This window comes from Allofournierella massiliensis (assembly GCF_004345265.1).
Classification (GTDB): Bacteria; Bacillota; Clostridia; order Oscillospirales; family Ruminococcaceae; genus Allofournierella; species Allofournierella massiliensis.
The window spans coordinates 1-51690 of sequence record NZ_SLUM01000027.1; the positions used below are offsets into that span (position 1 = coordinate 1).

Genomic DNA, 51690 nt, shown 5'->3' on the forward strand with positions numbered 1-51690 from the left:
TTGCGGAAAGCTCAGCTTTGCTGCGCCTACTTAAGATGATTTGGAGACTATTTCTCCTAAAATTCTTGAAAAAGTCTCTTCCGATCCTGCTTTTCACAAAAAGTGGGGGCTGTTGCTCAACTTCCGTTTTGCAACAGCCCCTTGAAATGCACTTATTTCACCCGATCCAGGTGGTGGCAGGCAGCCCAGTGGCCGGAGGAAACCTCCTTGAACTCGGGCACCTCGCAGGCGCACTGCTCATCCGCATAGGGGCAGCGGGTGCGGAAACGGCAGCCGGAAGGGGGATTCAGCGGGCTGGGCACATCGCCCTCCAGCACGATACGCTTGGATTCCCGTGCGGCCTTGGGGTCCGCAATGGGAATGGCAGAAATCAGGCTGCGGGTATAGGGATGCACGCTGTGGAAGGTGAGCTCGTAGCTGTCGGCCAGCTCCACCAGCTTGCCCAGATACATAACACCGATGCGGTTGGAAATGTGCTTCACGATGCTCAGATCGTGGGCAATGAACAGATAGGTCAGACCCATCTCGCTCTGCAGATCCTCGAACATGTTGACAACCTGAGCCTGGATGGACACGTCCAGCGCAGAAACAGGCTCGTCACACACGATGAACTCAGGGTTCACCGCCAGAGCGCGGGCGATACCCACGCGCTGACGCTGACCGCCGGAGAACTCGTGCGGGTAGCGGTTGGCATGCTCAGAGTTCAGGCCAACGCGCTGCAGCATGCTGATGATGCGGTCGTGGCGATCCTTGTCGTTGGCAGCCAGCTTGTGGATGTCAATGGCTTCGCCCACGATATCGCCGATGGTCATACGGGGATCCAGAGAAGCATAGGGATCCTGGAACACGATCTGCATCTTGCGGCGATAGGGCAGCATGTCCACCGCGATCTTCTTTTCAGAATCGGGCAGCTTGCCGGAATCGTAGATCACGTTGCCGTCATAGATGATACGGCCATCGGTGGGCTCATACAGGCGCAGCAGGGTACGGCCGGTGGTGGTCTTGCCGCAGCCGGACTCACCTACCAGACCCAGGGTCTCGCCCTTGTTGATGAAGAAGCTCACATCGTCCACAGCCTGGACGTAACGGCGCTTTTTACCGAAGCCGCCGGCATTGAAGTACTGCTGGAGGTGCTGAACCTCAACCAGTTTTTTCTGCTCGCTCATTCGGCTTTCCCTCCTTTGGCTTCAAACTCGGCCTTCTGCAGCAGCCAGCACTGCGTGTAATGGGTATCGCTCAGGTCGGTGCGCGGAGGCATCTGACGCAGGCAGATCTTCATGCAGCTCTTGCAGCGGGGCGCGAAGGGGCAGCCGGCCGGAGGATTCAGCAGGTCCACAGGGCTGCCTTCGATGGGCACCAGACGCTCCTTCTCCTTCTGGTTCAGCTTGGGAATGGAGTTGATCAGGCCCTTGGTGTACTCGTGCTTGGGATTGTAAAAGATCTCGTCGGTGGTACCGTATTCCACGATCTTACCGGCGTACATAACGGCGATCTTCTCGCACATGCTGGCCACGACGCCCAGGTCGTGGGTGATCATGATGATGCTCATGCCCAGCTTTTTGCGCAGCTCCATCATCAGTTCCAGAATCTGGGCCTGGATGGTCACGTCCAGCGCGGTGGTGGGCTCGTCGGCGATCAGCAGCTTGGGCTCACAGGCCAGAGCGATGGCGATCATCACGCGCTGACGCATACCGCCGGACAGCTCGTGCGGATACTGCTTCAGGCGGCGTTCGGGCTCGTTGATACCCACCAGCTCCAGCAGCTCCTTGGCGCGGGCATAGGCTTCCTTCTTGTTTTTGTTGGTGTGCAGGCGCACCATTTCCACAATCTGATTGCCGATGGTGTACACCGGGTTCAGGCTGGTCATGGGGTCCTGGAAGATGATGGAGATCTCTTCACCGCGCATTTTGCGGAAATCCTTCTCGGTCATCTTTTCCACTTCGTGGCCGTTGAAGCGCAGCTCACCGCCGATCAGCTTGCCGGGATAAGCGGTCAGACCCATCAGGGAGTAGGCAGTAACGGACTTACCGGAACCGGACTCGCCCACGATGCCCAGAACCTCGCCCTGCTTCATGGAGAAAGACACGTTGTTCAGTGCCTTTACCTCACCCGCGGGGGTGAAGAAGGAGAGGCGTTCGTTTTTGATATCAAGCAAAAGATCACTCATGGTTCGCTTCTCCTTTCGTTAGTTTTTCAGCTTCGGGTCGAAGGCGTCACGCAGGCCGTCGCCCAGCAGGTTGAAGCTCAGGATGATGATGCTGATGATGGCAGCAGGCAGGAACAGCAGATGAGGATAGGTGTTCATACCCTTCAGCGCATCGGTGGCCAGGCTGCCCAGGCTGGGCAGGGGAACCGCAACGCCCATGCCCAAAAAGCTCATGAAGCTCTCGGTGAAGATGGACGAGGGGATCTGCAGGGTGGTGGTAACGATCAGGGTACCGATGCAGTTGGTGAGCAGGTGCTTTTTGATGATGCGGCCGTTGGAGGCGCCCAGAGCCCGGGCAGCGGTGACGTACTCCGCTTCCTTCAGGGTCAGGATCTGGCTGCGCACGATACGAGCCATGCTGACCCAGTACAGCAGCGCAAACACGATGAAGATGCTGACCAGGTTGGGGCCCAGGGTCTGCAGCCAGCCGAAGCCGGGCATCGCAGCCAGACTCTCCAGAGGCGCTTTCAGGGCGAAGCCCAGCAGAATAATCAGCAGAATATCGGGGATGGTGTAGATGATATCGGTGATGCGCATCATGATCATATCCACCCAGCCGCCGAAGAAGGCGGAGATGGAACCATAGATGGAGCCGATAACCAGGATCATGGCACTGGCCACGATACCAACCAGCAGGCTGATCCGGGCGCCAATCATCAGACGGATGGCGTAGTCACGGCCCAGCTTGTCGGTGCCTGCAATGTGGGGGAACACGCTCTCACCGGCGGCGATGCGCTCCAGCTCCTGGGCAGAATACTCCATGGGAGCCAGGTTCTCGCTGCCGCGCACCTGCTGTTCGTAGCTGTAGGGGTAGAACATGGGCACGATAAAGGCGAAGAACATGATGATAAGGATGACCACCAGGCTTACCATGGCGATCTTGTTTTTGCGGAAACGGCGCAGGCCGTCCTTCCAGAAGCTCACGCTTTCGCGCATGACCACCAGGCTTTCCTGCTCATCCTTGGAGGCGGGCAGAAAATCTTCCGGCTTCAGGTCCAGCTGAAAGCTCAAAGGATTCTTTTTCATATCCATTTTTCTGTATCCTCCTTACTTCAGCTTGATGCGCGGGTCGATGATCTTGTACAGGATATCGACGACCACGTTGATGGCGATGACCAGAGCCGCCAGGAAGATGGTGGTGCCCATGATCATCATATAGTCGCGGTTGGTGATGGCGGAAACGAACTCACGGCCCAGACCGGGGATGGTGAAGATCTTTTCCACAACAAAGGAACCAACCAGCAGGCCGGCCAGCATGGGGCCCACGTAGGTGACAACGGGCAGGATGGCGTTACGCAGAGCGTGCTTGAACAGGGTCTTGAAGCCGGAAACACCCTTGGCGCGTGCGGTACGCATGTAATCCTGGCCCATAACGTCCAGCAGGCTGGAACGCATCAGGCGGGCGATGTAGGCGGTGGGATAGAAGGCCAGAGCGGTCACCGGCATGATGTAAGAAGCCGGCGAGTCCAGGCCGATGGTTGGCAATAGCTTAAGTTTTGAACCGAATGTATAGATCAGCACCGAGCTGGTAACAAAGCTGGGTACCGCGATGCCGCAGGTGGCAAAGAAAATGATCAGGTTGTCGGCCCACTTGCCGCGGTGATAGGCAGCCAGACAGCCCATGGGGATGCCGACAACCAGAGCAACCACCACAGCGGCGCCGCCCAGACGGGCAGAGACCGGGAACTTGGTGGCGATGATGTCGCTCACGTCACGGCCGCGCTGCTTCAGGCTGGGACCGAAGTCGCCATGCAGGGCGTTGACCAGGTAATTCTTGTACTGCACCATGACCGGTTGGTCAAGGCCGTATTTTGCTTCCAGCGCGGCCATAGCCTGGGCGCTGATGGCTTTTTCCGACATGAAGGGACCGCCGGGAACGGCCTGCATGAGGAAAAAGGTGAGGGTCGCCACGATGAACAGGCTCAGAAGACCCATGGCGATGCGCTTGATGGCGTATTTTACCATCTCTTTCACTCCTTATCATCTTTAACCTTTGCCCGCGCGCTGCGGGTAAACGCTCGAATCAAAATACGCGCAGAACTGACCGTCTCTCAAAAACAAGCGCCCCCGGCACACAGCCTTTTGGCTGTGCGTTTGCTGAGAACGCCGTGTTGTTTGTTCGATGATCTCGGGGACTGCGCGTACACAGATACAAAATATATACTACTTTATTCTACTAAATTTGTCAACGCTCTTTTTCAAATTTTCGCTGTATTTCTTTGAAAATCAGGCCTTCTTTTCCCATTCCAAGGCCATTTTCCCAGCCACTACATATCTTTTTGTCTTTATTATAGTAGCATAAGAGCAGAATTTGTATTCATTTGAAGTACATATTTTTTCATTCTGCACAAAAAGCGAGGTGTTTGCTTGCTGACGACAGTTCCTGCCGCGCGGAACGGGCAAAAATGTGAAAAAAGGATGAAAACCCACATTCCTTTCTTTCTCAGCCCTCCCGCTTCCATAAAAACTTCCGAAGCAGTTTTGGCCGGGGCCGCTTTCTTGATCTGATATAAGGAGGCCGTTGATCCGAAAACAGAGAGGAAAGGGCAGAGCAAAAGGGCCCAAATTGAGACCCCGCAAAAAAATTTAAAAAATTTCAAAAAAAGCGTTGACAATCGAAAAGGAATCTGATAATATATTTCTTGCACCGCACAAGACGGTTGCAAACGAGATGCGCTGGTAGCTCAGTTGGATAGAGTGTCTGACTACGAATCAGAAGGTCAGGGGTTCGAATCCCTTCCAGCGCACCATCAGAACCTGCAGGCTGAAAAGCTTGCAGGTTCTTTTGTTTTTCCGGTTATTGCGCAGACATCCGCCGGGGACAGGGGCCGTTGCAATTGGGGCGCGGCTTTGCTACAATAGAAACATTAGGCGCGGCGAACCGTGCCATGAAAAAGGAGTGTTTCGATCATGACCCCTGAACTGATCATTCAGATCGCCGCGGTGTTGGTGGTAGTGGTGATTTTCGGCGTTGCCGTATATCTGCTGAGCCCCGCGCGCAAAACCGAAAAAGCGGCCAAGGCCGGCCCCATTCCGGACGATGAGCACGAAAACGCCGAGGCGGTGCTGCGGCAGCTGCGTCGGTATGCAGCCACCAATGAATTCCGTGTGGTGGAGCCGGTACAGATCGGCAACGACAAGATCAGCGCAGATCTGGACGCATTGCTGGTAGGTTGGTTCGGTGTTCTGGGTGTGAAATGCCTGGGATACGGCGGAACCATTTACGGTCAGGCTTCCGATTCCGAGTGGGTACAGGAAATGAACGGCCAGCGCCGGGTATTTACCAACCCCCTGAAGCGTGCCGAACAGAGCGCCCGCGCTGTGCGCCAGGCGCTGTTTGAGGCAAAGATCAAGAATGTTCCGGTGGAGACCGTGGTTGTATTCACCGGCAAAAAGACCCAGCTGGCGCTGCCCCGGTCCTGCGGGCATTACACCATCGAGCAGTTCTCCACCTATTTAAAGTCCGTTCATTTTGAAGAGGACAAAAAGGTCGAGGTGGAGCCGGTGGCCGCCGCGCTCAGCGTAAAGTAAGTTCAGCAGCTCCTTCAGCCGGTGCGCAGTTGCGTGCCGGCTTTTCTTTTTCTGCCCAAATTTTGGCTGTACCGCAATTTACAAAATGTTCATAGTGCTTTAAAACTTCTTCCGCAACTTGTGGGTATACTAAGAATCACAGAACAGCGGAGCCGCAACCGATGTTCTGTACATGATTCCTCCTCACACCAAAGCGATACCCCTTACACCCCTCCGTGGTCCGCAAGCACGGAGGGGAATTTTTTTGCCTACCCGACCGGCAGCGGAATCGCACACGGTTGCTGATTCGCACCCGGTTTTCCTCAGCAAGTACCGCCTGCACCCTTTTTGCCTACCCGACCGGCAGCGGAATTACACACGTTTGCTGATTCGCACCCGCTTTTCCTCAGCAAGTATCACCAGCACCCTTTTTGCCCACCCGACCGGCAGCGGAATTACACATGTTTGCTGATTGACACCCGGTTTTCCTCAGCAAGTACCGCCAGCGCCCTTTTTGCCTACCCGACCGGCAGCGGAATCGCACACGTTTGCTGGTTCGCACCCGGTTTTCCTCAGCGAACACCTCCAGCTGCCTTTTCCGCCCCTCAGGCCGACAAATACAAACCTCATACCAAAAACAAAACAGCCCATGGATGGGCAGCACGTTTTCCTGCTGCCCATCCATGGGCTGTCTTTTTCCTTTATTCTGCGCCGTAGATGCCCTGCACGGTCACCTCGCCGGTGAATACCGCCTGCTCGCCCGCATCGGTCTTTACCACCAGCCGGCCCGCTTCGTCCACATCCACCGCCCGGCCTTCTCCGCCGTCAAAATTCACATGCCGGCCAAGATTGGCGCATCGGGCCAGATATTCCCGCCGGATCGCCGCAAAGCCCTGTCGGTAAAACAGTTCCATCCCATCGGCAAACACCTCGCTCAGCGCCTGTGCCAGCGCCTCAGGGGTGTTCTCATTCATCCTGCATCCCGGAATCTGCACCGCCGAAACACCGTGAGCAAGGCCATTCTGGGCAAAATACGCCTCATCCTGCATCAGGTTGATCCCGATGCCACAGAGAATCGCCCCTTGGGCCGCTTCGCACAGAATGCCACCCAGCTTTTTGCCCTGCCAGATCAGATCGTTGGGCCATTTCACCTGACAGCGTATTCCCACCTGTTCTTCCAGCGCATTCATTGCAGCCAGACTGGCTGCAAGCGGAAGCGCCGCCGGGTCTGCCATCGGTCGTTTGCACACCACCGTATAATACAGCCCCTGGCCCGGCGCATTTGCCCAGGCCCGGCCGCGGCGGCCACGTCCGGCAGTCTGACAGGTGGTATACACCGCGAAGCCATCCGGCAGCTGCTCCAGCTTTCGGCGGCACCAGCTGTTGGTGCTGTCCGCCTGGGAAACAAAGAGGGGAGCGGTTACCATATAATCAGTTCCTTGTGCTGAAGTTTAACTTCTCCGTTTTCATACAGCTGCAGCAGACCGTAGCTGGGCCCGCCAAACCGGGGTGCGCCAATGCTGCCCGGATTGAACAGGGTCACGCCGTCCCGCTCTTCCAGCGTGGGCAGATGCGTATGGCCGAACAAACCGATGGCCGCGCCCCGATCCTTCACCGCCCGGGCAAAATCATCCAGCGTATACTTGACCCCGTAATGATGCCCATGGCAGAAGAAGATCAGGTTGTGTTCAAATACCTCCAGTGCCTCCGCCGGGTAAAGCGAAGAGAAATCACAGTTTCCCCGCACCGCATACACCGGAAGCGTACAGCCCTCGGCCTGCAGGCGCTCAATATCCTTTAACCCGTCGCCCAGAAAAATGATTCCGCTGGCGTGGGGCTGCGCCTCCACCGCTTTCTGTACCAGCGGATAACAGCCATGGCTGTCGGATAAAATCAGAATCTCTTTCATTCCTCATCCTCCTTGATCAGCAGGCGATAGACCTGGCTTTTGGAAAAGGCCGTGCCCTGAGCTGCTTTTTTGGCCGCCGCGCTGGGGGGCATGCCTTCTTCCATCAGTCTGCGCGCTGCCTGCGCGGCCTGTTCCAGCGTAATTTGCTCCTGCGGCGTGGTCTCGGCCTCACCGCCTGCCACCACCAGCACATACTCACCCCGGGGCGCATTCTCCTGATAGTAGGCGCAGGCCTCCTCCAGCGTAGTCTTGCGGATCTCCTCATGCAGCTTGGTCAGCTCCCGGGTCAGGGTAATGCTTCGCTGCCCGCCAAAGGTCTTTTCCAGATCCTCCAGCGTGCCCCGCAGCTTGTGGGGCGCTTCGTAAAAAATCATGGTGCGCGTCTCGCCCGCAAGGCTTTCCAGCCGCTGCTTGCGGGGCTTTGCCGCCACCGGCAGAAAGCCCTCAAACACAAAGCGGCTGGTATCCTGACCGGAAACCGCCAGCGCCGTGACACAGGCGGAAGCCGCCGGGACCGGCACCACCGGGATGCCCTGGGCCAGCGCGTCCCGCACGATCTCCTCGCCCGGGTCCGAAATGGCAGGCATGCCCGCATCGCTGCACAAGGCGCAGCTTTCGCCCGCGGCAATGCGATCCAGAATATACTGGCCCTTTTCCTTGCTGTTGTGCTCATAATAGCTCACCAGCGGCTTTTTCAGCCCCAGATGATTCAGCAGCTTCAGGGTAACGCGGGTATCCTCGGCGGCAACAAAATCCACGCTGCCGAAGGTAGCGGCCGCCCGAGGGGTCATATCATTCAGATTTCCGATGGGCGTTGCCACAATATACAGTGTTCCGGCCATAACTGGCTCCTCCTTGGGTTGCATCCGGCGGCGATGTGATCACATGCCCTGCCGGTAGATGGCCTGCAGCTGCAGGCTGGGGCGGCCGGTTTCGTCCGCCATATAGATATCCGGCTCAAAACGAAGGCCGGGTTTTCGGTTTTTCTGTGCTTCCAGCAGGAACAGCCAGGGGGCATCCTTCGGGGTCTGCTTGGCAAACACCAGCCGCTTTGGCTCCAGCCCTGCGGCACTGAGGATGCAGCAGGTGCGGGCCAGATGCTCCGGCCGGTTGCACATGGCAAAGCGCCCGCCATCCCGCAAAAGGCGTGCCGCCGCGGCTGCCACCTGCTCCAGCGTACAACCGCCCTCATGGCGGGCCGTGGCGCGGGCGGCCTCCGGGCTCACATAGCCCCCGGTGAAATAGGGAGGATTGGCCGCCACCAGATGATAGCCGCCATCCGCCTTCAGCTCGTTCAGATCCCGGTTCAGCGGGCGGATATGGCCGCATTCCGGCTGCTCCGCCACCGCCTGCTCCAGCAGATCGGTGCCCTCGGCATCCAGCTCCACCGACAGGCATTCCCCCCGGTGGCCCAGATCGTGCCAGCGCAGCGCCACGATGCCGCAGCCGCTGCAAAGGTCCACCGCCCGTTCCGCCCGCCGGGGCCGACAAAAGCCGGACAGCAGCATGGCGTCCGTTCCGAAGCGATGGTTTTCGCTGATAAACACCTTGGTCCCATTATACAAAGTTTCGGCGGAATGTGCCATAGAAAAACGCTCCCTGAAACAAAAATAAGGGGAGTGTACGCCGGTTCGACACATGAAACCGGCGGTTTTCCCCTGCTTTTTAAAAACATGGCCCACAACAAAAAAGCGGCGGGCCAAAAAGCCACGCCACTTTTTGTTCTTTGCCAGTGCAAAAAGAGCAGATTAGCCCTCTTCGATCGCACCAACAGGGCAAGCGCCGGCGCAGGTGCCGCAGGAAATGCAGCTGTCAGCGTCGATCACGTACTTGCCGTCGCCCTCGCTGATAGCGCTGACAGGGCACTCGCCGGCACAGGTGCCGCAAGAAACGCAAGAATCGTTGATAGAGTAAGCCATGTTTCATCTCTCCTTTATCTCTGCACTTTTTCCTCAGGCGCGGTGCGCCCCATCCGTGCAGAGAATGCAGCGCGGCCCTGAAAGAGCGAACTCTTTCTTGGGTTTATTGTAGCATAAATTTACAAAAGTTCAAGTGGTTGCCCTGGATTTTCAGACTCAGTCCTGCTCCGGATCCGGCGCCTTGGGAGCCCGTTTTCCGCCCCGCAGATAGACGCATTCGCTGCGCCGGAAATACTTGGGCGCCAGCGACTCGTTCAGCGGCCGCACCTTCAGCATACCGCTCACCGGGTTTGCCTCCACCACAACACCCTCAAATTCCGGGGTGCGTACCACGCTGCCGTTCATGGGGGTGATGCTGTTCAGGTATTCGTAGGCCTTCTGCTCATAGGCCAGGCAGCACATGAGCCGGCCGCAGCTGCCGCTGATCTTGGTGGGATTCAGACTCAGGCCCTGCTCCTTGGCCATCTTGATGCTCACCGGCTGGAAATCCTTCAGAAAGCGGCTGCAGCAGAAAGGCTGGCCGCAGATGCCCAGACCGCCCAGCATCTTGCTCTCGTCACGCACGCCGATCTGGCGCAGCTCGATGCGGGTGTGGAACACGCCCGCCAGATCCTTGACCAGATCCCGGAAATCAATGCGGCCGTCCGCAGTGAAATAAAATACGATTTTGGTGCGATCCAGATTGTACTCGGCTTCCACCAGCTTCATCTCCAGCTTGTGGGCGGCGATGCGCTGGGTGCAGATCTCGAAGGCGGTTTTTTCGTCGGCCCGGTTTTTCTCCATACGGCGGATGTCCACCGCGTCGGCCATGCGCTTGACGGTTTTCAGCTCCCGCACCACCTGGCTGTCCGGAATATCCTTGGGGCCGGCCACCACCTCGCCACACTCAATGCCGCGGGCAGTTTCCACGATCACATGGTCGCCGGTCTTTACATCCAGATCCGCCGGGTCAAAATAGTAGGCCTTTCCGCCTGCTTTAAAACGAACGGAGATCACTTTTTTCATAGTTGGTTTCTCACTTTGCCCTGCCGCGCCGGGCGGATGGTGTCACGTCTTTTGCCTGCGGCTTTGGTTTGGGCAAAAGGTTCAAAAGGGTAGGGAAGAGCTCACCGGGCGATGCGCGCCGCCAGCAGGGTGAGCAGCAGCTTCTGATTCAGGTTGCGGTTCATATTCTGAAGCGCTTCCCCGCACTGACTGGCAGTGCGGGCTGCCTGGTGGGCGCTCATGCCAAAGCGCCCGGCCCCCGCCAGCTCGGCGGCGGCTACGCTGGCCAGATCTGCCAGCAAGCGGGCAGCGGCAGGTTTGTCCTTTTCGTATCCGGCCAGGAGCTGCATCAGCCGGTAACGGTCGCCCTTTGCCACTGCCTGAGCCAGCTGGCAGGCAGTCTCGAAGCTCTGGGCCGCCTGCGGCTCCCGGGCGGCAGCCGCGGCCCGTCCGATGTGGCCATCGTACACGGCAGCCAGCAGCTCCGGGTCCTTACAGTCCGGGCAGTTCTCTTGCAGCCAGCTCACACATTCCTGCCGGGTGACCGGGGCGATGGGATAGATGGCGCACCGGCTGCGGATGGTGGGCAGCACTGCCGCCGCACTGGTGGCGGTGAGCACAAACAGCACCCCCTCCGGGGGTTCCTCCAGCACCTTCAGCAGCGCATTGGCACTGGAGGCGTTCATCTTCTGCGCGCCGTAAAAAATCACCGCCCGCCCGTTGGCAGACAGCGCGGTCTCGAACACCTTGCGGCGCACCTGACGCACCGCATCGATGCGGATCTCGCCGGAAGCACCTTCGCCCCGCACCTCGATGCACTCGGCGGCCCGGCCTTCCAGCACGGCATCCGCCTGAGCACCGCCCTCCGGGTAGAGGTAATCGGCAGCAAGGCAGCGGGCAGCAAACCCCGCACCGCAGCCCGCCTCGCCGCACAGCAAAATACTATGAGAAAGCCGCCCTGCGCGCAGGGCGGCCTGCAAACTTTCTTTCAGGGCCTGATTGCCCCGAAACGCATCCAGCATCACAGCTTTTCGAAGCGCTCCACGTTGGTCACAAAGACGGTGGCGCCGCCCACGGTGACCTGCAGCGGATACGCAGTGGCCACGCCGATGCCATAGCTGGCGGTGCTGGGCACAACCTCGGTGCGCTGCTTGCAGCACTTGGAGATCAGGCCGATGCACTCGTCCACCTTTTCGTCATCGGTACCGATCATCAGGGTCATATTGCCAGCCATCAGAAATCCGCCGGTGGTGGACAAACGGGTAACGGAGAAGCCCGCCTTGATGAGCTCGTTACATACGTTCTTGGAGTCCTCTTTATTTACAATGGCAGTGATCATTTTCATAACAGCAGTTCCCCTTTCGGCAGGCCCGCGCAGTTTGGGCAGCGATTCCACCCGGCGCATAAAACATGGGCCTGTTTTTCTAATTATAGCACGACGTTTTTCAAATTACCACAAAAGCAGCCTCAGTTTTTGCCGCTTTTATTGCCGCCACTGGTTCTGCCAGGCCTTGCGGCGGCGGTAGTCGGTGATCTTCTGGCGAATCCGCCCGATGCCGCCCTTGCCGAAGAACACCCAGAAGCCCAGAAGGCCCGCCAGCATGGCCAGCTTCTGGCCAAGAGGCGCGGTGATCCACTGGAACAGGTACAATACCGCGGAGATCCAGCCCAGCCATTTCACCTTGACCGGCAGCACAAAGAACAGCAGCAGCTGAGTTTCGGGATAAAGATAGGCAAAGGCGAAGAAGAGGGAATAATACAGCGCCGTATTTCCGGCCGAACCGGTGATCAGGCAGCCCAGCCAGGCGCCGATCATACCCAGCAGAAAATAGACGGTGAATTTGAAGCTGCCCCAGGTTCGTTCCAGTGCGGAACCCAGCCAGTACAGCAGATAAATTTCCAGTACCACATAGATGGGGCTGGTGGTCAGCGGGGGAAGGAACACAAAGCTTACCAGCCGCCACACCTGCCCGGCAAACAGTCCGGTCCGGTTCAGATCCAGAAGGAAATACAGCGGATAGTATGCAAACATGACCACCAGCCAGACAATGGCCTGACCGGCCGCCACATATAACATCAGATTCGGGATCCCGAAACGGCCAAACCGCCGCTCCAGTTTATAAAGCCAGTTCATCGCGCAGCACGCTCCTTTTTGCTCAGTTTCGTTTACTTTACCAGAAAATAATCCATTTGAAAAGCCTTTTGCGGCGAATGATTTGTTTTTGTTGTTTCGGTGCGCGTTGAAAAGTTTTCAACGTTTTCCACCGAGATCCCAACATTCCTCACCGCTCCATTCAACGAAACGTTGAACTTAACGGCGTTTTCCACCCGATTTGTTGAAAACTTCCCGCTTTTCACGGGGTTTTAAACACTTTCAACATACTTTTCAACATACAATTGAAAAACTCCTCGTATAACTCATGGGGAAAACTATGTTTATTCTTTGATGAAAATCCTGTTTCCGGTCTTATGGAATGGATTTTTCGCGCATTTTCGCGCATGGCGGCGATTTTTTTTGCACAAAAAAGCGGACTGCTTCTTTCCACATAAAATCGCGAAAAAAGCAGTCCGCAAAGCACGGATTTACCGGGAACACTGCCGCTTTCCGGTCAGTGCTTTTCCTCCAGGGCATGGAAACCTTCACCAAAGACCTCGTTTGCCTCACAGATCATCACCATGGCCCGGGGATCCACCCGATGGGCCGCCTGGCGCACCTTGAACACCTCGTTATTGGAGCAGGCGCACAGAACCATATCCTTTTTGGCTCCGGAGTAGCTGCCGGTCACATCCACCAGCGTGGCGCCGCGCTCCACTGCCTGATCGATCTCTCTCGCCACCTCCCGGCCATAATCGGTGATGATCATGGCCAGCTTGCCGCTGCCGGCGCCGTACATGATCTTATCCATCACAATGGTAAGCGCAAACACCGAGATCATACCGTACAGCGCCGAGTCAATGTCACCGAAGGCGGGCACGCCCAGAAAGATGATAACCGCATCCATGATCATACTGATCTGGCCGAAGCTGAAATGGGGAGCCTTCCGCTTGGCCGCGTGAATCAAAAAGTCGGCGCCGCCGGTGGAGGAGTTGCGCATATAGATGATGGCGAGGCCCGCGCCCATCAGAATGCCGCTGAACACCGCCGCCAGAAGCCGGTTGCTGTCATAAACAGGAAAATGAGGCAGGATGCCGTCGATGATGATGGTACTGATGATCATGGTACGCAGGCTTTTCAAAAAGAAACGCCTGCCCAGAATCCGGAAGGTACACAGGATGATGGGGATATTCAGTACCAGGGTCATGGTACCAATGGGCAACCCGGTAAGAAAGTTGATGATCAGCGCCAGACCCGAAAGCCCGCCGGGAGCGAACCCGCCCTTCGCCGCAAAGGTATACACACCCACGCCGAACAGAATACTGCCCACCGTTTCAAAAAGCACATCCATCAAGAATTCCTTGCGTTTTTCCGTCACACTGAGTTCCTCCTTTAAACCGGTACAGAGAGATGTTTCGGTCCGCTCTGAACACCGGATAAAACAAAAACGGCTTTTTTCACAACACGCTTTGCTCAAACGCTTTGCTCAAAAAGCCGTTATCTTTTCCTACCTTTATTATAGCCGAAGCCGGGCCAAAAGGCAAAAATTCTTTTGTAAAAAGATGGGAAACAGGCAAAAAAACGCCCCCGCACTGTGCACACAGTGCGGGGGCGCGGGGTTCAGCAGATCATGCCGTGACCCTTGCGGGGAGAATTACTCCTCGGTGGAGTACAGCTTAACCAGCTTCTGCAGGTAAGCGTAGCGCTCCTTAGCCTTCTTGTCGGCCAGATCGAACAGCTCTTCAGCACGCTCGGGGAAGGCCAGCTTCAGACGGCTGTAACGGGTCTCGTTGGAGATGAACTCCTTGTAATCCGCGGTAGCGGGCTTGGAGTCCAGAGTGAAGGGGTTCTTGCCTTCGGCCTTCTTGCGAGGATCGAAGCGGAACATGTTCCAGTAGCCAGCAGCCACAGCCTTCTTCATCTCGGCCTGGCAGTTGGTCATACCGCCCTTAACACCGTGCATCTCGCAGGGAGCGTAGCCGATCACCAGAGAAGGACCATGGTAGCTCTCGGCCTCGGTCAGAGCCTTGATGGTCTGGTTCATGTCGGCGCCCATAGCGATCTGAGCAACGTAAACGTAGCCGTAGCTCATGGCGATCTCGCTCAGGCTCTTCTTGCCGATGGCCTTACCGGCGGCTGCGAACTGAGCAACCTGACCGATCTGGCTGGCCTTGGAAGCCTGTCCGCCGGTGTTGGAGTAAACCTCGGTGTCGAATACCATCACGTTGACATCCTCACCGGAAGCCAGAACGTGGTCCAGACCGCCGAAGCCGATGTCGTAAGCCCAGCCGTCACCACCGAAGATCCACACGCTCTTCTTGGAGAGGTAGTTCTTCTTGGGCAGGATAGCCTGGCTGTACTGGCAGTCGGGCTCAGCCTCCAGCAGAGCAACCAGCTTCTTGGTGGCTTCCGCGTTGGCCTTGCCGTCCTCGTAGGTGGCGAAGTACTCGTCGATGGCAGCCTTCTTGTCGGCGTTGGTGGTAGCCTCAGCCAGCTCATGCAGCTTGGCAGCCAGAGACTCGCGGATCACCTTCTGGCCCAGGTACATGCCCAGACCATGCTCGGCGTTGTCCTCGAACAGGCTGTTGGCCCAGGCGGGACCGAAGCCGGACTCCTTGTTGGTGGTGTACGGAGAGGTAGCAGCGGGGCCGCCCCAGATGGAGGAACAACCGGTAGCGTTGGAGATGTACATACGCTCGCCGAACAGCTGAGTGATCAGGCGGCCGTAAGCAGTCTCGGCACAGCCGGCGCAGCTGCCGGAGAACTCCAGCAGGGGCTGGTTGAACTGGCTGCCCTTCACGGTGGTCTCGGCCATCATGCCGTCCTTCTTGCGGATGTTCTCAACACAGTAGTTGAACACATCCTGCTGAGCGGCCTGGCTCTCCTGAGGCACCATGGTCAGAGCCTTGGTGGGAGCGGGGCAGACGTTTACACAAACGCCGCAGCCCATGCAGTCCAGAGGAGAAACGGTCATGGCGAACTTGTAGTTCTCGCAGCCCTTGCCGGTCATCTTCTTGCTCTTCAGAGCCTCGGGAGCGTTAGCAACTTCCTCGTCGGTCAGAGCGAAGGGACGGATGGTGGCATGGGGGCAAACGTAAGCACACTGGTTGCACTGGATGCAGTTGTCGGGATTCCACTCGGGAACCATCACGGCAACACCGCGCTTCTCGTAAGCGGCAGCGCCCTGAGCGAACTGGCCGTCCACGTAATCCACGAAGGCGGAAACAGGCAGGCTGTCGCCGTCCATCTTGGCAACGGGCTCCATGATGTTCTTAACCATCTTCACGGTGTCGGCGTTGCCGGTCAGCTGAACGTCGTTGGCCTCGTCCACAGCGTTGGCCCAGTCAGCGGGAACCTCAACCTTGTGGTAGGCGTCGAAGCCGGCGTCGATGGCCTTCCAGTTCATCTCAACGATGGCCTGGCCCTTCTTGGCGAAGGTCTTCTCAGCGGCCTGCTTCATGTACTTGATGGCATCCTCGCGAGGCAGAACACCGGCCAGAGCGAAGAAAGCAGACTGCAGGATGGTGTTGGTGCGCTTGCCCAGACCGATCTCAACAGCCTTGTCGATGGCGTTGATGGTGTACAGCTGGATGTTGTTCTGAGCGATGTAGCGCTTGGACTCAGCAGGCATGTGGTGAGCCAGCTCCTCATCGGTCCACTGGCAGTTGATCATGAACACGCCGCCGGGCTTTACGTCCTGAACCATCTTGTAGCCCTTAACAACGTAGCTGGGGTTGTGGCAGGCCACGAAGTCAGCCTTGTTGATGTAGTAGGGGCTCTTGATGGGCTTGTCGCCGAAGCGCAGGTGGCTGATGGTCACGCCGCCGGTCTTCTTGGAGTCGTACTGGAAGTAAGCCTGGATGTACTTGTCGGTGTGGTCACCGATGATCTTGGTGCTGTTCTTGTTAGCGCCAACGGTGCCGTCGCCGCCCAGACCCCAGAACTTGCACTCCTTGGTGCCTTCTGCAGCGGTGTTGGGAGCGGGCTTCTCTTCCAGGCTCAGGTTGGTCACGTCGTCCACGATGCCCAGAGTGAAGCGGGCCTTGGGAGCGTCCTTAGCCAGCTCGTCGTATACGGCGAACACGCTGGAAGGAGGAGTATCCTTGGAACCCAGACCGTAACGGCCGCCCACAACGGTAGCGGTGTTGCCGGCCTCACGCAGAGCAGCAACAACATCCAGGTACAGGGGCTCGCCCAGGCTGCCGGGCTCCTTGGTGCGATCCAGCACAGCGATCTTCTTCGCGGTAGCGGGGATGGCAGCCAGCAGCTTCTCGGCAACGAAGGGACGGTACAGGCGAACCTTTACCAGGCCAACCTTCTCGCCCTTGGCGGTCAGGTAATCGATAACTTCCTCGGCAACGTCGCAGATGGAGCCCATGGCTACGATCACGCGCTCAGCGTCGGGAGCACCGTAGTAGTTGAACAGCTGGTAATCGGTGCCCAGCTTCTCGTTGACCTTGGTCATGTACTTCTCAACCACAGCGGGCAGAGCGTCGTAGTACTTGTTGCAGGCCTCACGATGCTGGAAGAAGATGTCGCCGTTCTCGTGAGAACCGCGCATGGAGGGATGCTCGGGGTTCAGAGCGTGAGCGCGGAACTCGTTGATGGCGTCCCAGTTAACCATCTCAGCCAGATCGGCGTAGTCCCACTTCTCGATCTTCTGGATCTCGTGAGAAGTACGGAAACCGTCGAAGAAGTTGATGAAGGGAACGCGGCCCTCGATGGCAGCCAGATGGGCTACAGCGGCCAGGTCCATAACTTCCTGAGGATTGGTCTCGGCCAGCATGGCGAAACCGGTCTGACGGCAGGCGTAAACGTCGCTGTGATCACCAAAGATGTTCAGAGCGTGGCTGGCCACACAACGGGCAGACACATGGAACACACTGGGCAGCAGCTCGCCGGCGATCTTGTACATGTTGGGGATCATCAGCAGCAGGCCCTGAGAAGCGGTGAAGGTGGTGGTCATGGCGCCGGCAGCCAGGCTGCCGTGCACAGCGCCGGCGGCGCCGGCCTCGGACTGCATCTCCATTACCTTAACCTGGGTACCGAAGATGTTCTTGCGGCCGGCAGCGGACCACTGGTCCACGTAGTCGGCCATGGGGCTAGACGGGGTGATGGGGTAGATAGCAGCAACTTCGCTGAACGCATACGCTACGTGAGCGGCAGCGGTGTTGCCATCCATAGACTGTTTTGCTCTAGGCATTTTTCTTCCTCCATAACAATTCAGTATTTAACGTCCTGGCCCCGGGGATCGGGGGAATGGGCGCTATTACTTAACTATATTCTAGCAAATCAAAATGGCAAAGTAAACTGTTTTCGGGCAGCTTTTTCGGTCAGATTCGGTTTTTATCCTTGCATTTTCAGCCCCCTGCACAGGGCGGTGCACCCATTTTTTTACAAAAGCTTTATCCGGCGCCGTCCGGTGCGCGTTGACAAGGGGTTTTGATTGCTTTAATATGGTAATTAACCGGTCTGCACACCTTTGTGCCGGCCAGAAAAACCGGGCTGCGACCCCTTCGGAGCCGCCCCGAAAAAAGGAGTTTTGAACGATGGACACCCCGGGTATTTTTCCCGGCTTTTCCAGCCTTGCCGCCCTTGCAGTCTGCTGTGTGGTGGGGCTTCTGCTTCTGGCCGCCGGCCTGCTGGGCGGCTGGGCTGCCGCCAAAAAGGAGATGCGGCTGCCCGGATGGCTTTCCCGCCTGCTTGCTCCCGCCGGGCTGGGCAATGACGAGACGGTAACCGAAGAGGACCTGTTCGAGCTGGTGGACGACGCGGACGAACAGGATCTGATCGACACCGCCCAGAAAACCATGATCACCAATATCTTCGACCTTTCGGATGTGAGCGCCGGTGATGTGATGACCCACCGCACCGAGGTGAACGCGGTGAACGAGCACGCCTCCTGCCGGGAGGCGGTGGAGCTGGCCCTTTCCACCGGAAACAGCCGGCTGCCGGTGTACCGCAAAAGCCTGGACAATGTGACCGGCATTCTGTATGTGAAGGATCTGCTGCGGCTGTTCGACGATCCCGGCGTGCTGGAGCGTCAGGTGAGTGAATTTGCCCGCAAGGCCATGTATGTGCCGGAAAGCCGCCCCGCCGGTGAGCTGATGATGGACTTCAAAAAACAGCACACCATGATCGCCATCGTGGTGGACGAGTACGGCGGCACCGCCGGTCTTGTGACCATGGAGGACATTCTGGAGGAGATCGTGGGCGACATCCAGGACGAGTACGACACCGAAGAAGCCGAACTGACCCCCTGCGAGGGTGGTTTTCTGGCCGAAGGTTCGCTGGATCTGGAGGACGTGTTCGAGGCCTTCGGCATGGAGTGCCCCGAGCGCACCGACGAGGAGGAATTCGACACGGTGGGCGGCCTGATCGCCGACCGGCTGGGCCGCATTCCGGAAAACGGTGAACCGGCCACCGTCCAGTGGGGCGGGCTGAGCTTCACCTGCCTGGAGGTACGCGACCGCCGCATCCAGCGGGTGCGCTGCACCCGGCTGGAAGAGCCCGACGCACAAAGCGAGGAAAAGGAGCGTTGAATCGTGGCACATTTTGAAAAGCCCCTGAGCAGCGAGACCCGGTTTGAGGGCCGGGTATTCACCGTGACCGTGGACAAGGTGGAGCTGGAAAACGGCCGCACCTCCACCCGCGAGGTGGTGCATCACCACGGCGGCGCCTGCATCGCCGCTCTGACCGATGAGAACGAGGTCTATCTGGTCCGGCAGTTCCGCTACGCCTTCGGGCAGGAGCTGTGGGAGCTGCCCGCCGGCAAGCTGGAAAAAGGGGAGGACCCCTTTGCCGCCGCCAGGCGGGAGCTGGGCGAGGAATGCGGCCTGACCGCCGAGCACTTTGTGGATCTGGGCCCGGTGTATCCCACCGTGGGCTACTGCAGCGAGATCATCTACTGCTGGGCTGCCACCGGCCTTGCTCCCTGCGACATGCATCTGGACGAGGACGAGTTCCTCACCCCGGAAAAGGTTCCCTTCGACAAGGCGGTGGAAATGGTGCTCTCCGGCGAGATCCGGGACGGCAAAACCGTGGCTGCTCTGCTGAAGATCAAAGCCCTGCGGGATGCAGGCAAGCTGTAAAGCGTTTTCAATTCATCAAAAAGCCGTATGTTCGTTGTTGGTTCGAACATACGGCTTTCTTTTTACATAATGGCCTGCCCCTGCAGATACAGCGCCGCGTAGGCGCACAGAGCCATTCCGCTTATCACACACAGTGCCACCCGCAGCCAGAGCACACGAATACGGGCCATGAGGAAAAAGGCCGGAAGGCAGGCAAACAGATACCGGGGGCCGCTGATCATCCAACCCGCCAGATAGGTCATGCCCAGATAGGCCCCGCCCCAGATGAGCCACTCGGTGCGCACCCCGGCAAACAGGCCCCAGGCCAGCAGCCCCAGCACCGCGAAATACAGCAGAATCTGCGGCCAGTAAATAAAGCCCGCAAGCCCCGGATACTGCAGTGCCAGATTCCAGTGCCGGGTCAGATTCTCGCTGATCCACCGGGTGGTCTGATACCAGGGAGGCGCTGCCTGAAATTCCAGAAAGGCGAACCAGTCCCCGAACACCAGCCGGTTGCACAGCAGGTAACCGCCCCAGCCCGCCGGGATCAGCAGCAATCCGAAACTTTTCAGCCCCTGTCGGCCGCTCTGGCGTGCCCGCAACCAGAGCCAGAGCACCGGCAGCAGCAGAACCATTCCCTGGGTACGGCAAAGGGCTGCAAGCCCCCCCAGCAGCCCGGCCCAGCCCCAATGACCGGTCAGGGCCATTCGCATGCAGCAGAGGCAGAGCAGCAGAAACAGGCTTTCGGTATAGATGCCCATGCTGAAAAAGGAAAAGGGATACACTGCCAGAAACGCCACCGCCCACACAGCCTGCACCCGGGGCAGCCAGCGCCCTGCAAGGCTCAGTGCCACAACGCCGCAGCCACCCCAGCACAGCTGACTGACCAGAAGGCCTGCCAGTGCAAAATCGCCTCCTGTGAACAGACTCACCAATCGGATGCACAGGGGATACAACGGGTAAAAGACGATCCATTTGGCATCCTCCCCCTGGGGCAGATAACCGTTTTGGGCAATGAACAGGTAATGGGGGCTGTCGCCTGCCTGTGTGAATCTCTGCCAGAAGTGAGCAAGGAAAGCCTCTGCCCCTCCGCTCTGGTTCAGGGTGAGCCAGGCGAAAAAGAGCACCGCCCACTGCACTGCCAGCATTGCAAAAAAGGCGGCAATGTACTCCCGCCGGGAAAAACAGGCCGGGCGGGGCAGCGGATCCTCCCTGTGGAACATCCGCCATTCCGGCAGCCGAACCGGCAACCAGCCCAGCAGCGCCAGGCAGCGAACCGCCAGAAGCAGAACAAAGGCGATCATTCCTCCGCCGCCCAGCCAGCCAATGATCTGAGCCATCGTATCCTCCTTGCCGCACGGTTTATGCGTTCAGCATATACACCGCGCCATAGAAATTAAACAGGATTGCCGCCAGCAAAAGCCCCCGGGCAGCAGGGCCTGCCTCAAAGTGACGGCGGGCAAAAAATAAAAGGCAGAAGGGGAAGGGATCCACCAGATACCGGGCGCCGAACTGCCAGCCGCCCAGCGTGCGGTGCAGGCACAGCACCACCACCGTGGCGAGATAACAGGCCACCAGAATCCCGTCCGCCCATTCCAGCTGTTTTTTGCGCAGGCGGGCAAACAGCGCCAGCAGCCAGAGCAGCAGCAGCGGATTTGCCACAAAGGGAAGAAAGCCGTTGAACACCGGGAAGGAAAGATCCAGCGCTTTGGTCAGCAGCACCGGACGCAGCAGATTTTTCAGGTTGGGCCAGAAGTAGGCCAGACTGAACTGGCCGTTTTCCTCCCGCATGAATTCCGGCAGATAATTGTGGCCGAATTCCAGAGGGTTTCCGAAGCGCGCCCAGTTGTACCAGCCCAGAGCCAGTGCCACCAGTACGGGCAGTACGCTCACTGCCGCCAGATGCTTCCACCGGCCCTGCCGCACCGCTCCCCACAGCGGCCGCAGAAACAGAAGTACCGCCAGCAAAGCAGAAAAGGGCCTGCAGCCCACCGCCAGTGCCAGCAGAAAGAAGGCGGGAATCTCCCGCCCGGCCAACCAGAAAAAACAGCCCCAGACGCAAAAGGCAAGCGCAAGCAGCTGGGCCAGCATCCAAACTCCGCCGCTGGTACTCAGCCAGAAGGTATTGCTGCCAAGGCTCACAAAAAGGGCAAAAAACGCACAGGTTTCCGGTGTTTTTCCTCCCTGCCAGAACATCAGATACACACCTGCCGCCACAGCCAGCCCATAACAGGCAGCAATCAGATTGGAGGTCACCGCACCGCCCCACAGTGCCCAGGGCAATGCCAGAACAGAGGGAACCGGTGGAAAGGAAAGATAATACTGATTGTTAAATATCGCAAGTTCCAACCATGGGTATTGTTCTCCATTCTGGATGGCCATGCTGCCCTGCAGCCAGTTTTTCGCCTGAAGCAGGTAACTGTCATAGGGATTCTGGGCCAGCAGTGTTCCCCCTGCCAGCGAATGGAACAGCAAAATTGCAAAGGCAAACAGTGCCAGCGTTCCGGCCAGCGCAGCCCCATGCGCCCGGGAAAATGAGGATTTGGATGCGGGCAAACGTCTCCCTCCTTCGATTTTCTGAATTTATCGCTCGTTCAAAATACAATTCGTAATTTTTTTAAATTTTATACTTTTCATGCGGCTACTTTCTTCGCCTGCCGGCCGACTTCAGCCATCGTACGCTTTTGATTATACCTGCCTGGCCCCCATCCGGTCAAAAGATTTTGATCGCACAGACACAAAACGACCTCCCGGACGGATAATTCCATTCGGGAGATCGTCTGATGTTTCATCTCTTATTCAGCTCCAGCGCGGTAACCGCTTCACCGTTTTCGTCCAGCGTCATGGTCAGGCTGCCTGAATTCTCCTCCGCCTTGTCGTAAAGGTAAAACCACAGCTGTCGGTTGCCCTCGCCGTCCCGGCCATAGTGCAGCGCATTGTCGCCGGAATAGCCTTTCACCGCACGCATCACATCCTCCGGCGTTTCGCCCACGCCCCAGCCTGCCCGGATCAGATCGTCGGCCAGGTCATACTCGCTTATCCCGGCGGACTGCAGATGCAGGGTCCAGGGATCCAGCTGGGTGATCACGCCGTTTTGATACATCGCCAGATTCGCCCGGTAGGCAAGGCGCTGGTGCTGGCACAGGCACAGCGCCAGGAACAGCCCTGCCGCCGCAAAGGTGCCCAGACGAATCCAGTCCAGCCGGCGGAATACCGCCAGCAGCGCCAGCACGCTGACCACCGCCAGCACCAGCATGAACCAGCTGGAAAGGATGCGCTTTTCGGTAAACCCGAAGCGGGTCACATACAGCCCCATCTTGGAAGCTCCCACCAGCACAAACAGCAGGTTCGCCGCCATCAGGGCGGCGGTCAGGCCCCGCAGCAGGGGATTGCCCTCCGGCCTGCCCTTACACAGGGCAGTAACGGCCAGCAGCAGCCCGAAGTTGAGCACAGCCACCGCGCACAGCTCAAAGAAGCCCCGCCGTGCGTATTCCGCAGCGGTGAACCCTTCGGGCAGGTGACCAAAGAAGGCCCCGAACAGATAGCCCGCCTGCACTGCGAAGAAAAGCAGATACAGCCCGCAGAAGGCAAGCAGCCCCAGGGTCATGGCATTTTGGGGCAGGCAGCGCTGCTTGTCCAGCGCCGCCAGCCAGCGGCTCTGCCGTTCCGGGTCCGGCTTCTGGCGCAGCACGCTGCCCAGCGCCCCATAAAGATAGGCCCCCACCGGCAGCGAGCCTACAAACATCAGCAGGCGGCCCGCCACCCATTCCGGCACCGTGAGCAGCTTGGCAAAGCGTTCCAGCAGAGAGGCAAAGCCCGCGTCCGCTCCGGCCAGCAGCATGAGCGCCAGCACAAAGAGGGGAACCAGCAGGCAGAGCGCAAGCCCCGCGCCCAATAAATCCCGCTTTTTGTGCTGCCGCGCCGCCCGCAGCTTTTCCCAGACACGCCGGCATCCGTACCACATTACCCGAATGCGCAAAAAGAACCAGAAGAAGGGGCGGCCCAGCAGGCAGAGAACCGCGTCCAGCGGGGCAAAGCAGCCGGTGCGTCCGCCGCCAATGAGCAGGCCCGCCCGGCAGACCAGCCAGTACATGGCCCCCAGATGAAGCGCCAGAACCTGCCAGCCGTAGTAGCCATATTCATAATCATGCCAATATCCCGCGCCATAAAGCAGAGGGCGCAGAATCAGAAGGTTCGCCAGCAGCAGGGCGGCAAAGCCCAGCCACCACCAGCTCTCCGCCGGGGCCTTACGGCCCGCCCGGCGCAGGAAGAATTCCGCCCCGCCAAAAAACAGCACACAGAACACCCCCAGCGTGGCCGGGTTCATTCCGCCCGCGTGCCAGTTGGAAAAGGGCATCAGCGGCGCTCCCAGCACAAGGCCGCAGAAATAAAACCAGCCCAGCAGATAGCTGTAAACCGCCGCGCCCAGCTGCAGCCGGCTTGCCCGGAAGGGCTGGACCGGTTTCGCTGTGTATACGGGCTGCACGCCCACGGGGCGGTCGGTGGTCTGGCCGTTCACCGTGCCGGGTTCCGGCATCACTGCGCCCTCCGGACGGGTCCGTTCTTCCATGGATCATCCCTCCTGTTTCGTTTCTTGTTTTCGCCGGGCTCAGAGCTCCGGCCGTTTGGGGGCATTGGATGCCTCGGGGCGGGTTTCCAGAATTGCCGCCGTGACGCCGTTCACCAGAAGCACCGCCAGCAGCAGCGCCCCTGAAACCATCTGCCCGGCGGGCTGGGTATCCAGCAGGGCGCTGAAATTCTGAATCTCCACCAGATATCGGGTATAGGCAATCCAGCCGTAAAGGCTGATCGCGCAGGCGGCCAGGCTGACCGCGATGCACCAGTGCCAGCGCCTGCCTTTGCGGGCCAGCAGTGCGCCGCCCAGCGGCGGAAGCACCAGTGCTGCCAATCCCAGGAAAATACTCATCAAATTCCACCATTCCGGATGCTGCATAAAGCTCCTCCTTTGCTCGGTGATCGTGTTTGTTACTGCGTGCCGTCCTCCGGCACATATTCCAGCAGGTCCGCCGGCTGGCAGTCCAGCGCCTTGCACAGCGCCTCCAGCGTGGAGAACCGCACCGCCTTGGCCTTGTTGTTTTTCAGGATGGACAGGTTGGCCGGGGTGATGCCCACCCGCTCGGCCAGCTCGCCCGCGCTGATCTTGCGCCTGGCCATCATCACATCCAGATTGATCACAATCGGCATTGCTTTCTTCGCCTCCTCACACCGTCAGGTCCAGTTCGTCCTTCATTTCGCAGGCCTGCCGGAACACGTTCTGCACAATGCGCAGAATCAACGCCATAAAGGCTGCCGCCACCATCACCAGCAGATAGGGCAGATAATAGAGGGCGCTGGCCAGACAGATGGCCGCCACCACCCAGCAGCAGCGGCTGAGCACGGCAAGACAGGTGACATTCTGCTCCACAAACACCTGCCCCTTGTCCAGATTGGCCAGCAGCCGGTACAGCCGGTACAGGGCAAAATAGGCCGGGATGCTGGCCGCGTAAAGGGTGAGCAGGAACAGCGCCTGCCAGGGCAGATCAGCCGTCAGCCGGTAGCGGGTCCAGCTCAAGAACCATTCCACCAGCCAGTAGGCCGCCACATCCACGCCCACCAGCACACCCAGAAAGACCTTCACCAGCAGCTGGGAGATGGCCAGACTGCCCACGGCGTCGTTTTGCTGTTTCATATCCCGTTTCCTCCATTTCGCCCGGCGAACAGCCGGGGCTGTTTTGTTGCTACCACTCTACCACAGGTTTTATTGATTTTCAAGTCTTTTTTATCGTTTTTCGATATTTTTTAATTGTTTTTCAAGGGAACAGTGTTCCATGTGGAACATGTTCTTTTCTTGTTCCGGCATTTTCTGCAAAAAACACCCGTCTGCTTTTGAACAGCAAACGGGTGTTTTTATCAAATTTTATTCAAGCAAAAGGGAAGGGCTTATTCTTCCTCGTCGTCCGCTTCGGCAGGTTCCTCCGCCTGAGCGGCTTCCTCAGCGGCCAGAGCGGCCAGCTCCTCCTCGCTCAGGGCTTCCTCCGGCTCGTTCTCCGGCTTTTCCACCTCGGCGTCGTCGGAATGCTCGGTGCGGGCCACGGTGACCACCCGGTCGCCCTCGCCCAGACGCATCACGCGCACACCGCTGCCGTAGCGGCTCTGGATGTTGATGTCCGCCGCGTGCATGCGGATGATGATGCCCTCCTGGCTGATGAGGATGATATCGTCCTCTTCCTCCAGCACCTTGATGCCGGCAACCTCGCCCTTGCCGTAGTTGCGGATGCCCTTACCGCCGCGGCTCTGCAGGCGGTAGTCATCGATGCGGCTGCGGCGGCCCTTGCCGTTCTCGGTCACGGTGAACACAGTGGCGCCGGGATGTACCACGCCAACGCCCACCACGTAGTCGCCCTCGGCCAGCCGGATAGCGCGCACGCCATGGCCCAGTCGGCCCATGCTGCGGGCGTCCTGCTCGTTGAAGCGGATGGCCAGGCCGTCGTGGGTGGCCACGATCAGCTCATCCTCACCGGTGGTGATCTGGGTCCAGGCCAGGCTGTCGCCCTCGTACATGCTCACCGCCAGCAGGCCGCTCTTGCGGATGTTGGCGTAGGCCTCGATGGGGGTACGCTTGATGACGCCCTGACGGGTGACCATGACCAGATAGCCCTCGGCATTTTCGGCGGGCATACGCAGCATGCTGGTGACCTTTTCGCCGTTCTGCAAGGGCAGCAGGTTCACGATGTTGGTGCCGCGGGAGGTGCGGCTGCCCTCGTAGATCTGGTAGCCCTTCAGCCGGTAAACGCGGCCCTGATCGGTGACGAAAAGCACGAAGTCGTGGGTGGAACCGATGAACAGCTCCTCCACAAAGTCCTCGTCCTTGTGGGACAGGCCGGAAATACCGCGGCCGCCGCGCTTCTGCACCTGATAGGTGTCCTGAGGCTGGCGCTTGATGTAGCCCTCGTGGGTGAGGGTAAACACGCACTGCTCCACCGGGATCAGATCCTCGATGTCCACCTCGCCGGACACATGGGCGATCTCGGTGCGGCGGTCGTCGCCATACTTCTCCTTGAGGGCGGTCAGCTCCTCTTTTACAATGGCATAGACCTTTTCGTCGCTGGCCAGAATGGCGCGCCACTCGGTGATATGACCCTGCAGCTCGGCCAGCTCGCTCTCGATCTTCAGAATTTCCAGACCGGCCAACTGGCCCAGACGGAAGGCGCAGATGGCGGCAGCCTGCACTTCATCAAAGCCGAACTGCTCCATGATGGCGGCGCGGGCCTCGGCCTGGCCGCCCTTGCAGGCGCGGATGGTGGCGATGATCTCGTCCACGATGTCGGTGGCACGCTTCAGACCTTCCAGAATGTGGGCGCGCTCCTCAGCCTTCTTCAGATCAAAGGCGGTGCGCCGGCGCACGACCTGCGCCTGGAACGCCACATAGCGCTCCAGCATGGTTTTCAGGGTCATGGTCTTGGGCACGCCGCCGTCCAGTGCCAGCAGATGCACGCCCACGGTGTCCTGCAGCTGGGTATAGCGGTACAGCTGGTTCAGCACCACCTGAGGGTTCGCGTCCTTTTTCAGCTCGATGACGATCCGCATGCCGTGGCGGTTGGACTCGTCGTTCAGATCGCTGATGCCCTCGATGCGCTTTTCCTTCACCAGATCCGCGATGTTCTCGATCAGGCGGGCCTTGTTGACCATGTAGGGGATCTCGGTGACGATGATCTGGAACCGGCCGTTCTTCTTCTCCTCGATCTCGGCGCGGCCGCGCAGGGTGATCTTGCCGCGGCCGGTGGCGTAGGCGGCACGGATGCCGCTGCGGCCCATGATGATGCCGCCGGTGGGGAAGTCGGGGCCCTTGATGTGCTCCATCAGGCCGGCCAGGTCGATGTCCGGATCGTCGATCAGGGCCACCGCGCCCTCGATGACCTCGGTCAGGTTATGGGGCGGGATGTTGGTGGCCATACCCACGGCGATGCCGGTGGAACCGTTTACCAGCAGGTTGGGGAACCGGCTGGGCAGCACGGTGGGCTCCTTTTTGGTCTCGTCGAAGTTCAGGCCGAAGTCCACGGTATCCTTCTCGATGTCGGTGAGCAGATCCACCGCCATCTTGCTCATGCGGGCCTCGGTGTAACGGTAGGCAGCCGGGGGGTCGCCGTCCACGCTACCGAAGTTACCCTGGCCATCCACCAGAGGATAGCGCATGGAGAAATCCTGCGCCAGACGAACCATGGCGTCATAAACCGACGCGTCACCGTGGGGGTGGTAAGAACCCAGCACGGCGCCCACGGTATCCGCACTCTTGCGGTAGGGGTGGCTGGGGTCGTTGCCGCGCTCGTACATGGTGTAAAGGATGCGGCGGTGCACCGGCTTCAGGCCGTCGCGCACATCCGGCAGAGCACGGGATACGATAACGGACATGGAATAGTCCAGAAAGGCCCGTTCGATCTCGTCTTTTACGTCCCGGACGATGAGATGCGTGCCCGGGGTTACGCTGTTTTCGATCATAGTTTCCGTTTCCTTTCCATTACACATCCAGATTGGCGTATTCCGCGTTCTTTTCGATGAACTGGCGGCGCGGCTCCACCTTGTCGCCCATCAGGATGGTGAAGGCCTCGTCGGCCTTTTCCGCGTCCTCGATGGAGATCTGCACGATGACCCGGTTGTCCGGATTCATGGTGGTTTCCCACAGCTGCTCGGGGTTCATCTCACCAAGGCCCTTATAGCGGTTGATTTTCACGCCCTGGCCCATCTCGGCGCTCATCTGGGTCATTTCCGGCTCGTTGTAGGCATAGCGCACGTCCTTGCCCTTGGTCAGCTTGAACAGGGGAGGCTGTGCGATGTACACATAGCCGCCCTCAATCAGCGGGCGCATGAACCGGAAGAAGAAGGTGAGCATCAGGGTGCAGATATGGCTGCCGTCCACGTCCGCATCGGCCATGATAAAGACCTTGTGGTAGCGCAGCTTCTCGATATCGAATTCCTCGCCGATGCCGCAGCCCAGCGCGGTGACCACGGGCATGAGCTTTTCGTTGCCGTAGACCTTGTCCAGGCGGGCCTTTTCCACGTTCAGCATCTTGCCCCACAGCGGCAGGATGGCCTGAATGTTGGAGTCGCGGCCCATCTTGGCGCTGCCGCCGGCGGAATCACCCTCGACGATGAAGATTTCAGTCTTGGAGGGGTCCTTTTCCCGGCAGTCGGCCAGCTTGCCGGGCATACGGCTGGTTTCCAGCGCACTCTTGCGGCGAACCAGATCCCGGGCTTTTCGGGCAGCTTCCCGGGCGCGGGCGGCCTGAGTGGCCTTCTCGTAGATGGCCTTGGCCACGCCGGGGTTCTCTTCCAGAAATTCCTTCAGCTTATCGTAGACCATGCCGGAAACCAGGCTGCGCACCTCGGTGTTGCCCAGCTTGGCCTTGGTCTGGCCCTCGAACTGGGCCTCGGTGAGCTTGACGCTGATCACGCAGGTCAGGCCCTCGCGCACGTCGTTGCCGGTCAGGTTGTCGTCCTTGTCCTTCAGATAGCCCTTTTCCCGGCCGAAATCATTGATCACGCGGGTGAGGGCATTTTTAAAGCCTTCCTCATGGGTACCGCCGTCCGGAGTGTTCACGTTGTTGGCAAAGGACAGAATCAGCTCGTTAAAGCTGTCGTTGTACTGCATGGCCACCTCGGCGATAATGTCGTCCTTCTGGCCCTTCAGGTGGATGACCTGGGGATGCAGCACGGTATTGTCCCGCTTCTTCTGCAGATATTCCACGAAGCTGGCAATGCCGCCCTCGTAGTGCATGCTTTCGCGCACCACCTCGTCGCCCCGTTCGTCGGTGAAGGTGATGCGGACGCCCGCGTTCAGGAAGGCCTCCTCCCGCAGGCGGATCAGCAGAGTCTCGTAATCATAGACGGTGGTTTCGGTGAACATCACCGGATCCGCCTTGAAGCGCACGGTGGTGCCGGTGGAGGCGGCGGGGCCCAGCTTTTTCAGGGGTGCATCCGGCACGCCCCGCTGGAACCGCTGGTAGTATTCATAGCCATCCTTGCGGACGATGACCTCCAGCCACTCACTCAGGGCGTTTACCACGCTGGAGCCCACGCCGTGCAGGCCGCCGGCCACCTTATAGCCGGAATTTTCGCCGCCGAACTTGCCGCCGGCGTGCAGCACGGTGAGAACAACGGTCACGGCGGGGATGCCCAGCTTGGGCTGGATATCCACGGGAATACCGCGGCCGTTATCGGTGACTTCTATCACGTCGCCCTTCTTGATGGTGACTTCGATGTGGTCGCAGAAGCCCGCCAGCGCCTCGTCGATGGCGTTGTCCACGATCTCGTAGACCAGATGGTGCAGGCCCTTGGGGCCGGTGGAGCCGATGTACATGCCCGGCCGTTTGCGCACCGCTTCCAGCCCTTCCAGCACCTGGATCTGGCTGCCGTCGTACTGGTCGGCGCCCTCCTGCGGCTGCTTGTTCAATTCTTCTGCCATTGTTTTGCCTCCTGTTGTTTCTGGGCGGGTTTCAGCCGCCCGGTGCGCGCCGTGCGCGCTCGTTCCTTTTGTGTGAAAAATGCCCCGTCACACACTGCCCAGCTGATCCAGCCGACCGCAGCGTTTTTCCAGTGTTTTGGACGAGATGGGGCTGATAAATACCGTTTCGTCCGGGAAGTCCGTTACCACGAAGCTCTTGGGAAGCTCGTCGCTCAGGGTAACCACCGCGCCCTCAGTTTCCGCGTGCCGCAAAAATGCCCGCGTATTCTTGGAGATCGAGGTGGTTTCAATATCAAAAATCCCGATGATATCCCTTGTATGGACCACATAGTCCTGCCCTAAATGCAAATACATTTTTTACCTACCCGACCGGTGGTTTGTACCGATTCGTTTATCCTTTCGCACCCGATTCTTCTCAGCAAGGGCCGCTGACCGTCCTGTTGCCCCGATCTTCGGCACAGAGTCATGTTCTTTCGAATCTGGGCCCGGCAGCCTCAATCAGGCCGCGGCAGATTCTTTTCTGTCTGCTTTTTCGATAAGCCTGCGAAGCAGGGAAGAGCAGCCGATATTTTCCCGGCCGGATGCAAAAGAGGTGTTTTTTATAGCTTTTCCAGCACGCCGCCCTCCATCCGGAACAATTCGCCCTCGGTTTTGTGGAACAGGCTGGAATCGCAGGCCGTCACGATGGTCTGCTTCTGGCGCATCCGGGTGAGCAGGTATTCCTGCCGGGTGGCGTCCAGCTCGCTGAGCACGTCGTCCAGCAGCATCACCGGGTGCTCCCCGGTGATCTCCTGCGCGCAGCTGGCCTCTGCCAGCTTCAAACTCAACACCGCACTCCGCTGCTGGCCCTGGCTGGCAAACAGCTTTGCCGGCTGACCGTCCATCAGCACCGAGAAATCCTCCCGGTGCGGGCCTGCCGTGGAAAAGCCCGCCTTCAGATCAGCTTTCCGGCTTTCCCGCAGGGTTTCCAAAAGGCCTTTTTCATCGAAGCTGGGCTGATACACCAGCTCCAGCTCCTCGCTGCCCTGGGAAATATCCCGGTAATTGGCGGTAACCAGCGGCCGCAGCCGCTTCATATACTCCATTCGGCGCAGCGTAAGCTCCTGCCCGTAGCGGGCCAGCTCCTCGTCGAACACGTCCAGCATCTGGGCGGCGCCCGGTGTGCGGTCATAATGCTTGAGCAGGGCGTTTTTCTGGGTCAGCAGACGGGCATACCGCCGCCATGCTGCCAGATATCCCGGATACAACTGGCACAGCGCCGCATCCAGAAAGCGCCGCCGTCCCTCCGGGCTGCCCTTCACCAGGCTCAGATTGCCCGGCTCGAACACCACCGCCGTAAAGCTGCCCGCCAGTGCCGAGGCGCGGCCCAGATCCACCCCGTTGCGTTTGGCCGTCCGGCCCGGGCGGGGAGTATCCCGCCCGCCGATGGTCAGATAAATCTGGTTTTCCTGCCCGTCACTGGTCTCGGTTTGGGCCTGCAGCACCGAAAACGGCTGATCCCGGGCAATCAGCTCCGCGTCCTTTGCACCCCGGAAGCTCTTGCCGCCGGTGAGCAGCCACACTGCCTCCAGCAGATTGGTCTTGCCCTGACCGTTTTTGCCGCAGATCACCGTAAGCTCCGGGCATGGAGTGAAATCCGCCTGCCGGATATTCCGGTAATTCTGTAGCGAAAGCTCCTTCAGCCGCATGGGCTTACTGTCCGTCGGCCACGGTTACAGTGCGGCCTTCCAGCGTTACGGTATCGCCCGGTCGCAGCTTTTTGCCCCGCATTTCACATACCTCGCCGTTCACCAGCACCTGGCCGGCTTGGATCAGCACCTTGGCCTCACCGCCGGTTTCCACCATACCTGCCAGCTTGAGCAGCGCGTCCAGTTTGATAAATTCCGTATGGATCAGAATTCGTTCCATCGTATCAGTTCCTTTGCATTTTGGGTTGAATGTGTGAGTTTTTTGCCTCATTGCCTGTTTTCAGGCTTCAGCGCCCGGCAAACAGGTCTAAAAACGTTTTTTGACCTGTTCAAGGGAAAAATCCTTATCGAAGCGAAAACCGCTTGAATACGCACAGAAGCGGAGGATGCGTTGGGGACCCGGTTTTGCCAGCAGTCCTCAAACACCCTGCCGGCTTGGCAGCGTACGCTGTTTCGAGACCGTTTATTTATACATCCGGATATGCACAGTCTCATCCGGCAGGCAACAATTGTCCAGATCAGTCATTTTTAAAGCGTACCGGCAATACCAGATAGATGAAATCTTCGCCTTCCTCAGGCAGAATTTTCACCGGACTCAGCGGGCCGCTCAGCTCCAGTACCACTTTTTCGCAGCGGGCGTTGCGCAGGGCATCCAGCAGATAGCGGTTGTTGAAGCCGATCTCCACCGGATCGCCTTCCACCTGGGCGGAAAATTCGTCCACAACCTTGCCCAGGTTGGTCTGGCAGCGCACGGTCACCTTGCCGGAAGCATCGAAGAGGATGCGCAGCGGGTTTTTCAGCCGCTCGGTGATGATCAGGCTGGCGCGCTCGATGGTATCGATGAAATCTCTGGTCTCCAGAACCACCCGGGTCTTGCAGCCGTTCGGGATCACATTGGCATAATTGAGGAATTCGCCCTCGATCAGGCGGGAGAGAATGGTATAGTTCCCGGAATTGAAGACCACAAAGCGACGGTTGGCGGAGATGCGCACGTCGTCCTCGTCATCACCCAGCAGCTTGTTCACCTCGGTGAGCGTTTTGGCGGGAATGATGATGCGGATGTGCTTTTCCGCCTGAACCGGACGCTCCACAATGGCCAGCCGGTAACCGTCCAGTGCAACGACGGTCAGCTTGTCTTCTTCAATGGCGAACAGCTCGCCGGTATGAGCAGGTTTTTTGTCGTCCTGGCTTACGGCGTAAAGAGTTTTTTCGATCATGCCCCGCAGCATACCGGCCTTGATGGTTAGCGTATGGTCTGCACCGGGGGTGGGAAGATCCGGATAATCGGATGCGCTCATGGCTAAGATGTCGAATTCCGCCACGCCGCCCTTAATGGTGGCATTGCCGGATTCATTGGTATAGATGCTTACCTCACCGCTGGGCAGGCGGCGAACCATGTCTCCCAGCAGCTTTGCAGACAGAACGATTTCACCGGCCTGGCGAACGTTGGCCTCGATGGTGGTGGTGATGCCCATTTCCAGATCATAGCCGGTAAGGGTGAGCTGAAAACCTTCCGCTTTCAGAAGGATGCCTTCCAGAGCGGGAATTGAGGATCGAAGTGTGACGGCTTTCGACACACCATCAATGGCACTGGACAGAAGGGCTTTGTCGCAAACAATGTTCATGCAGATGCTCCTTTCTTGCGATGGAAAAGTGATTTTGGTCTTCAAATAGCATAGTTTCAGGTAGACGTAGTAATAGGGGGTGTGAAAACTGTGGAAAAACGGCGCGAAGCCTTTTGAAGACCGGGTTTGTGGGCTGTGGAAAGGTGAGCCCGCTTTGTTTAAAAATTGTGGATAAGCGAAAAATGAAAAGTTTTACACAGGCCCTGTGAAAAAGCCTTTGTTGAATGTTGAAAACAAACAGAAAAACTTTTTGCCTGCGCAGGGCACTGTTTTAAGGAAATATTGCAGTTTGTATAATTTAGAAAGTCACGAAACGTGTCGCGGCAGGTATGGGAAAAACCGCGCAGAGAGCCAATTTTTGCAAAAGGCGCAGGGCGCGGTGAAGCGTTATAAAGAGATGAAAAAAGAAAGATAAGCAGCGGCCAAAAACAGGTACAGCCGGCAGGTGCGCCATGCTGTACCCGATGTGCGAAAGGGGCGGCCCGCTCGTATGGCCTTTAGGAGCGGACGTTTTTAATGATATCCTCCACCGTTTCCTTCAGGTGGCGGTCGTTGTTCAGATTGTTCTCCATGGATTTCAGGGAGTACACGATGGTGGAGTGGTCCCGGCCGCCGAATTCCTTGCCGATGTCCTCCATGCTCATGCCGGTGATTTCGCGCACCACATAGATGGCGGTCTGGCGGGCGGAGGAGATGTTGGCGGTGCGGCGCATGCCACGGATCTCCGCGGGGGTCACGTTATAGGTGCGGCCAACCTCGCCGATGATCTTCTCGATGGTCACCGGCACCGGCTGGGTTTCATTCAGAATATCCTTGATGGCGTTCTGGGCCACGCCGATCACAGGCTGGATGCCCTCCAGCATGTAGTAGGCGTTCAGTTTTTTCACCGCGCCTTCCAGCTGACGGATGTTGTTTTTCAGATGGTTTGCGATGAATTCGGCCACGTCGTCCGGCATGTCCAGATTGAACAGCTCGGCCTTGCGGCGGATGATGGCTACTCGGGTCTCGAAGTCCGGCGGCTGAATGTCCGCGGTGAGGCCCCACTCGAAACGGGTGCGCAGCCGCTCCTCCAGGCTCTTGATCTCCTTGGCGGGGCGATCGCTGGCCAGCACAATCTGCTTGCCGGCGTTGTGCAGTGTGTTAAAGGTGTGGAAGAACTCCTCCTGAGTACTTTCCTTACCGGCAATGAACTGGATATCGTCCACCAGAAGCACGTCTGCCGCACGGTACTTCTGGCGGAAGCTCTCGGTGTTGCCCTCCCGGATGGCGGTGATGATCTCGTTGGTGAACTTTTCGCAGTCCACATATACAATATTAAAGTCCGGGTGGTTTTTCTTGATCTCCACCTGGATGGCGTTGAGCAGGTGCGTTTTACCGAGGCCGGACTGACCGTAGATGAACAGGGGATTGTAGGCCCCGGAGGGATTGGAGGCCACGGCCTGAGCAGCCGCATAGGCGAACTGGTTGGAGGGGCCCTTGATGAAGTTTTCGAAGGTGAAGTCGTATTTGCCGCTGGGTGCGCTTACCGGAGCAGGTTTTTCCGGTTCCGGGGCAGGCTTTTCCGGGGCGGCTGCGGGCACGACGAGCTCCACCTCCACGTCGAAGCCCAGCACGGCGGCCAGAGCTTCCTTCAGCAGAGGCGTATAGCGATCCCGCACGATGGTGCAGATAAAATCATTGCGCACAGCCAGCACAACCTTGCCGCTGCCCTCGAAGCTCACCGCCTCCAGCCCGTCGATGTACAGGTTGTAGGTGGCGTCCACCAGGCGCTCCTTGCAGTAGGCCTTCGCTGCGCTTAAAACGTCGTTAAAGGAATCCATAGGCAAAAACGCTCCATTGTTGAAAATTAGTATCTGATTGATTATATCATAAAAAAACGACCTTTACAATGTTATTTATTATACTATAGCTATAATACGGGCTGGAAGGGGGCTAAAAACGCTTTTCGGCCAGCGGGCAAAGGGGGCACAAAGGCCCGCCGGTGCGGCGTTTACAGGGCAAAACAGGGCAAACAGGGCCAAAACAGCCTGTAAAGCAAAAAACTTTGCGGAAAGTGTTGACAAAGGCGGAAATCATCCGCTATACTTTTATGATGCAAGGTCATCTGTGTATCTACACAGAGAAAATCAATAAAATCTGCCCCATTGCGGGGCCTTTTGGAGGATATCGTCATGAAAAGAACTTTTCAGCCCAAGAAGCGTCAGCGCAGTGGTGTGCACGGCTTTCTGAAGAGAATGGCCAGCAAGAACGGCCGCAAGGTGATCGCTGCCCGTCGTGCCAAGGGCCGCGCCAAGCTGTCTGCCTGAGTGTTAAAACAAAGCCCCGCTTTCTTTAAGCGGGCAAGCTTGCAAGGCCACTGAGTTGTTAGTGGCCTTGTTTTTCCATACGGGGGAAGATCCATGCGCTATCGGCCGATCACCCGCAACAAGGAGTTTGCCCGGGCCTATGCCCGGGGAAAGGCCTTTGTGCATCCTAAACTGGTGTTGTATGTGATGAAAAACCGCCTGGGGCACACCCGGGTTGGCATTACTGCAACCAAAAAAATCGGCAACGCCGTGCACCGGAACCGGGCACGGCGGGTTATCCGTGCCGCCTTGCACCAGACGCTGCCCTATGATGTGGGCGGGCTTGACCTGGTGTTTGTGGCCCGGGGCCAGACCACCCGCTGCAAAAGCGGCGAGGTGCAGAAGGCTGCCGAACAGCTGCTGAAAAACGCGGGCCTGGTCAGATGATCGCCCGCGTTTTAGTGCTACCCATAAAGTGGTATAAGAAATACATCTCGCCCCATCTGGGCACCAATTGCCGTTTTCTTCCCACCTGCAGCGAATATGCCATGGAGGCGCTGCTCACCCACGGCGCGGTGAAGGGAAGCATTCTGGCGGCATGGCGCATTCTGCGCTGCAATCCTCTGTGCAAAGGCGGTTATGATCCGGTTCCCCCGAAGGGCCGATGGAAAAACGATGACCGCCGCCTGTTCCGCGGCCATTGACTGCGGGCTGCACACCTTTCTTCTATTTTGCCCCTTGTGACGCGCCCCGTTTTGCGCCGGGGACGTGTCCTACGAAAAAATCTACAAAAGCCCTGGCGCGCAAACGGGGCGGATAGGAAACAAGAATTATGGGAATTTTAGGCATTCTCGGCACGCCCCTTGGTTATGTGCTGCAGTGGATCTACCAGTTTGTGGGCAACTACGGCTGGTCCATCATCCTGTTCACAGTGATCGTGCGCCTGCTGTCCTTCCCGCTGCAGATCAAGCAGCAGAAGAGCACCGCCCGGATGGCTGCGTACCAGCCGATGATCCAGGAGATCCAGAAAAAGTACGCCAAGGACAAGGAAAAGCAGAACGAAGAGCTGATGCGCATGCAGCAGGAGTACGGCTATAACCCTGCCGCCGGCTGTGCGCCCATGCTGATCAACTTCCTGGTGATCTTCGGCATCATCGAGGTGGTGTACCGCCCGCTGAAGTACATCATGCACCTGCCTGCCGAGGCGCTGAACGCCGCGGCCGAGCAGCTGGGCATGGCGGCCAACAACTACATGGCCCAGAGCGAGATCATCAAGCAGGTTCAGCTGGATCCCAATGTGTTCGGCAACATCTTTACCGCCGAGCAGATTGAAGCCATGCAGAACTTCAATGTGAACTTCTTTGGCATCAACCTGATGGATAAGCCCGGCTTTGCGCTGAACACCCTGCTGATCTTCCCCATCCTGAGCATCATCACCATGGCCATGCTGAACGTGATCACCATGAAGATGAGCGGCCAGCAGATGCAGGGCAGCATGAAGTGGATGCCCTGGATCACCAGCCTGATGTTTGTCTGGTTCGCCTTCCAGGTACCTGTGGGCTTCTCTTTGTATTACACTGTGTCTAACCTGTTTATGTTTATCCAGAGCGTAATCCTGCGCAAGATGTATGACCCCGAGAAACTGAAGGTGGAAATTGCGGCGGAGATCGAGGCCAAGAAGCTGGAGCGCAAGGCAAAAAAACAGGTGACCATTGTGGAGAACGGCAAGGAAACCACCCGTTCGGTCAATGAAGCGGAACTGAACCGGCTGCGTCTGGAAATGGCCCGCAAGCTGGATGAGGAAAAATACAAGGACGAGCGGACCGTGCCCCTGAGCCAGCTGAACAAGGAGGAATGAGTCATGCGTGAAGTGATCGTTACCGGGAAAACCGTGGAGGAGGCCACCGAGGCCGCCTGCGCCCAGCTGGGCCTTCCCCGGGAGGAAGTGAGCATCGAAATTCTGGAGATGCCGGTGCACCGGTTGTTCAAAAAGATTCCTGCCAAGGTGCGTGCCACCGTGCAGGAGCCGGAGGTGGAAACCCCGGCTGAACCTGAGGTGAAACCCGAGCAGGCAGCTGAGCCCAAGGAAGAGCCGGCTGCCCCCGAAAAGGCCACCGAAGAAGAGGAAAAGACTGCCCAGCCCCAGCCGGCGGAAACCGTCGAGCAGGTGGAGATTGACAGCAACGAAAAGCTGGCGGCCGCCGTTGCCTACCTGAAGGAGATCTTTACCCTGATGGGCGCCGGCGACGTGGAGATCCATGTGGAGAAGCAGGGCGAGGCCCACATCGTGAAGGTGGAAGGTGAGGACGTTGGCGTTCTGATCGGCCATCGGGGCGAGACCATGGAGAGCCTTTCCTATCTGGCGGGCCTTGCGGCAAACCGCCTGGGTGGCGACTACCTGAAGCTGGGCCTGGATGTGGCCGGCTACCGGGGCAAACGGGAAAAGGATCTGGAAGCTCTGGCCCGCCGTATGGGCGCTAAGGTGGCCAAGACCGGCCGCAGCTACGCCATGGATCCCATGAACCCCTACGAGCGGCGCATCATTCACAGCACCATCAGCACCATGGAGGGTCTGCGCAGTGAGTCCAAGGGTGAGGGTGCAGATCGCCGCGTGGTGATCTACTCCACCGACCCCAACGCCCAGAACCGCAGCCGTGGCCGCGGTCAGCGTGGTGGCCGCGGTCAGCGCGGCGGCCGTGACCGCAAGGGCGGCCCCAAGGGCGAGCGGCGCAGCAGTGTGCCCGGCCGGGAGTTTGCCAATGCGCAGCGCAGCGAGGGTGCAGCGCCCGTTGCCCCCAAGCGCACGCAGCTGATTGACGATGCCGAAGGCTTTGCCCTGTATGGCAAGATTGAGCTGTAAACGTGGCGCAAGCTGATTGATACATAAAAACCGCGGCGTGCGGCCCTGTTCGGGAAGCTGCGCCGCGGTTTTTTAATGCCTGAATAAAATACTGAAAGTAATAATTGATGAAATATTACAAATTCTGCGATGGCATAGCCGCCGGTTGCACTTTTAAACTTCGCATGCTAGGATAGAAACACAAGACTGTTCCCGACAGGAAAGGAAGGATAAAATGCGTTTGGAACGAATGACCGGTTGGCAGGATGCCCGATTTAAAGCGCTGTGGGAGCTGTATGAAGCCAGCTTCCCGGCATACGAAAACCGCACCCTGCCGGACCAGAAGCGGGCCATGGAGGACGAGCGCTATCATGTGGACCTGATCTACGAAGAGGATCAGTGGCAGGGATTTGTGATGTACTGGCAGGCGGACGGCTACCTGTATGTGGAGCACTTTGCGGTGTTCCCCTGCGGGCGGGGCAAAGGTTATGGTTCCAGGGTACTGACCGCCCTGAAGGAAAAGGGCCAGCCGGTGCTGCTGGAAATTGACCCGCCGGAGGACGAGATTTCGATCCGCCGCAAGGGCTTTTACGAGCGGAACGGCTTCTGTGCAAACCCCTACGATTACCAGCATATTCCTTACAAAAAAGACGATGTACCCCACCCGCTGGTGGTGATGACCTGGCCGGAGCCGATCAGCGAAGAAGTTTATCAGGGCTTCCGCCGTTTTATGCGGGACGTGGTGATGGAGTACAGCGAAGCAAAATTTAATAACAATTGGGAGAATATTTTAAAATTCGACTGATTGGATAATAAGCAAAGGCCGCCCGATGACCGGAAGAAGTCGGGTGGCCTTTGCTCTGCGCCCGGCTTGCCTTGCCCTGGCCGGGGCCCTTGTGCTACAATAAAATGAACTATGCTGTTTTGAGAATGGGGGAGTGAAGATGGAAACCACCATCGTGGCGCTGGCAACGCCGCCCGGCGCGGGCGGAATTGCAGTGGTGCGTCTGTCCGGCCCGGAAAGCTACCGGGTAACCGGGCAGGTATTCCGGCCGATGAATCCGGAGAAAAAGGTGAGCGAAGCGAAGGGATACACTGCGATGTTCGGGCATTTTATCGCCCGGGGGAAGACGCTGGACGAGGGTGTGGCCCTCTTCTTCCGGGCTCCCCGCAGCTACACCGGCGAGGATGTGGTGGAGCTGAGCTGCCACGGCGGTATGGTGATCGCCCAGGAGCTGATCACCGCCTGCATTGCGGCGGGTGCGGAACCGGCCGGGCCCGGTGAATACACCAAGCGGGCTTTTTTGAACGGCCGGATGAGCCTGACCCAGGCGGAAGCGGTGATGGATCTGATCGGCGCAGCAGGCCGCCAGGGTGCGGCGCTGGCCGAGAGCGCGCTGAGCGGCGCACTGGCCCGGCAGATCGAGGAATATAAAAATCAGCTGGTGGCGCTGGCCGGGCATCTGGCCGCCTGGGTGGATTTTCCCGAGGAGGATGTGCCGGACCTGGAAGAAAATACGCTGCGCGGTACACTGGAGCAGGTATGCACCGGCGTGCGTGGGCTGATCGGCAGCTACGGCGGCGGTGCGGTGCTGCGGCAGGGTGTGGACGCGGCCATTGTGGGCAGCCCCAACGTGGGCAAAAGCACCCTGATGAATCTGCTGGCCGGATTCGACCGGGCCATCGTGACCCCCATTGCCGGAACCACCCGGGACGTGGTGGAGCAGGCGGTGATGCTGGGCGGCGTGCGGGTGAACCTGTTTGATACCGCAGGCCTGCGGGAGACCGGCGATGTGGTGGAGGCCGAGGGCATCCGCCGCAGCCGCCGCAAGCTGGAGGAGGCCGGGCTGGTGCTGGCGGTATTCGACGGCTCCACCCCCGCCACCGAAGAGGATAAGGAGCTGGCGCAGCTGTGCGCCGGGCGGCCGGCCATTGCGCTGGTGAACAAGAACGATCTGGAGCAGCAGTTTGATGAGGGCATTCTGGAGGGCAGATTCTTCCGGGTGCTGCGCATTGCGGCGGGCCAGGGTGGCGGAATGCCGGAGCTGGAGCAGGCGGTGCGGGAGCTGCTGGGTGTGGCCAATCTGGACCCGGGCGCCCCCTGTCTGGTGAGTCAGCGTCAGCTGGCGGCGGCGGTATCTGCCCGAGACGCCCTGCAGGAGGGTATGCAGGCGCTGGACGGCGGCTTCGGATTGGACGCGGTGAGCGTCTGCGTGGACGACGCGCTGGCGGCGCTCTGCCGACTGACCGGCGAGGATGCCAGCGAGAGCGTGATCGAGGAAGTGTTCTCCAAGTTCTGTGTGGGTAAGTAAAGGAAGGAAACAACAAAGCATGAACCATTTGGGAGATTATCAGGTGATTGTGGTGGGTGCTGGTCACGCGGGCATTGAAGCGGCCCATGCGGCGGCAACTCTGGGCGCAAAGACCGCCCTGTTTACCCTCAGCCTGGACGGCATCGGCAATATGCCCTGTAACCCCAGCATCGGCGGCACCGCCAAGGGCCATCTGGTGCGGGAGGTGGATGCACTGGGCGGCGTGATGGGTCTGGCGGCGGACGCCACCACCCTGCAAAGCCGGATGCTCAACCGGGGCAAGGGCCCGGCGGTGCATTCTCTGCGGGCCCAGATTGATCGGCGGGCTTACCATGACTTCACCAAGCATTTTCTGGAAAAGACCGATAACTTGGACATTAAACAGGGCGAGATCGTGGATCTTGCGCTGGAGGATGGCCGGGTGACCGGCGTATACACCCGACTGAACGGCTTTTACGGGGCACAGGCGGTGGTGCTGTGTACCGGCACCAATCTGGGCGGACGAATTTTTGTGGGCGACGCCAGCGTGGAGAGCGGCCCGGACGGTCAGCAGGCGGCAAACCTGCTGAGTGAACGACTGCGTCAGGCGGGGCTGCCTCTGCGCCGGTTCAAAACCGGTACCCCGGCCCGGGTGCACCGGCGGAGCATTGATTTTTCGGTGCTGGAACCTCAGCCCGGTGAGGAGCCGCCGGAGCCCTTCAGCTTTTTGACCCCGGAGGGTGGGATCAAAAATCAGGTGGACTGCCACATCGCATACACCAACCCGGAAACTCACCGGATCATTCTGGACAACCTGCATCGTTCCCCCCTGTATGGCGGTATGATCGAAGGCGTTGGCCCCCGGTACTGCCCCAGCATTGAGGATAAGGTAGTGCGTTTTTCCGATAAGGAACGCCATCAGATTTTCGTGGAGCCCTGCGGGCTGGATACCGAAGAGATGTATCTGCAGGGTATGAGCAGCAGCTTGCCGGAGGATGTGCAGAATGCCATGTACCGGACCATCAAAGGTTTCGAGAACATCGAGATCCTGCGGCCGGCCTATGCCATTGAATATGATTGCATCGACCCCACCGCCCTGCAGCTGACACTGGAGACCCGTGCGGTGAAGGGACTGTATGGTGCGGGCCAGTTCAACGGTACCTCCGGCTATGAGGAAGCGGCGGCCCAGGGGCTGCTGGCCGGCATGAATGCCGGTCTGGCAGTGCTGGGCAAAGAGCAGGTGATCCTGCCCCGGCATTCCTCCTATCTGGGTACGCTGGTGGATGATCTGGTGACCAAGGGCGTCATGGACCCCTATCGCATGATGACCAGCCGCAGTGAATACCGGCTGACCCTCCGGCAGGATAACGCTGACGAGCGGCTTACCCCCATTGGCCGCAAGGCCGGTCTGGTGGACGATGCCCGCTGGCAGGCCTTTGAACAGGCCATGGAGATCAAGGCCCGGGAAACCAGACGATTGGAGCAGACCAGCGTAAAGGCGGCAGAGCTGAACCGGGTGCTGGAAGAAAAGGGAATTGCACCGGTGGAAAAGGGAGGCACGGCGGCAGAGCTGCTGCGACGGCCCGAGCTGGATTATTCCATTCTTGCCCAGGTGATTGGCTGGGGCGAGGGTGTGGACCGGCGAATGGCGGCCCGCATTACCACCGAGATCAAATATGCCGGATACATTGCCCGGCAGCAGCGGGCCATCAAGGATGTGAAGCGGCTGGAGAATACCCCCATCCCGGAGGATTTTGACTACGCGCCGCTGAACGGTCTGCGGCTGGAAGCCCGGGAGAAGCTGGCACGCATCCGGCCGGTGAGTCTGGCCCAGGCGGGCCGAATTCCCGGTGTGAGCCCGGCGGATATGGCGGTGCTCAGTGTGGCGGTGGAAGCTGCCAATCGGGTCCGGAAAACAGGCGGTGAGAAAGCCGCGAACAGGGAGGCGACGGAATGATCGATACACAGCGTTTGCAGGAAAAATGCGCCCGGCAGGGCATCGAGCTGACTGGCATCCAGCTGGATCAGCTGAATCACTATGCCCGGCTGCTGGTGGAGTACAACCAGAAGGTGAACCTGACTGCTATCACAGATCCGGAGGGCATTGAGGACAAGCATTTTCTGGACAGCCTGCTCTTTGCCAGTCAGCCGGAAGTGACGGGGAAGATGATCGATGTGGGCTGTGGTGCGGGCTTTCCGGGCCTTGTGACTAAGATCTACAAGCCCGAGCTGGAGCTTACCCTGATGGAGCCCACTGGCAAGCGGGTGGAGTTTTTGAAATATGTTTGTGCGGAACTGGGCCTGACCGGCGTGGAATTTGCCAAGGAGCGGGCGGAGGAAGCGGCCCGAAAGCAGTGGAGGGAGACTGCCGATGTGGTAAGTGCCCGTGCGGTGGCAGCTTTGCAGATTCTGGCGGAGTATTGTTTGCCCCTGACCCGGGTAGGCGGTGTATTCATCGCCATGAAGGGCTCTGGCGCCGAGCAGGAGCTGGCCAGCGCCAAGGGGGCCATTGCCAAACTGGGTGGCAGCTACCGGGAGACCCGCTCCTTCCAGCTGCCCGGCGGCGATGCCCGCAGCCTGGTGGTGTGTGAAAAAATATCGCAAACTCCGACCGTTTACCCCAGAAACGGCGGAAAAATTGCAAAATCCCCGTTGAAATAAGAAGAAAAAGAGAAGAATCCAGAGAATTTTGAAAATGGAAATTTCTGGATTACGCAGCGCGCCTGTGGTATACTTTTGCTGGAAGCAGAGGGAGCCGCACGGCGCGCTTCTTTGTTTTCCAAAAAGGATGGGATCATTTCTGCGGCCCGGTTCGGATACATAAACAGATAACAGGGCAAAAGCCGCCATGCAAGCGGCGGCAATGTTTTCCGGGCTGTTGGGCGGGGTGCTGCCCCAGGGCTCCTGCCTGCTGGGGGCCGCAGAATTTTCCGCAACAAAAAGGAGGTAAACCGGAATGCTGCCCCGTAAAATGAAAGTGAAGGGGAAGGTGCTTGCCATTCCCACAGAGCTGATCGACCCGTCGCCCTTTCAGGCGCGCAGGCATTTTGATGAAAAGGAGATCGCGCAGCTGGCGGTAAGCATTCTGGAAAACGGTCTGCTGCAGCCGGTTTCCGTTCGCCGCTATGGAGATCGATACCAGCTGGTGGCAGGGGAACGTCGGCTTCGCGCCTGCAAGCTGGCGCAGCTGAAGGAAATTCCGGCGATTCTTTGCGAGTATCAGGATCAGGCCACTGCTGCACTGGGGCTTTTGGAAAATCTGCAAAGGCAGGATCTGGACGCCTTTGAACAGGCCCGGGGCATTCAGGATGTGATCGCATTGTGGGGCTGCACCCAGGAGGAAGCGGCAAATCGGCTGGGGATGGCGCAGCCCACTTTGAACAATAAGCTCCGGTTGCTTCAGCTCAGTGATGAACAGCAGGCCTTCTGCCGGAACAATCATCTGACCGAGCGGCATGCCAGGGCGGTGTTGCGGCTGGAGGAGGCGCAGCGCCTTCCGGCGCTGGAAGCATTTGCAAAGCAGGGAATGAATGCCCGCCAGGCGGATGAATATGTACAGCGCCTTGTGCAGCGCACACCCAGAAAGAAATCCATTCCCATGGTGCGGGATGTGCGCATCTTTGTGAACACCATCAACAAGGCGGTGCGCCTGATGGTGGACGCGGGCGTGAATGCCTCCACTCGGCGGGTGGAAGGGGATGGCTTTGTGGAATACACGGTGCGAATCCCCACAGAGCAGGAAAGATCGGTGAGCAGGACCGGCTAAATGTTCCACGTGGAACATTTAAAATAGATGCCAGTTCTCCACTCCGTTTTGTGCGGAGATTGGGTTCAGCGATATGGGGAAAACGTGAAAAAGGGAGTCAGGGGGAATGTTCCACGTGGAACATTCCCCCTGATGTTTTTGAGAATGAAAAAGCAAAAATGTTCCATGTGGAACATTTTTGCTTTTCAAAAGTACAGAAAAGAGAGAAATCTGAGGAAAATCCAGTGAGATGGGTGTAATCACGTCGAAATCTATGCTATAATAACACCGATGCCTGCCGCGAAGGGGTTTCGCGGATGCAGATCTGATGAATTGGAGGCACAAGCGGTGGGAAAAGTAATCGCAGTTGCAAACCAGAAAGGCGGCGTGGGGAAAAGCACCACCGCTGTGAATCTGGCGTCCTGTGTGGCGGCAGAGGGAAAACGGGTACTGATTGTGGATCTGGACCCTCAGGGCAACACCACCAGCGGCTACGGAATTTCCAAACGGAATGTGGAAACCAGCGTGTACGATTTGATCATCGGCGAGGCACAGGCCCAGCAGGCCATTGTGCCCACGGAGTTTATGGTGGATGTGATCCCGTCCAACATTCAGCTTTCCGGCGCGGTGATCGAGCTGGTGAATCTGGAACGGCGGGAAAGCCGGCTGCGTCAGGCGTTGGCTTCGGTGGCCGGAAATTACGACTATATCTTTATTGACTGCCCGCCCAGTCTGGACCTGCTCACTTTGAACGGTCTGTGCGCCAGTGATTCGGTGCTCATTCCCATCCAGTGTGAATACTACGCACTGGAGGGCCTTTCCGAGCTGATGAGCACCCTGAAAACCGTGCGCAAGATGTACAACCGGTATCTGGAAATTGAAGGCGTGGTGTTCACCATGTATGCGGGCCGGCTGAATCTGACCCTGCAGGTGGTGGATCAGGTGAAAAAATTCTTCGGGGACAAGGTCTATAAGACCACTGTGCCCCGAAATGTGCGCCTTTCCGAGGCGCCCAGCTATGGGCAGCCCATCAATTACTATGACCCGGCCAGCAAGGGCTGCGAGGCCTATCAGGCCATGGCCAAAGAATTGCTGAGCAATAACCGATAAAAGGAGGGCGGCAGATGGCACAAAAAAAAGGCGGCCTTGGCCGCGGGCTGGAAAGTCTGTTTGAGGAAACAGCCCGGGATGTGGGCCGGGAGGTGAGTACCCTCCCGCTGCGGGACATTGAGCCTGATAAGGATCAGCCCCGTAAGGACTTTTCCGAGGAGCCCCTGTCGGAGTTGGCGGCCAGTATTACCGAGCATGGTGTGCTGCAGCCGATCACGGTGCGCCCCTGCAACAGCGGCGGCTACAAGATCATTGCCGGTGAGCGGCGCTGGCGTGCTGCCCGTCTGGCGGGGCTTTCCGAGATTCCGGTCATTATTAAGGATGTGACCGAGAGCGAAGCCATGGAAATGGCACTCATCGAAAACCTTCAGCGGGAGGATCTGGATCCGGTGGAGGAAGCATTTGGCTACAAACAGCTGATGGAACGCTGTGGGCTGACCCAGGAGCAGGCCGCAAAACGGTTGGGCAAGAGCAGAAGCTCAGTGGCCAACAGCCTGCGGCTGTTGAATCTGCCCCAGCGGGCACTGGAATGGCTGCAAACCGGTCATCTGACCACCGGCCACGCCAAGGTAATTCTGGGTCTGGAAAATGAAGAACTGCAGGAGCAGGCGGCCCAGATGGTGGTGGAAAACGAGCTGAACGTGCGCCAGACTGAGGCGCTGTGCAAAAAGCTTTCCCGGCCGGAAAAGCCGCAGGCCAGCCAGCCGGTGCGGCCTGCTTTGCCGGACGAGGTGGAGCTTGCCCTGCGCGAGGTGCTGGGCAATGAGGTCAAGGTGGCCTACAAAAACGGTCGGGGCAGCCTGACGGTTCATTTTTATTCGGACGAGCAACTTACCGCCTTTGCCAATCTGCTGGGCGGTTATCAAAAGGAAACAATCTGAAAAAGGGGATAGAAACTTATGCTGGACTTGCGTTTTGTACGGGAGAACCCGGAGCTTGTCAAGGAAAACATCAAAAAGAAATTCCAGGATTCCAAGCTGCCTCTGGTGGATGAGGTTATCGCTCTGGATACCGAGAACCGCAACACCGTTACCGAGGCGAACAATCTGCGCAGCGAGCGCAACAAGCTCTCCAAGCAGATCGGCGCTCTGATGGGTCAGAAGAAGTTTGAGGAGGCCGAGGCCGTGAAGGCTCAGGTGGCCGCTCAGGCAGACCGTCTGAAGGAGCTGGAGGCCAAGGAGACCGAGCTGGAGGAGAAGATCCGCAATATCATGCTGGTCATCCCCAACATGATCGATCCCAGTGTGCCCATTGGCCCGGACGACAGCCACAACGTGGAAGTGGAGCGCTTCGGTGAGCCTGTGGTACCGGATTTCGAGATTCCCTACCACACCGAGATCATGGAGAGCTTCGACGGCATCGATCTGGACAGCGCCCGCCGCGTGGCCGGCAACGGCTTCTACTACCTGCTGGGCGACATTGCCCGTCTGCATGAGGCGGTGCTGGCTTATGCCCGCGACTTCATGATCAACAAGGGCTTTACCTATGTGATTCCTCCCTTTATGATGCACGGCAGCGTGGTGCAGGGTGTTATGAGCTTCCCTGAGATGGATGCCATGATGTATAAGATCGAGGGTGAGGATCTTTATCTGATCGGCACCAGCGAGCACACCATGATCGGCCGCTTTGTGGATCAGCTGATCCCCGAGGCCAAGCTGCCCCAGACCCTGACCAGCTACAGCCCCTGCTTCCGCAAGGAGAAGGGCGCACACGGTCTGGAGGAGCGCGGCGTATACCGCATCCATCAGTTCGAGAAACAGGAGATGATCGTGGTCTGCAAGCCGGAAGACAGCATGGAGTGGTACGACAAGATGTGGCATAACAGCGTGGAGCTGTTCCGCAGCCTGGATATCCCCGTGCGTCAGCTGGAGTGCTGCTCCGGCGACCTGGCTGACCTGAAGGTCAAGAGCTGCGACATCGAGGCCTGGAGCCCCCGTCAGAAGAAGTACTTCGAGGTATGCAGCTGCTCCAACCTGGGCGACGCTCAGAGCCGCCGCCTGAAGATCCGTGTGAAGGGCGAGGATGGCCGCAACTATCTGCCCCACACCCTGAACAACACCTGTGTGGCTCCTCCGCGTATGCTGATCGCCTTCCTGGAGAACAACCTGCAGGCAGACGGCACCGTGAAGATCCCCGAGGTGCTGCGTCCCTATATGGGCGGAAAGGAACTGCTGGTTCCCAAGCGCGGCAAGTAAATAACAATCAGGCAGCCTCCGGACACTGGTTCGGAGGCTGGTTTTTTGCAATGGTAAAAAATGGAAGAAATTTTTTAAAAAAAAGATGAAAAAACTGTTGACAAGTCATTGTCTGTTTAATATAATATAAAAGCGCCCTACATACGGCGCAATTTTATATGGCGGTATAGCTCAGTTGGCTAGAGCATTCGGTTCATACCCGAAGTGTCACCGGTTCGAATCCAGTTACCGCTACCAACAAATACAAGGTTTAGCTAGAATACTTGGGGGTTACCCGCAATAGTGGGTGATGAAGTATGCTTGCTGTTTTAGCTAAACTTTGTATTTTTATAAGGCCCATTGGTCAAGCGGTCAAGACATCGCCCTTTCACGGCGGTAACCCGGGTTCGATTCCCGGATGGGTCACCAGAAGCCCGGATCTGTTTTTCAGCAGGTTCGGGTTTTTTCTTACTGTAACAGGTTAAGAAAAATGGATGTTCCACGTAAGAAAACAAGGAGAATAATTATATGGAAAAACAACAAAAGCAGTCGCCTGCCATGATGCTTCTGCGGTTGCTGCAGGGAGCACTCATCGGATTGGGCGCGGTGCTGCCGGGAATTTCCGGTGGGGTGCTCTGTGTGATTTTTGGAATCTACCGGCCGGTGATGGAATTGCTGTCTGACCCGAAGAAACATTATAAAACCCACCTGCCCAGGCTTGCCCCGGTCTTTCTGGGCATGGGAATCGGCTTTCTGGGTGTAGCCAATCTGCTGGCCTTTTTTCTGGAGCGGTATCCCAATCAGTCGGTCTGTCTGTTCGTAGGCCTGATCGGCGGAATGCTTCCTTCGCTGATGAAACAGGCAGGAGAAAAGGGACGGAGTAAAGGATCCTGGATCTCGCTGCTTGTGGCGTTTACGGTGGTATTAGGGCTGCTGGTTGGGCTGGAGCTGTTCTCCGTGCAGGTAACGCCTTCGGTGCTCTGGTATCTGTTCTGTGGCTTTTGCCTGGCCCTCAGCATGATTGCACCGGGCATGAGTTTTTCCACTCTGCTGATGCCGCTGGGTCTCTATACGCCCTTTGTGGAAGGGCTGGGCCGGCTGCGGCCTTCGGTTCTGGTGCCGGGGGTGCTTGGCGCAGTGGTTACCATTGTGCTGCTGGCAAAGGCGGTGGATCGGCTGTTTGAACGGCACTACTCCATTGCATTTCATGCCATTGTGGGTGTGGTATCAGCAGCTACGCTGGTCATTATTCCGTTCCGGGATATGGCATCCTCGTTCGCGGCGCTGCTCAGTGATCTCATCTGCCTGGCTGTGGGTGTTGTGCTGGCGCTTGCATTGGACCGGTTCAACGCCCGTTTTCCCAAAGAGTGAGAAAAAGGACACAAAAACATATAAAAGTAATACTTTTTTTGCAGAAACACGGAAAAACCTGTTGACAAGGCAGGAAAAAGCGTGTAAATAGAAAGAACGACCCAAACAGGTGCCCCGGCTGACAGGATTCAGCCGGGGCCAAACAGTATCAAGACAGAGGAGAATGGAGTCAACATGACGGCAGCAGAAAAACGACCAGCGATCCCGATCAGCCCCGCAGCGGCGCTGGTGGCCATTGGTGTGGTATACGGCGATATTGGAACCTCGCCCATGTATGTGATGAAATCCATTGTAGCAGGCAACGGAGGGCTTCAGAATGCAGACCCGCAGCTGATTCTGGGGTCACTGTCGCTGGTGATCTGGACGCTGACCCTTCTGACCACCGTAAAATATGTGCTGGTGGCCATGCAGGCGGATAACCATGGGGAAGGTGGTATCTTTTCGCTGTACAGCATTGTGCGCCGCAGCCGAAAGCATCTGGTGGTGCTGGCGATGGTGGGCGGGGCCGCGCTGCTGGCGGACGGCGTGCTCACACCTGCAGTAACCGTAACAACCGCTGTGGAAGGCCTGCGCAGTATTCCGGCACTGGAAATTCTGTTGGGACCGGGGCAGGGAAGGATCATACAGATCACACTGGTGATTCTGGCAGTGCTGTTCCTGATCCAGAGGGCAGGAACCAGTTCCATCGGTAAGGCGTTCGGCCCAATTATGACCATCTGGTTTCTGTTTCTCGGGGGAATGGGCCTTTACCACATGGCAGGAGATTGGACAGTGCTGCAGGCGCTGAATCCGATGCTGGCGTTGCGTGTGCTGGTGAGTCCTTATAATAAAATGGGCTTTTTCATTCTGGGCAGCGTGTTTCTGGCAACCACCGGTGCAGAAGCTTTGTATTCGGATATGGGTCATGTGGGCAAGGGCAATATCTATATCAGCTGGCCCTTTGTAAAGATCTGCCTGATTCTGAACTATCTGGGGCAGGGAGCCTGGCTCATTGCTCATCGGCAGGACAAGGAGCTGGGCAGGATACAGGATATGAATCCGTTCTTTGAAATGGTGCCGCCTCAGCTGCGGCTGCTGGCAGTGCTGCTGGGTACACTGGCAGCTATTATCGCTTCCCAGGCGTTGATCACCGGAGCATTCACCATGGTGTCCGAAGCCTGTAAGCTGGATCTGATGCCCCACATGCAGATCATCTATCCGTCTCGTACCATGGGGCAGCTGTATATCCCGCTGGTGAATACCTGCCTGTGGGTAGGCTGTTCGCTGCTGGTGCTGTACTTCCGATCCAGCCATCGAATGGAGGCGGCCTATGGTCTGGCCATTACGGTGACCATGCTCATGACCACCATGCTGCTGTTTGTGTTCCTGCATGACAAAAAGCGCCGTGGGCCTGTTGCGTGGGGATTTCTGCTCCTGTTTGGCGGGCTGGAGCTGATGTTCCTGCTGTCCAGCCTGACCAAGTTTGCGGAAGGCGGTTATGTGGCCGTGGCACTGGCAGCGGTGCTGCTCTTCATCATGTACATCTGGCATCGGGGCACACAGGTGGAGGATACCCAGGCCATCTATCTGAACGTGGATACCTACAAAGAGGTGTTGGGTCAGCTGCGTGATGACGAAAGCATTCCATGTTTTACGGATAATCTGATTTATCTGACCAAGAGCCATTACCACAATTTCGTGGAGCGGGACATTCTGTATTCCATTCTGGAAAAAGGACCCAAGCGGGCGAAGGCCTACTGGTTTGTGAGCATTCATGTGGAGGATGTGCCTTATAAACGGGAATATGAGGTGGAGAACTTCGGAACCGATTATATCTTCCGGGTTCGGCTCAATCTGGGGTTTAAGGAAAACCAGCGGATCAATGTGTATCTGCGCCAGATTGTGCAGGAGCTGATGGAGGATGGAGAACTTCCCCTGCAAAAACAGCGTTACGCGGTGGAAGAACCGGGTGATGTGGGCGGATTCAAGTTCTGTATCATCCGCAAGCGTGTTGTGCCTGAAAGTGATCTCCCGGCTTCCGATCAGGGGATTCTGACTGTGAAATATGCGATTCGCCATGTGGCCGGATCTCCGGCCCGCTGGTACGGACTGGAGAACTCGGTGCTGGCGGTGGAGTATCTGCCTTTGTTTGTGAGAATGAAGGAGACAGCCCCCATTTGCAGAAAAGCAGGTTGGTGCAGAAAAGAAGAATCCGCCCTGCCGGGGCAGATGTAAAGAAGAAGGGACGGGGGAAACGCCCCGTCCCTTCCTTTATATATAGGGGAGCAGAGAGGCTGTTTGAGGGAAAGAAAATATGAAATAAATTTCGAAAAAAGTGTTGACATGTGTTTCCTTGTGTGGTATTATAATCAAGCTGTCGCGAGAGACAGCGAGCCGCTGAAAAGCTGATAAAAAATATTTCAAAAAAGTG

Annotated in this window: 46 protein-coding genes and 3 tRNA genes; 21 read left to right on the forward strand and 28 right to left on the reverse strand. The window is 58.1% G+C overall.

What is annotated here, in order from left to right:
- Nucleotides 1–152 precede the first annotated feature (152 nt).
- From EDD77_RS14145 to EDD77_RS14160, 4 genes are read right to left on the reverse strand one after another with little or no spacing between them, the layout of a single operon-like run.
- Nucleotides 153–1166, reverse strand: a complete 1014-nt coding sequence (locus tag EDD77_RS14145) for an ABC transporter ATP-binding protein (RefSeq protein WP_058963405.1) — start codon at nt 1164–1166, stop codon at nt 153–155.
- Nucleotides 1163–2167, reverse strand: coding sequence for an ABC transporter ATP-binding protein (locus tag EDD77_RS14150; protein WP_058963406.1), 1005 nt, complete (start codon nt 2165–2167; stop codon nt 1163–1165). The genes EDD77_RS14145 and EDD77_RS14150 overlap by 4 nt, the downstream gene beginning before the upstream one ends.
- Nucleotides 2168–2185: 18 nt before the next feature.
- A complete protein-coding gene (locus EDD77_RS14155; protein ID WP_443983735.1) occupies nt 2186–3238 on the reverse strand; it encodes an ABC transporter permease in 1053 nt (350 codons plus the stop codon).
- A 15-nt stretch (nt 3239–3253) separates the two neighbouring features.
- The gene (locus EDD77_RS14160; RefSeq protein WP_058963407.1) at nt 3254–4171 is read right to left on the reverse strand and encodes an ABC transporter permease; all 918 of its coding nucleotides are present in this window, start codon (nt 4169–4171) and stop codon (nt 3254–3256) included.
- A 708-nt stretch (nt 4172–4879) separates the two neighbouring features.
- On the opposite strand from EDD77_RS14160, the gene EDD77_RS14165 reads away from it, so the two are divergent.
- Both EDD77_RS14165 and EDD77_RS14170 read left to right on the forward strand, forming a co-directional pair.
- Nucleotides 4880–4956, forward strand: a tRNA-Arg gene (locus EDD77_RS14165).
- A gap of 160 nt (nt 4957–5116) precedes the next feature.
- Nucleotides 5117–5737 (forward strand): nuclease-related domain-containing protein, encoded by a 621-nt coding sequence (locus tag EDD77_RS14170; protein WP_058963408.1) that lies wholly within the window; start codon nt 5117–5119, stop codon nt 5735–5737.
- A gap of 680 nt (nt 5738–6417) precedes the next feature.
- Here the strand turns inward: EDD77_RS14170 and EDD77_RS14175 are convergent.
- The 11 genes from EDD77_RS14175 to nifJ all read right to left on the reverse strand — a co-directional run bounded on the left by EDD77_RS14175 (nt 6418) and on the right by nifJ (nt 17826).
- Nucleotides 6418–7143, reverse strand: a complete 726-nt coding sequence (locus tag EDD77_RS14175) for a biotin--[acetyl-CoA-carboxylase] ligase (protein ID WP_058963409.1) — start codon at nt 7141–7143, stop codon at nt 6418–6420.
- The gene (locus EDD77_RS14180) at nt 7137–7625 is read right to left on the reverse strand and encodes a metallophosphoesterase family protein (RefSeq protein WP_058963410.1); all 489 of its coding nucleotides are present in this window, start codon (nt 7623–7625) and stop codon (nt 7137–7139) included. Before EDD77_RS14180 ends, EDD77_RS14175 begins: the two co-directional genes overlap by 7 nt.
- Nucleotides 7622–8467, reverse strand: coding sequence for a 16S rRNA (cytidine(1402)-2'-O)-methyltransferase (gene rsmI / locus EDD77_RS14185; protein WP_058963411.1), 846 nt, complete (start codon nt 8465–8467; stop codon nt 7622–7624). The genes EDD77_RS14180 and rsmI overlap by 4 nt, the downstream gene beginning before the upstream one ends.
- Nucleotides 8468–8506: 39 nt before the next feature.
- The gene (locus EDD77_RS14190; RefSeq protein WP_058963412.1) at nt 8507–9211 is read right to left on the reverse strand and encodes a tRNA1(Val) (adenine(37)-N6)-methyltransferase; all 705 of its coding nucleotides are present in this window, start codon (nt 9209–9211) and stop codon (nt 8507–8509) included.
- A gap of 162 nt (nt 9212–9373) precedes the next feature.
- Nucleotides 9374–9544 (reverse strand): DUF362 domain-containing protein, encoded by a 171-nt coding sequence (locus EDD77_RS14195; RefSeq protein ID WP_058963413.1) that lies wholly within the window; start codon nt 9542–9544, stop codon nt 9374–9376.
- A 156-nt stretch (nt 9545–9700) separates the two neighbouring features.
- Nucleotides 9701–10549 carry a PSP1 domain-containing protein gene (locus EDD77_RS14200; protein ID WP_058963414.1) on the reverse strand — a complete coding sequence of 283 codons (849 nt, stop codon included), beginning with the start codon at nt 10547–10549 and terminating at the stop codon, nt 9701–9703.
- A 101-nt stretch (nt 10550–10650) separates the two neighbouring features.
- Nucleotides 10651–11550, reverse strand: a complete 900-nt coding sequence (locus EDD77_RS14205) for an ATP-binding protein (RefSeq protein WP_058963415.1) — start codon at nt 11548–11550, stop codon at nt 10651–10653.
- Complete coding sequence (locus EDD77_RS14210) at nt 11550–11873, reverse strand: cyclic-di-AMP receptor (RefSeq protein ID WP_058963416.1); 324 nt, start codon at nt 11871–11873, stop codon at nt 11550–11552. The genes EDD77_RS14205 and EDD77_RS14210 overlap by 1 nt, the downstream gene beginning before the upstream one ends.
- Before the next feature lie 138 nt (nt 11874–12011).
- Entirely contained in the window at nt 12012–12662 is a 651-nt protein-coding gene (locus EDD77_RS14215) for a rhomboid family intramembrane serine protease (protein ID WP_058963417.1), read from the reverse strand.
- Between the two features lie 475 nt (nt 12663–13137).
- Nucleotides 13138–14001: a YitT family protein gene (locus EDD77_RS14220; protein ID WP_242868315.1), complete on the reverse strand. Its 864-nt coding sequence runs from the start codon at nt 13999–14001 to the stop codon at nt 13138–13140.
- Nucleotides 14002–14277: 276 nt separating this feature from the next.
- Nucleotides 14278–17826, reverse strand: a complete 3549-nt coding sequence (gene nifJ, locus EDD77_RS14225) for a pyruvate:ferredoxin (flavodoxin) oxidoreductase (RefSeq protein WP_058963418.1) — start codon at nt 17824–17826, stop codon at nt 14278–14280.
- Between the two features lie 346 nt (nt 17827–18172).
- On the opposite strand from nifJ, the gene EDD77_RS14230 reads away from it, so the two are divergent.
- Both EDD77_RS14230 and EDD77_RS14235 read left to right on the forward strand, forming a co-directional pair.
- Nucleotides 18173–19165 (forward strand): hemolysin family protein, encoded by a 993-nt coding sequence (locus EDD77_RS14230; RefSeq protein ID WP_058963419.1) that lies wholly within the window; start codon nt 18173–18175, stop codon nt 19163–19165.
- Between the two features lie 3 nt (nt 19166–19168).
- The gene (locus tag EDD77_RS14235) at nt 19169–19714 is read left to right on the forward strand and encodes an NUDIX hydrolase (protein WP_058963420.1); all 546 of its coding nucleotides are present in this window, start codon (nt 19169–19171) and stop codon (nt 19712–19714) included.
- 62 nt (nt 19715–19776) lie between these two features.
- Here EDD77_RS14235 and EDD77_RS14240 read toward each other — a convergent pair whose 3' ends face one another.
- The 13 genes from EDD77_RS14240 to dnaA form a co-directional block, all read right to left on the reverse strand.
- Nucleotides 19777–21033 (reverse strand): hypothetical protein, encoded by a 1257-nt coding sequence (locus EDD77_RS14240; protein ID WP_058963421.1) that lies wholly within the window; start codon nt 21031–21033, stop codon nt 19777–19779.
- A gap of 22 nt (nt 21034–21055) precedes the next feature.
- The gene (locus EDD77_RS14245; RefSeq protein WP_058963422.1) at nt 21056–22249 is read right to left on the reverse strand and encodes a hypothetical protein; all 1194 of its coding nucleotides are present in this window, start codon (nt 22247–22249) and stop codon (nt 21056–21058) included.
- 232 nt (nt 22250–22481) lie between these two features.
- Entirely contained in the window at nt 22482–24263 is a 1782-nt protein-coding gene (locus tag EDD77_RS14250) for a DUF4153 domain-containing protein (RefSeq protein WP_058963423.1), read from the reverse strand.
- Between the two features lie 39 nt (nt 24264–24302).
- Entirely contained in the window at nt 24303–24647 is a 345-nt protein-coding gene (locus tag EDD77_RS14255; RefSeq protein WP_058963424.1) for a hypothetical protein, read from the reverse strand.
- A gap of 32 nt (nt 24648–24679) precedes the next feature.
- The gene (locus tag EDD77_RS14260) at nt 24680–24898 is read right to left on the reverse strand and encodes a helix-turn-helix domain-containing protein (RefSeq protein WP_058963425.1); all 219 of its coding nucleotides are present in this window, start codon (nt 24896–24898) and stop codon (nt 24680–24682) included.
- 16 nt (nt 24899–24914) lie between these two features.
- Nucleotides 24915–25382, reverse strand: a complete 468-nt coding sequence (locus tag EDD77_RS14265; protein ID WP_058963426.1) for a DUF2975 domain-containing protein — start codon at nt 25380–25382, stop codon at nt 24915–24917.
- Between the two features lie 251 nt (nt 25383–25633).
- Nucleotides 25634–28189, reverse strand: a complete 2556-nt coding sequence (gene gyrA / locus EDD77_RS14270; RefSeq protein WP_058963427.1) for a DNA gyrase subunit A — start codon at nt 28187–28189, stop codon at nt 25634–25636.
- A 19-nt stretch (nt 28190–28208) separates the two neighbouring features.
- Nucleotides 28209–30152, reverse strand: coding sequence for a DNA topoisomerase (ATP-hydrolyzing) subunit B (gene gyrB / locus EDD77_RS14275; RefSeq protein ID WP_058963428.1), 1944 nt, complete (start codon nt 30150–30152; stop codon nt 28209–28211).
- A gap of 87 nt (nt 30153–30239) precedes the next feature.
- Nucleotides 30240–30506, reverse strand: a complete 267-nt coding sequence (gene remB, locus EDD77_RS14280) for an extracellular matrix regulator RemB (protein ID WP_058963429.1) — start codon at nt 30504–30506, stop codon at nt 30240–30242.
- Nucleotides 30507–30751: 245 nt separating this feature from the next.
- Nucleotides 30752–31840 (reverse strand): DNA replication/repair protein RecF, encoded by a 1089-nt coding sequence (gene recF, locus EDD77_RS14285; RefSeq protein ID WP_058963430.1) that lies wholly within the window; start codon nt 31838–31840, stop codon nt 30752–30754.
- Nucleotides 31841–31844: 4 nt separating this feature from the next.
- The gene (locus tag EDD77_RS14290) at nt 31845–32060 is read right to left on the reverse strand and encodes an RNA-binding S4 domain-containing protein (protein ID WP_058963431.1); all 216 of its coding nucleotides are present in this window, start codon (nt 32058–32060) and stop codon (nt 31845–31847) included.
- Nucleotides 32061–32358: 298 nt separating this feature from the next.
- A complete protein-coding gene (dnaN, locus tag EDD77_RS14295) occupies nt 32359–33465 on the reverse strand; it encodes a DNA polymerase III subunit beta (RefSeq protein WP_058963432.1) in 1107 nt (368 codons plus the stop codon).
- A 497-nt stretch (nt 33466–33962) separates the two neighbouring features.
- Nucleotides 33963–35285, reverse strand: coding sequence for a chromosomal replication initiator protein DnaA (dnaA, locus tag EDD77_RS14300; protein ID WP_058963433.1), 1323 nt, complete (start codon nt 35283–35285; stop codon nt 33963–33965).
- A gap of 351 nt (nt 35286–35636) precedes the next feature.
- Between dnaA and rpmH the strand changes: the two genes are divergently transcribed.
- The 17 genes from rpmH (at nt 35637) to EDD77_RS14385 (ending at nt 51494) form a co-directional block, all read left to right on the forward strand.
- Complete coding sequence (gene rpmH, locus EDD77_RS14305) at nt 35637–35771, forward strand: 50S ribosomal protein L34 (RefSeq protein WP_058963434.1); 135 nt, start codon at nt 35637–35639, stop codon at nt 35769–35771.
- Nucleotides 35772–35864: 93 nt separating this feature from the next.
- The gene (gene rnpA, locus EDD77_RS14310) at nt 35865–36197 is read left to right on the forward strand and encodes a ribonuclease P protein component (protein ID WP_058963435.1); all 333 of its coding nucleotides are present in this window, start codon (nt 35865–35867) and stop codon (nt 36195–36197) included.
- Nucleotides 36194–36454: a membrane protein insertion efficiency factor YidD gene (gene yidD / locus EDD77_RS14315; protein ID WP_058963436.1), complete on the forward strand. Its 261-nt coding sequence runs from the start codon at nt 36194–36196 to the stop codon at nt 36452–36454. Before rnpA ends, yidD begins: the two co-directional genes overlap by 4 nt.
- A 128-nt stretch (nt 36455–36582) precedes the next feature.
- Entirely contained in the window at nt 36583–37608 is a 1026-nt protein-coding gene (locus EDD77_RS14320) for a YidC/Oxa1 family membrane protein insertase (RefSeq protein ID WP_058963437.1), read from the forward strand.
- 3 nt (nt 37609–37611) lie between these two features.
- Nucleotides 37612–38610, forward strand: coding sequence for an RNA-binding cell elongation regulator Jag/EloR (gene jag, locus EDD77_RS14325; protein WP_058963438.1), 999 nt, complete (start codon nt 37612–37614; stop codon nt 38608–38610).
- Between the two features lie 214 nt (nt 38611–38824).
- Nucleotides 38825–39394, forward strand: coding sequence for a GNAT family N-acetyltransferase (locus EDD77_RS14330; RefSeq protein ID WP_077138501.1), 570 nt, complete (start codon nt 38825–38827; stop codon nt 39392–39394).
- Between the two features lie 139 nt (nt 39395–39533).
- Nucleotides 39534–40901 (forward strand): tRNA uridine-5-carboxymethylaminomethyl(34) synthesis GTPase MnmE, encoded by a 1368-nt coding sequence (gene mnmE / locus EDD77_RS14335; RefSeq protein WP_058963440.1) that lies wholly within the window; start codon nt 39534–39536, stop codon nt 40899–40901.
- Between the two features lie 19 nt (nt 40902–40920).
- Nucleotides 40921–42837, forward strand: a complete 1917-nt coding sequence (mnmG, locus tag EDD77_RS14340; protein ID WP_058963441.1) for a tRNA uridine-5-carboxymethylaminomethyl(34) synthesis enzyme MnmG — start codon at nt 40921–40923, stop codon at nt 42835–42837.
- Nucleotides 42834–43541 carry a 16S rRNA (guanine(527)-N(7))-methyltransferase RsmG gene (gene rsmG / locus EDD77_RS14345; RefSeq protein WP_058963442.1) on the forward strand — a complete coding sequence of 236 codons (708 nt, stop codon included), beginning with the start codon at nt 42834–42836 and terminating at the stop codon, nt 43539–43541. The genes mnmG and rsmG overlap by 4 nt, the downstream gene beginning before the upstream one ends.
- 295 nt (nt 43542–43836) lie before the next feature.
- Nucleotides 43837–44646 carry a ParB/RepB/Spo0J family partition protein gene (locus EDD77_RS14350; RefSeq protein WP_058963443.1) on the forward strand — a complete coding sequence of 270 codons (810 nt, stop codon included), beginning with the start codon at nt 43837–43839 and terminating at the stop codon, nt 44644–44646.
- A 327-nt stretch (nt 44647–44973) separates the two neighbouring features.
- Nucleotides 44974–45735 carry a ParA family protein gene (locus EDD77_RS14355; protein ID WP_058963548.1) on the forward strand — a complete coding sequence of 254 codons (762 nt, stop codon included), beginning with the start codon at nt 44974–44976 and terminating at the stop codon, nt 45733–45735.
- A gap of 14 nt (nt 45736–45749) precedes the next feature.
- Nucleotides 45750–46616 (forward strand): ParB/RepB/Spo0J family partition protein, encoded by an 867-nt coding sequence (locus EDD77_RS14360; protein WP_058963444.1) that lies wholly within the window; start codon nt 45750–45752, stop codon nt 46614–46616.
- Nucleotides 46617–46634: 18 nt separating this feature from the next.
- Nucleotides 46635–47930, forward strand: a complete 1296-nt coding sequence (gene serS / locus EDD77_RS14365; protein ID WP_058963445.1) for a serine--tRNA ligase — start codon at nt 46635–46637, stop codon at nt 47928–47930.
- A 160-nt stretch (nt 47931–48090) separates the two neighbouring features.
- Nucleotides 48091–48167, forward strand: a tRNA-Met gene (locus EDD77_RS14370).
- 96 nt (nt 48168–48263) lie between these two features.
- A tRNA-Glu gene (locus tag EDD77_RS14375) sits at nt 48264–48338 on the forward strand.
- A 99-nt stretch (nt 48339–48437) separates the two neighbouring features.
- A complete protein-coding gene (locus tag EDD77_RS14380) occupies nt 48438–49280 on the forward strand; it encodes a DUF368 domain-containing protein (RefSeq protein ID WP_058963446.1) in 843 nt (280 codons plus the stop codon).
- A 174-nt stretch (nt 49281–49454) separates the two neighbouring features.
- Nucleotides 49455–51494, forward strand: coding sequence for a KUP/HAK/KT family potassium transporter (locus tag EDD77_RS14385; protein ID WP_058963447.1), 2040 nt, complete (start codon nt 49455–49457; stop codon nt 51492–51494).
- Nucleotides 51495–51690 lie beyond the last annotated feature (196 nt).

Excerpts from the sequence above, each read along its gene's own strand:
- EDD77_RS14145 (WP_058963405.1), bottom strand. The coding sequence starts at position 1,166 with ATGAGCGAGCAGAAAAAACTGGTTGAGGTTCAGCACCTCCAGCAGTAC.
- EDD77_RS14150 (WP_058963406.1), bottom strand. The coding sequence starts at position 2,167 with ATGAGTGATCTTTTGCTTGATATCAAAAACGAACGCCTCTCCTTCTTC.
- EDD77_RS14155 (WP_443983735.1), bottom strand. The coding sequence starts at position 3,238 with ATGGATATGAAAAAGAATCCTTTGAGCTTTCAGCTGGACCTGAAGCCG.
- EDD77_RS14160 (WP_058963407.1), bottom strand. The coding sequence starts at position 4,171 with ATGGTAAAATACGCCATCAAGCGCATCGCCATGGGTCTTCTGAGCCTG.
- EDD77_RS14170 (WP_058963408.1), top strand. The coding sequence starts at position 5,117 with ATGACCCCTGAACTGATCATTCAGATCGCCGCGGTGTTGGTGGTAGTG.
- EDD77_RS14175 (WP_058963409.1), bottom strand. The coding sequence starts at position 7,143 with ATGGTAACCGCTCCCCTCTTTGTTTCCCAGGCGGACAGCACCAACAGC.
- EDD77_RS14180 (WP_058963410.1), bottom strand. The coding sequence starts at position 7,625 with ATGAAAGAGATTCTGATTTTATCCGACAGCCATGGCTGTTATCCGCTG.
- rsmI (WP_058963411.1), bottom strand. The coding sequence starts at position 8,467 with ATGGCCGGAACACTGTATATTGTGGCAACGCCCATCGGAAATCTGAAT.
- EDD77_RS14190 (WP_058963412.1), bottom strand. The coding sequence starts at position 9,211 with ATGGCACATTCCGCCGAAACTTTGTATAATGGGACCAAGGTGTTTATC.
- EDD77_RS14195 (WP_058963413.1), bottom strand. The coding sequence starts at position 9,544 with ATGGCTTACTCTATCAACGATTCTTGCGTTTCTTGCGGCACCTGTGCC.
- EDD77_RS14200 (WP_058963414.1), bottom strand. The coding sequence starts at position 10,549 with ATGAAAAAAGTGATCTCCGTTCGTTTTAAAGCAGGCGGAAAGGCCTAC.
- EDD77_RS14205 (WP_058963415.1), bottom strand. The coding sequence starts at position 11,550 with ATGCTGGATGCGTTTCGGGGCAATCAGGCCCTGAAAGAAAGTTTGCAG.
- EDD77_RS14210 (WP_058963416.1), bottom strand. The coding sequence starts at position 11,873 with ATGAAAATGATCACTGCCATTGTAAATAAAGAGGACTCCAAGAACGTA.
- EDD77_RS14215 (WP_058963417.1), bottom strand. The coding sequence starts at position 12,662 with ATGAACTGGCTTTATAAACTGGAGCGGCGGTTTGGCCGTTTCGGGATC.
- nifJ (WP_058963418.1), bottom strand. The coding sequence starts at position 17,826 with ATGCCTAGAGCAAAACAGTCTATGGATGGCAACACCGCTGCCGCTCAC.
- EDD77_RS14230 (WP_058963419.1), top strand. The coding sequence starts at position 18,173 with ATGGACACCCCGGGTATTTTTCCCGGCTTTTCCAGCCTTGCCGCCCTT.
- EDD77_RS14240 (WP_058963421.1), bottom strand. The coding sequence starts at position 21,033 with ATGGCTCAGATCATTGGCTGGCTGGGCGGCGGAGGAATGATCGCCTTT.
- EDD77_RS14250 (WP_058963423.1), bottom strand. The coding sequence starts at position 24,263 with ATGGAAGAACGGACCCGTCCGGAGGGCGCAGTGATGCCGGAACCCGGC.
- EDD77_RS14255 (WP_058963424.1), bottom strand. The coding sequence starts at position 24,647 with ATGCAGCATCCGGAATGGTGGAATTTGATGAGTATTTTCCTGGGATTG.
- EDD77_RS14260 (WP_058963425.1), bottom strand. The coding sequence starts at position 24,898 with ATGCCGATTGTGATCAATCTGGATGTGATGATGGCCAGGCGCAAGATC.
- EDD77_RS14265 (WP_058963426.1), bottom strand. The coding sequence starts at position 25,382 with ATGAAACAGCAAAACGACGCCGTGGGCAGTCTGGCCATCTCCCAGCTG.
- gyrA (WP_058963427.1), bottom strand. The coding sequence starts at position 28,189 with ATGATCGAAAACAGCGTAACCCCGGGCACGCATCTCATCGTCCGGGAC.
- gyrB (WP_058963428.1), bottom strand. The coding sequence starts at position 30,152 with ATGGCAGAAGAATTGAACAAGCAGCCGCAGGAGGGCGCCGACCAGTAC.
- remB (WP_058963429.1), bottom strand. The coding sequence starts at position 30,506 with ATGTATTTGCATTTAGGGCAGGACTATGTGGTCCATACAAGGGATATC.
- recF (WP_058963430.1), bottom strand. The coding sequence starts at position 31,840 with ATGCGGCTGAAGGAGCTTTCGCTACAGAATTACCGGAATATCCGGCAG.
- EDD77_RS14290 (WP_058963431.1), bottom strand. The coding sequence starts at position 32,060 with ATGGAACGAATTCTGATCCATACGGAATTTATCAAACTGGACGCGCTG.
- dnaN (WP_058963432.1), bottom strand. The coding sequence starts at position 33,465 with ATGAACATTGTTTGCGACAAAGCCCTTCTGTCCAGTGCCATTGATGGT.
- dnaA (WP_058963433.1), bottom strand. The coding sequence starts at position 35,285 with ATGGATTCCTTTAACGACGTTTTAAGCGCAGCGAAGGCCTACTGCAAG.
- rpmH (WP_058963434.1), top strand. The coding sequence starts at position 35,637 with ATGAAAAGAACTTTTCAGCCCAAGAAGCGTCAGCGCAGTGGTGTGCAC.
- rnpA (WP_058963435.1), top strand. The coding sequence starts at position 35,865 with ATGCGCTATCGGCCGATCACCCGCAACAAGGAGTTTGCCCGGGCCTAT.
- yidD (WP_058963436.1), top strand. The coding sequence starts at position 36,194 with ATGATCGCCCGCGTTTTAGTGCTACCCATAAAGTGGTATAAGAAATAC.
- EDD77_RS14320 (WP_058963437.1), top strand. The coding sequence starts at position 36,583 with ATGGGAATTTTAGGCATTCTCGGCACGCCCCTTGGTTATGTGCTGCAG.
- jag (WP_058963438.1), top strand. The coding sequence starts at position 37,612 with ATGCGTGAAGTGATCGTTACCGGGAAAACCGTGGAGGAGGCCACCGAG.
- EDD77_RS14330 (WP_077138501.1), top strand. The coding sequence starts at position 38,825 with ATGCGTTTGGAACGAATGACCGGTTGGCAGGATGCCCGATTTAAAGCG.
- mnmE (WP_058963440.1), top strand. The coding sequence starts at position 39,534 with ATGGAAACCACCATCGTGGCGCTGGCAACGCCGCCCGGCGCGGGCGGA.
- mnmG (WP_058963441.1), top strand. The coding sequence starts at position 40,921 with ATGAACCATTTGGGAGATTATCAGGTGATTGTGGTGGGTGCTGGTCAC.
- rsmG (WP_058963442.1), top strand. The coding sequence starts at position 42,834 with ATGATCGATACACAGCGTTTGCAGGAAAAATGCGCCCGGCAGGGCATC.
- EDD77_RS14350 (WP_058963443.1), top strand. The coding sequence starts at position 43,837 with ATGCTGCCCCGTAAAATGAAAGTGAAGGGGAAGGTGCTTGCCATTCCC.
- EDD77_RS14360 (WP_058963444.1), top strand. The coding sequence starts at position 45,750 with ATGGCACAAAAAAAAGGCGGCCTTGGCCGCGGGCTGGAAAGTCTGTTT.
- serS (WP_058963445.1), top strand. The coding sequence starts at position 46,635 with ATGCTGGACTTGCGTTTTGTACGGGAGAACCCGGAGCTTGTCAAGGAA.
- EDD77_RS14380 (WP_058963446.1), top strand. The coding sequence starts at position 48,438 with ATGGAAAAACAACAAAAGCAGTCGCCTGCCATGATGCTTCTGCGGTTG.
- EDD77_RS14385 (WP_058963447.1), top strand. The coding sequence starts at position 49,455 with ATGACGGCAGCAGAAAAACGACCAGCGATCCCGATCAGCCCCGCAGCG.